The organism is Roseateles sp. 22389, assembly GCF_052044995.1.
Taxonomy (GTDB): domain Bacteria; phylum Pseudomonadota; class Gammaproteobacteria; order Burkholderiales; family Burkholderiaceae_C; genus Roseateles.
In genome coordinates this window covers 1-53,776 of the sequence record NZ_JBQEOF010000027.1, presented here as the reverse complement: position 1 = coordinate 53,776, position 53,776 = coordinate 1, and the positions used below count along the sequence as shown (strand labels likewise).

Annotated in this window: 53 protein-coding genes; 18 read left to right on the top strand and 35 right to left on the bottom strand. The window is 70.0% G+C overall.

Features of this window, described 5'->3' with window-relative positions; genetic code table 11:
• Positions 1–129 precede the first annotated feature (129 nt).
• The 7 genes from ACTJKJ_RS25350 to ACTJKJ_RS25320 all read right to left on the bottom strand — a co-directional run bounded on the left by ACTJKJ_RS25350 (position 130) and on the right by ACTJKJ_RS25320 (position 8,090).
• Complete coding sequence (locus tag ACTJKJ_RS25350; protein ID WP_147240883.1) at positions 130–1,185, bottom strand: bifunctional riboflavin kinase/FAD synthetase; 1,056 nt, start codon at positions 1,183–1,185, stop codon at positions 130–132.
• 34 nt (positions 1,186–1,219) lie between these two features.
• On the bottom strand, positions 1,220–3,130 hold the full coding sequence (locus tag ACTJKJ_RS25345; protein ID WP_440822904.1) for an ATP-binding protein: 1,911 nt from the start codon (positions 3,128–3,130) through the stop codon (positions 1,220–1,222).
• A 196-nt stretch (positions 3,131–3,326) separates the two neighbouring features.
• A complete protein-coding gene (locus ACTJKJ_RS25340) occupies positions 3,327–4,100 on the bottom strand; it encodes a pseudouridine synthase (protein ID WP_297385481.1) in 774 nt (257 codons plus the stop codon).
• A 51-nt stretch (positions 4,101–4,151) separates the two neighbouring features.
• The gene (locus tag ACTJKJ_RS25335; RefSeq protein ID WP_297385483.1) at positions 4,152–5,114 is read right to left on the bottom strand and encodes a P1 family peptidase; all 963 of its coding nucleotides are present in this window, start codon (positions 5,112–5,114) and stop codon (positions 4,152–4,154) included.
• Positions 5,111–5,692 carry a DUF3617 domain-containing protein gene (locus ACTJKJ_RS25330; RefSeq protein ID WP_297385485.1) on the bottom strand — a complete coding sequence of 194 codons (582 nt, stop codon included), beginning with the start codon at positions 5,690–5,692 and terminating at the stop codon, positions 5,111–5,113. The genes ACTJKJ_RS25335 and ACTJKJ_RS25330 overlap by 4 nt, the downstream gene beginning before the upstream one ends.
• Before the next feature lie 70 nt (positions 5,693–5,762).
• A complete protein-coding gene (locus ACTJKJ_RS25325; RefSeq protein ID WP_440822901.1) occupies positions 5,763–6,884 on the bottom strand; it encodes an acyl-CoA dehydrogenase family protein in 1,122 nt (373 codons plus the stop codon).
• A gap of 15 nt (positions 6,885–6,899) precedes the next feature.
• Complete coding sequence (locus tag ACTJKJ_RS25320) at positions 6,900–8,090, bottom strand: acyl-CoA dehydrogenase family protein (RefSeq protein ID WP_297385488.1); 1,191 nt, start codon at positions 8,088–8,090, stop codon at positions 6,900–6,902.
• A 197-nt stretch (positions 8,091–8,287) separates the two neighbouring features.
• Here ACTJKJ_RS25320 and ACTJKJ_RS25315 point away from each other — a divergent pair, with 197 nt between their 5' ends.
• From ACTJKJ_RS25315 to ACTJKJ_RS25295, 5 genes are all read left to right on the top strand, one after another.
• Complete coding sequence (locus tag ACTJKJ_RS25315; protein WP_440822898.1) at positions 8,288–9,307, top strand: isoaspartyl peptidase/L-asparaginase family protein; 1,020 nt, start codon at positions 8,288–8,290, stop codon at positions 9,305–9,307.
• Between the two features lie 23 nt (positions 9,308–9,330).
• Complete coding sequence (locus ACTJKJ_RS25310) at positions 9,331–10,239, top strand: DMT family transporter (RefSeq protein WP_183490722.1); 909 nt, start codon at positions 9,331–9,333, stop codon at positions 10,237–10,239.
• Positions 10,236–11,342, top strand: a complete 1,107-nt coding sequence (locus tag ACTJKJ_RS25305; RefSeq protein WP_297385493.1) for an enoyl-CoA hydratase/isomerase family protein — start codon at positions 10,236–10,238, stop codon at positions 11,340–11,342. Before ACTJKJ_RS25310 ends, ACTJKJ_RS25305 begins: the two co-directional genes overlap by 4 nt.
• Before the next feature lie 180 nt (positions 11,343–11,522).
• On the top strand, positions 11,523–12,098 hold the full coding sequence (locus ACTJKJ_RS25300; protein ID WP_440822896.1) for a hypothetical protein: 576 nt from the start codon (positions 11,523–11,525) through the stop codon (positions 12,096–12,098).
• Complete coding sequence (locus ACTJKJ_RS25295) at positions 12,079–12,486, top strand: hypothetical protein (protein ID WP_440822894.1); 408 nt, start codon at positions 12,079–12,081, stop codon at positions 12,484–12,486. Before ACTJKJ_RS25300 ends, ACTJKJ_RS25295 begins: the two co-directional genes overlap by 20 nt.
• 30 nt (positions 12,487–12,516) lie before the next feature.
• On the opposite strand, the gene ACTJKJ_RS25290 is transcribed toward ACTJKJ_RS25295, so the two are convergent.
• On the bottom strand, positions 12,517–15,072 hold the full coding sequence (locus tag ACTJKJ_RS25290; protein ID WP_440822892.1) for a penicillin acylase family protein: 2,556 nt from the start codon (positions 15,070–15,072) through the stop codon (positions 12,517–12,519).
• A 156-nt stretch (positions 15,073–15,228) separates the two neighbouring features.
• Between ACTJKJ_RS25290 and ACTJKJ_RS25285 the strand changes: the two genes are divergently transcribed.
• From ACTJKJ_RS25285 to ACTJKJ_RS25275, 3 genes are all read left to right on the top strand, one after another.
• Entirely contained in the window at positions 15,229–15,588 is a 360-nt protein-coding gene (locus ACTJKJ_RS25285; protein WP_440822890.1) for a DUF3649 domain-containing protein, read from the top strand.
• Positions 15,589–15,680: 92 nt separating this feature from the next.
• The gene (locus tag ACTJKJ_RS25280) at positions 15,681–17,276 is read left to right on the top strand and encodes a PepSY-associated TM helix domain-containing protein (protein ID WP_440822888.1); all 1,596 of its coding nucleotides are present in this window, start codon (positions 15,681–15,683) and stop codon (positions 17,274–17,276) included.
• Complete coding sequence (locus tag ACTJKJ_RS25275) at positions 17,273–17,551, top strand: DUF3325 domain-containing protein (protein ID WP_440822886.1); 279 nt, start codon at positions 17,273–17,275, stop codon at positions 17,549–17,551. The genes ACTJKJ_RS25280 and ACTJKJ_RS25275 overlap by 4 nt, the downstream gene beginning before the upstream one ends.
• 33 nt (positions 17,552–17,584) lie before the next feature.
• Here the strand turns inward: ACTJKJ_RS25275 and ACTJKJ_RS25270 are convergent, their stop codons facing one another.
• On the bottom strand, positions 17,585–18,199 hold the full coding sequence (locus ACTJKJ_RS25270; RefSeq protein ID WP_440822884.1) for a hypothetical protein: 615 nt from the start codon (positions 18,197–18,199) through the stop codon (positions 17,585–17,587).
• Between the two features lie 557 nt (positions 18,200–18,756).
• Here ACTJKJ_RS25270 and dusA point away from each other — a divergent pair.
• Together dusA and ACTJKJ_RS25260 are read left to right on the top strand one after the other, a co-directional pair.
• Positions 18,757–19,803, top strand: coding sequence for a tRNA dihydrouridine(20/20a) synthase DusA (dusA, locus tag ACTJKJ_RS25265; protein ID WP_440822882.1), 1,047 nt, complete (start codon positions 18,757–18,759; stop codon positions 19,801–19,803).
• A gap of 25 nt (positions 19,804–19,828) precedes the next feature.
• Positions 19,829–20,410 (top strand): methylated-DNA--[protein]-cysteine S-methyltransferase, encoded by a 582-nt coding sequence (locus ACTJKJ_RS25260; protein ID WP_440822880.1) that lies wholly within the window; start codon positions 19,829–19,831, stop codon positions 20,408–20,410.
• Positions 20,411–20,507: 97 nt separating this feature from the next.
• Here ACTJKJ_RS25260 and ACTJKJ_RS25255 read toward each other — a convergent pair whose 3' ends face one another.
• The 6 genes from ACTJKJ_RS25255 to ACTJKJ_RS25230 form a co-directional block, all read right to left on the bottom strand.
• Positions 20,508–21,524 carry a recombination-associated protein RdgC gene (locus ACTJKJ_RS25255; RefSeq protein ID WP_091723621.1) on the bottom strand — a complete coding sequence of 339 codons (1,017 nt, stop codon included), beginning with the start codon at positions 21,522–21,524 and terminating at the stop codon, positions 20,508–20,510.
• Between the two features lie 187 nt (positions 21,525–21,711).
• Complete coding sequence (locus ACTJKJ_RS25250; RefSeq protein WP_440822877.1) at positions 21,712–22,401, bottom strand: DsbA family oxidoreductase; 690 nt, start codon at positions 22,399–22,401, stop codon at positions 21,712–21,714.
• A 22-nt stretch (positions 22,402–22,423) separates the two neighbouring features.
• Entirely contained in the window at positions 22,424–23,419 is a 996-nt protein-coding gene (locus tag ACTJKJ_RS25245) for a succinylglutamate desuccinylase/aspartoacylase family protein (RefSeq protein WP_440822875.1), read from the bottom strand.
• A gap of 125 nt (positions 23,420–23,544) precedes the next feature.
• Positions 23,545–24,483, bottom strand: a complete 939-nt coding sequence (locus ACTJKJ_RS25240; protein WP_440822873.1) for a PIG-L deacetylase family protein — start codon at positions 24,481–24,483, stop codon at positions 23,545–23,547.
• 129 nt (positions 24,484–24,612) lie between these two features.
• Positions 24,613–25,635 (bottom strand): DMT family transporter, encoded by a 1,023-nt coding sequence (locus ACTJKJ_RS25235; RefSeq protein ID WP_440822871.1) that lies wholly within the window; start codon positions 25,633–25,635, stop codon positions 24,613–24,615.
• A gap of 53 nt (positions 25,636–25,688) precedes the next feature.
• Positions 25,689–27,008, bottom strand: coding sequence for an aspartate aminotransferase family protein (locus tag ACTJKJ_RS25230; RefSeq protein WP_183490744.1), 1,320 nt, complete (start codon positions 27,006–27,008; stop codon positions 25,689–25,691).
• A gap of 157 nt (positions 27,009–27,165) precedes the next feature.
• Between ACTJKJ_RS25230 and ACTJKJ_RS25225 the strand changes: the two genes are divergently transcribed.
• Complete coding sequence (locus ACTJKJ_RS25225) at positions 27,166–27,639, top strand: Lrp/AsnC family transcriptional regulator (protein WP_147240108.1); 474 nt, start codon at positions 27,166–27,168, stop codon at positions 27,637–27,639.
• A gap of 16 nt (positions 27,640–27,655) precedes the next feature.
• Here ACTJKJ_RS25225 and ACTJKJ_RS25220 read toward each other — a convergent pair whose 3' ends face one another.
• Both ACTJKJ_RS25220 and ACTJKJ_RS25215 read right to left on the bottom strand, forming a co-directional pair.
• On the bottom strand, positions 27,656–28,549 hold the full coding sequence (locus ACTJKJ_RS25220) for a DMT family transporter (protein WP_147240107.1): 894 nt from the start codon (positions 28,547–28,549) through the stop codon (positions 27,656–27,658).
• Positions 28,550–28,606: 57 nt separating this feature from the next.
• Positions 28,607–29,437: a ferritin-like domain-containing protein gene (locus ACTJKJ_RS25215; protein WP_440822868.1), complete on the bottom strand. Its 831-nt coding sequence runs from the start codon at positions 29,435–29,437 to the stop codon at positions 28,607–28,609.
• A gap of 29 nt (positions 29,438–29,466) precedes the next feature.
• Between ACTJKJ_RS25215 and ACTJKJ_RS25210 the strand changes: the two genes are divergently transcribed.
• A complete protein-coding gene (locus tag ACTJKJ_RS25210; protein WP_343601795.1) occupies positions 29,467–30,036 on the top strand; it encodes a gamma carbonic anhydrase family protein in 570 nt (189 codons plus the stop codon).
• Positions 30,033–31,013 (top strand): Hsp33 family molecular chaperone HslO, encoded by a 981-nt coding sequence (gene hslO, locus ACTJKJ_RS25205; RefSeq protein ID WP_091723647.1) that lies wholly within the window; start codon positions 30,033–30,035, stop codon positions 31,011–31,013. Before ACTJKJ_RS25210 ends, hslO begins: the two co-directional genes overlap by 4 nt.
• Positions 31,014–31,016: 3 nt before the next feature.
• Here hslO and ACTJKJ_RS25200 read toward each other — a convergent pair whose 3' ends face one another.
• The 10 genes from ACTJKJ_RS25200 to ACTJKJ_RS25155 form a co-directional block, all read right to left on the bottom strand.
• Positions 31,017–32,786: a bifunctional metallophosphatase/5'-nucleotidase gene (locus ACTJKJ_RS25200; protein WP_440822865.1), complete on the bottom strand. Its 1,770-nt coding sequence runs from the start codon at positions 32,784–32,786 to the stop codon at positions 31,017–31,019.
• Positions 32,787–32,889: 103 nt separating this feature from the next.
• Positions 32,890–33,561 (bottom strand): ATP-binding protein, encoded by a 672-nt coding sequence (locus tag ACTJKJ_RS25195; RefSeq protein ID WP_297385545.1) that lies wholly within the window; start codon positions 33,559–33,561, stop codon positions 32,890–32,892.
• A gap of 40 nt (positions 33,562–33,601) precedes the next feature.
• On the bottom strand, positions 33,602–34,267 hold the full coding sequence (gene pnuC / locus ACTJKJ_RS25190; RefSeq protein WP_091725116.1) for a nicotinamide riboside transporter PnuC: 666 nt from the start codon (positions 34,265–34,267) through the stop codon (positions 33,602–33,604).
• A gap of 29 nt (positions 34,268–34,296) precedes the next feature.
• Positions 34,297–34,566, bottom strand: coding sequence for a cell division protein FtsB (gene ftsB, locus ACTJKJ_RS25185; protein WP_091723656.1), 270 nt, complete (start codon positions 34,564–34,566; stop codon positions 34,297–34,299).
• Between the two features lie 182 nt (positions 34,567–34,748).
• Positions 34,749–36,035 carry a phosphopyruvate hydratase gene (gene eno, locus ACTJKJ_RS25180; protein WP_091723658.1) on the bottom strand — a complete coding sequence of 429 codons (1,287 nt, stop codon included), beginning with the start codon at positions 36,033–36,035 and terminating at the stop codon, positions 34,749–34,751.
• A gap of 183 nt (positions 36,036–36,218) precedes the next feature.
• Positions 36,219–36,506: a DUF1330 domain-containing protein gene (locus ACTJKJ_RS25175; RefSeq protein ID WP_297385549.1), complete on the bottom strand. Its 288-nt coding sequence runs from the start codon at positions 36,504–36,506 to the stop codon at positions 36,219–36,221.
• A gap of 54 nt (positions 36,507–36,560) precedes the next feature.
• Entirely contained in the window at positions 36,561–38,237 is a 1,677-nt protein-coding gene (locus ACTJKJ_RS25170; protein ID WP_297385551.1) for a CTP synthase, read from the bottom strand.
• Between the two features lie 71 nt (positions 38,238–38,308).
• The gene (locus ACTJKJ_RS25165) at positions 38,309–39,136 is read right to left on the bottom strand and encodes an alpha/beta fold hydrolase (RefSeq protein WP_147241056.1); all 828 of its coding nucleotides are present in this window, start codon (positions 39,134–39,136) and stop codon (positions 38,309–38,311) included.
• 44 nt (positions 39,137–39,180) lie between these two features.
• A complete protein-coding gene (gene mutS / locus ACTJKJ_RS25160; protein ID WP_440822861.1) occupies positions 39,181–41,781 on the bottom strand; it encodes a DNA mismatch repair protein MutS in 2,601 nt (866 codons plus the stop codon).
• Between the two features lie 240 nt (positions 41,782–42,021).
• Positions 42,022–42,981 (bottom strand): inositol monophosphatase family protein, encoded by a 960-nt coding sequence (locus ACTJKJ_RS25155; RefSeq protein ID WP_297385556.1) that lies wholly within the window; start codon positions 42,979–42,981, stop codon positions 42,022–42,024.
• 122 nt (positions 42,982–43,103) lie between these two features.
• On the opposite strand from ACTJKJ_RS25155, the gene ACTJKJ_RS25150 reads away from it, so the two are divergent.
• Together ACTJKJ_RS25150 and cysE are read left to right on the top strand one after the other, a co-directional pair.
• Positions 43,104–43,916, top strand: coding sequence for an RNA methyltransferase (locus ACTJKJ_RS25150; RefSeq protein WP_297385558.1), 813 nt, complete (start codon positions 43,104–43,106; stop codon positions 43,914–43,916).
• Between the two features lie 109 nt (positions 43,917–44,025).
• On the top strand, positions 44,026–44,793 hold the full coding sequence (cysE, locus tag ACTJKJ_RS25145) for a serine O-acetyltransferase (protein WP_091723672.1): 768 nt from the start codon (positions 44,026–44,028) through the stop codon (positions 44,791–44,793).
• A 62-nt stretch (positions 44,794–44,855) separates the two neighbouring features.
• Here the strand turns inward: cysE and ACTJKJ_RS25140 are convergent, their stop codons facing one another.
• The 3 genes from ACTJKJ_RS25140 to yjgA all read right to left on the bottom strand — a co-directional run bounded on the left by ACTJKJ_RS25140 (position 44,856) and on the right by yjgA (position 46,669).
• Positions 44,856–45,359: an FKBP-type peptidyl-prolyl cis-trans isomerase gene (locus ACTJKJ_RS25140; protein WP_091723675.1), complete on the bottom strand. Its 504-nt coding sequence runs from the start codon at positions 45,357–45,359 to the stop codon at positions 44,856–44,858.
• Positions 45,360–45,444: 85 nt separating this feature from the next.
• Positions 45,445–46,059, bottom strand: coding sequence for a molybdopterin adenylyltransferase (mog, locus tag ACTJKJ_RS25135; RefSeq protein WP_297385562.1), 615 nt, complete (start codon positions 46,057–46,059; stop codon positions 45,445–45,447).
• Positions 46,052–46,669 carry a ribosome biogenesis factor YjgA gene (yjgA, locus tag ACTJKJ_RS25130; RefSeq protein ID WP_297385564.1) on the bottom strand — a complete coding sequence of 206 codons (618 nt, stop codon included), beginning with the start codon at positions 46,667–46,669 and terminating at the stop codon, positions 46,052–46,054. Before yjgA ends, mog begins: the two co-directional genes overlap by 8 nt.
• A gap of 121 nt (positions 46,670–46,790) precedes the next feature.
• Here yjgA and pmbA point away from each other — a divergent pair, with 121 nt between their 5' ends.
• Together pmbA and ACTJKJ_RS25120 are read left to right on the top strand one after the other, a co-directional pair.
• Positions 46,791–48,158 carry a metalloprotease PmbA gene (gene pmbA / locus ACTJKJ_RS25125; RefSeq protein WP_091723683.1) on the top strand — a complete coding sequence of 456 codons (1,368 nt, stop codon included), beginning with the start codon at positions 46,791–46,793 and terminating at the stop codon, positions 48,156–48,158.
• A 191-nt stretch (positions 48,159–48,349) separates the two neighbouring features.
• A complete protein-coding gene (locus ACTJKJ_RS25120; RefSeq protein WP_091723686.1) occupies positions 48,350–49,432 on the top strand; it encodes a TRAP transporter substrate-binding protein in 1,083 nt (360 codons plus the stop codon).
• A gap of 301 nt (positions 49,433–49,733) precedes the next feature.
• Here the strand turns inward: ACTJKJ_RS25120 and ACTJKJ_RS25115 are convergent, their stop codons facing one another.
• From ACTJKJ_RS25115 to ACTJKJ_RS25095, 5 genes are all read right to left on the bottom strand, one after another.
• Positions 49,734–50,189 carry a hypothetical protein gene (locus ACTJKJ_RS25115; RefSeq protein ID WP_297385569.1) on the bottom strand — a complete coding sequence of 152 codons (456 nt, stop codon included), beginning with the start codon at positions 50,187–50,189 and terminating at the stop codon, positions 49,734–49,736.
• Positions 50,190–50,781: 592 nt separating this feature from the next.
• Complete coding sequence (locus ACTJKJ_RS25110; RefSeq protein WP_297385571.1) at positions 50,782–51,132, bottom strand: RNA recognition motif domain-containing protein; 351 nt, start codon at positions 51,130–51,132, stop codon at positions 50,782–50,784.
• A 121-nt stretch (positions 51,133–51,253) separates the two neighbouring features.
• Complete coding sequence (locus ACTJKJ_RS25105; protein ID WP_183490756.1) at positions 51,254–51,463, bottom strand: hypothetical protein; 210 nt, start codon at positions 51,461–51,463, stop codon at positions 51,254–51,256.
• A gap of 133 nt (positions 51,464–51,596) precedes the next feature.
• Complete coding sequence (locus ACTJKJ_RS25100; protein WP_440822856.1) at positions 51,597–52,571, bottom strand: extracellular catalytic domain type 1 short-chain-length polyhydroxyalkanoate depolymerase; 975 nt, start codon at positions 52,569–52,571, stop codon at positions 51,597–51,599.
• 77 nt (positions 52,572–52,648) lie between these two features.
• On the bottom strand, positions 52,649–52,882 hold the full coding sequence (locus tag ACTJKJ_RS25095; protein WP_297385575.1) for a hypothetical protein: 234 nt from the start codon (positions 52,880–52,882) through the stop codon (positions 52,649–52,651).
• A gap of 304 nt (positions 52,883–53,186) precedes the next feature.
• Between ACTJKJ_RS25095 and ACTJKJ_RS25090 the strand changes: the two genes are divergently transcribed.
• Complete coding sequence (locus ACTJKJ_RS25090; RefSeq protein ID WP_440822853.1) at positions 53,187–53,528, top strand: hypothetical protein; 342 nt, start codon at positions 53,187–53,189, stop codon at positions 53,526–53,528.
• The last annotated feature ends 248 nt before the right edge of the window (positions 53,529–53,776 follow it).

Genomic DNA, 53,776 nt, shown 5'->3' with positions numbered 1-53,776 from the left:
GCGGCAATCGAAGAGGGCAGCCCCGGCGTGCGCGGGGCGGCGAGGCATGAAGAGAAGGGCGCGGAGGCGGCGAGGTGGGATGCACTGGGGCCGCGCGCCGGCTGAGCGCAGGAGAGGGCGGTCAGCCCTTCAAATTCGGTCGCGGGTGGTCTGACGGCGGACGGCGGCGTGGGTGGCCGCCTGTTGCGCGAAGTAGTCGCGCGCCTGACGGACGTCTTCGCGGATCGCGGCCGTCAACGAATCAAGCCCGTCGAAACGGGCTTCATCGCGCAGTTTTTGGAGGAGTTCCACGCGCACGAGTTTACCGTAGGCCTCCGCGGCCCCCAGGCGGGCGGCCAGGTCCGCCGGCCAGTCCAGCGCGTGGACTTCCAGCAGCACCCGCCCCGCGTCCTCGACGGTGGGGCGCACGCCCAGCGAGGCGACGCCGTCCAGCGCCGGGCCGTCGTCCCCGTCGATGCCGTGCACCCGCACCGCGAAGATGCCGTGCGCGGCCGGCTTGTCGTGGTCGAAGCGCAGGTTCAGCGTGCGGAAGCCGTCGCCGCGGCCGGGCGCGGTCTCGGCCAACTGGCGGCCCAGCTTCTGGCCGTGGATCACATGGCCGGAGATCGCATACGGCCGGCCCAGCAGCCGCGCCGCGCCGTCCATGTCGCCGGCGGCCAGCGCCTCGCGCACGGCCGAGCTCGACACCCGCAGCCCATGCACCTCGTAGCTCATCATCCGGGCGACGTCGAAGCCCAGGCGCTGCCCGGCGGCGTCCAGGGTCGCGTAGTCGCCCTGGCGCTTGGCGCCGAAACGGAAGTCGTCGCCGACGAGCACGTACTTCGCGCCCAGGCCCTCGACCAGCACCTGCTGGATGAAGTCCTGCGCCGGCAGCGAGGCCAGCGCCTCGTCGAAGCGCAGCACCACGACCTGGTCCACGCCGCAGCGCTCCAGCTCCTGCAGCTTGTCGCGCAGCGTGGCGATGCGCGCCGGCGCCAGTTCGGGCTTGCCGAGCTTGCTGGCGAAGAAGTCGCGCGGATGCGGCTCGAAGGTCAGCACGCAGGTCGGCAGGCCGCGGTGGCGGGCCTCGGACAGCAGCAGCGCCAGCATGGCTTGATGGCCACGGTGGACACCGTCGAAGTTGCCGATCGTCAGCGCGCAGTGCGCCGCGACGCCGGGATGGTGGAAGCCTCGGAAAACGTGCATGGGCCGGGATTATCTGCCGGCCGGGGGCCGTCGGTCAGGCCGCGGCGGCGGCCGGCGGCGCGGCTTCGGCCGACGGCGAGGCCGCCGGGCCGCGCAGGTGCTGCGTGACGACGGCCAGCAGCTCGTCCATCTCGAACGGCTTCACCAGGTAGCCGTCCATGCCGCTGGACAGGCAGCGGGCCCGGTCGTCGTCGATGGCGCTGGCGGTCAGCGCGACCACCGGCGTGCGCGGCAGCAGCCGGCGCGCCTCCTCCTGGCGCCAGGCCACGGTGGCCGCATAGCCGTCGAGCACCGGCATCTGGCAGTCCATCAGCACCAGGTCGAAACGCTGCGCGCGCAGCTGCTCGAGCGCGTCGCGGCCGTGTTCCGCCGGCGTCACGCGCAGGCCGCAGCGCTCCAGCATGGTCGTGGCGACGAGCAGGTTGACCGGGCTGTCGTCGACCAGCAGCACGCGGCCTTCGAGCCGCGGCAGCGGCGCCGCGGTCGAGGCCGCGGGCTCGGTCGATGCGGCGGGCGCGTCCGATCCAGGCAGCGCGGCGGACGGGGCGAGCGCCGTCGAGGACGGCGCCGGGGAGGCCACCTGCAGCGGCAGAGTGAACTCGAACACCGAGCCCTGGCCGGGCGCCGATGCGCAGCGCAGGTCGCCGCCCATCGCGCGCGCCAGTTCGCGCGAGATCGTCAGCCCCAGCCCCGCGCCATCGCGGCGCGCGCGGTGGTCGCCGGCGCGGCCGGCCTGCTCGAACGGGGCGAAGATGCGCTCGAGCTGGTCCGCCGGGATGCCGTCGCCGGTGTCCTTGACCGCGAAGCGCAGCAGCGTGCCCGCGCGCATGTCCAGCACCGACGAGACCTCGACGTCGACGCTGCCTCGGTCGGTGAACTTGATCGCGTTGCCGACCAGGTTGTGCAGCACCTGCTGGATGCGCGAGGCATCGCCCATCGCGCGCGCCGGCAGCTGCGGCGCGACGGTCAGCGAGAAGGCCAGGCCCTTGGCGCGCGCCGTCTCGCCCAGCAGGCGGCCGACGTCGCCGGCGACCTCGCGCAGGTCGAAGGGGCGGGCCTCGACGACCAGCTTGCCCGACTCGATGCGCGCCAGGTCCAGGATGTCGTTGACCAGCGTCATCAGGTGGCGGCCGGAGCGGCGCACGATCTCCACCTGCTCGCGCTGCTGCGGGCTGAGTTCGCCGCGCTCCAGCAGCTGGGCCATGCCGATGATGCCGTTCAGCGGCGTGCGGATCTCATGGCTCATCACCGCGACGAAGCGGCTCTTGCTGCTGCTGGTTTCCTCCGCCGCGTCCAGCGCGAGGCGGCGCTGCTCGGCCAGCCGGGCCTGCTCGAAGCGCAGCCGCAGCAGCTCCAGCGTGCGCGCCTCGATGCGGCGCGACTCGAGCACCGTCAGCAGCCAGAACATCGTCAGCCCACCGGCGCTGAGCCAGCCGGTGGTGCCGCCTTGCAGCGCCAGCCGGATCGCCAGCGGCGCGATCACCAGCGAGGCGAACAGCGCCTGCCCGCGCGCCCAGTGGCCCAGCGACACCATGGTGAAGGCGACCAGGCCGACCAGCGTGGTCATGACCGCGCCGTCGATCTCCGGCAGGTTGGGCGTGGCGAAGAGGGCGCCGATCACGCCCCAGGCCAGGCCGTCCAGCCCCAGGCCGACGAGGTAGCGCCGCTCCCGGCCCGGCGAGGCGCGCTCGACCAGTGGCAGCCGCAGGAAGCTGCGGGCTTCCAGCGCGCGCCAGGCCGAGATGCCCCAGCGCGCCGCCAGCCAGCCGAGCAGGTCCACGGCCGGCAGGTGCGACCACAGCAGCGCCACCGGCAGCAGGCTGAACAGCCCGCCGACGCAGGCCGGCATCGCCACGCGCGCCTGCAGGCTGGTCAGGCGTTCCGCCCGCACCTGCATGGCCACGCTGGCGCCGCCAGGATCCCCGTGATGTTTGATTTCAGGCACTCCCATACGACCCGGCCGTCGAGGATTCCGGCCGACCGCCCTCCAGATCGGTGGCGCCGCTTCGCGGGCGGCGTCCAAGTGGCGCGTTTCTACCGAAGGTCGTGGGCGGCGAGGCTCGGGGACTTCCCGGGGACCGGCCGGTGCCCGTGCGCGGGCGGGGTGCCGGCGGGCGACTGACGCCCATCCGGCTCGATGGTTAAGCCGAACCCGGATCGGTCATCGCCAGCTCGCGTTGATGCTCGTCGAGCCAGATCCAGCCGCCGGACGGCAGCTCGGCCGGCAGGTCCAGCGCGCCGATGCGCTGGCGGTGCAGCGCCAGCACCCGGTTGCCGACCGCCGCGACCATGCGCTTGGCCTGGTGGTAGCGGCCCTCGGTGAGCGCCATCTGCAGGCGGCCGTCGGGCAGGCGCTCGGCGGACACGGCGCGCACCGGCTCCTCGGCCAGTTTGGGATTGCGCTCCTCCAGCAGCACGCCCTCGACGAGGCGGCGCAGTTGGCCCTCGTCCAGCTCGGCCTTGCAGCTCGCCTGGTAGAGCTTGGGCACGTGGTACTTGGGGCTGGTGAGCTTGTGCTGCAGCGGGCCGTCGTCGGTCAGCAGCAGCAGGCCGGTGGTGTCCTCGTCGAGCCGGCCCACCGGCTGGATGTCGCGGTTGCGCAGCGGCTCGGGCAGCAGCGAGAACACGCTCGGATGATGGCTGGGCTTGCGCGAGCACTCGTAGCCCGCCGGCTTGTGCAGCAGGATCAGCGCCTTCTCGTGATACGGCCAGGCCTGGCCTTCGACCTCGAAGACCAGGCCGGCGGTGTCGAAGGCCTGCCGCGGGTCCTCGACGAGCTCGCCGGCGACCGACACCAGGCCGTGCTCGACCAGCGCCGCGCAATGCCGGCGGGTGCCGAAGCCCTGGCTGAAGAGGATCTGCGCGATGGCGACCGGCTTGGCGGCCTTGGCGGGGGTGGGGGAACTCGAACTCATGGGGCGGGATTGTCGCCGCGGCCGCGGGGCGGCCCGTCGTCCGGTCGTCCGTCAGCCCGGCCGGACCGCGTCCACCACGGCCCGGGCCACGACCTCGGCGGCCAGCGCGCCGAGCAGCGTCATGTCGCCGTCGATCTCGGCGGCGCCGGTCGCCAGCGCGAACAGCACGTCGCCGTCCATCACCGTGTGCACCGGCTGGATCGCGCGGGCCAGCCCGTCGTGCGCGATCTGCGCCAGCTTGGTCGCCTGGGGCTTGGTCAGGCGCGCATCGGTGGCGATGACGCCGATCGTCGTCGCGCTGCCTTGCAGCGCGCGGCCGGGACGCTCGCCGTCCAGCAGCGCCTGCACCGTCGAGCAGGCGCGGCCGTCCGGGCCGCGCGGGCCGGCGAGCACCTGGCCGCCCTGCGGGTCGACGACGTCGCCCACCGCGTTCACCACGACCATCGCCGCCAGCGTCACCTCGCCCAGGCGCAGCGAGGCCATGCCCAGGCCGCCGGGCATCGCGCGGTCCACGCCCAGCAGCTTGCCCACCGTCGCGCCGGTGCCGGCGCCGACCGGGCCGCGCGCGTGCTCTGCCGCAGAGGCCGCGTCGCAGGCCGCGCGACCCGCGGCGGCATCGGGCGCGGTCGCCGCGTCGTGGCGCCACAGGTCGAAGATCACCGCCGCCGGCACGATGGGGACGCGCACCTGGCCGACGGGGAAGCCGTGGCCGCGTTCGGCCAGCCAGTGCATCACGCCGTCCGCGGCGGCCAGGCCGAAGGCGCTGCCGCCGCTCAGCAGGACCGCGTGGACCTGCTGGACTGTGTTCTCGGGACGCAGCAGGTCGGTCTCGCGGGTCCCGGGCGCGGCGCCGCGCACATCGACGCCGGCGGTCGCGCCGGCCTCGCACAGCACGACGCTGCAGCCGGTGGGGGCCGACGGGTGGGTGTAGTGGCCGAGCTTCAGCCCGGCGACGTCGCACAGGCTACCGGCGTCGGCGCGCGCGGCGCCGGCGGGGACGACCGGCTCGCTCAAGGCTTGCCGCCCTGGCTCGGCGCCTGAGGCTGCGGTTGCGGCTTGAGGCTGCCGCAGTCGGCACCGAGGTAGCGGGCCTCGCCGGTGGAGCGCAGCACCTCGGTATTGCCGTCGCGCTGCACGCGGACCTCGCTCCTGGTCCGGTAATGGTCGGTGCCCAGGAAGGTGATCTCGTTCGTCCCCTCGGACGCGGGGTTGGTGCAGCGGAAGTTGACCAGCATCCGGTCGCCGGTGCGCTTGCTGTCGTGCTCGCACTTGCCTTCGGTCTTCGGGATGCCGGCGCGGTCCGCCTGTTCCCGCGTCACGCAGGACTTGAGCGTCAGCTCGCCGCCCTGGAAGTTCATGCTGACGCCGTTCTTCGACATCATCGATTCCAGCTGCTTGCGCTGCTCCGGCGGCAGCGCGGCCATCTGCTTCTGCATCTGCTCCATCTGCGCCTGGCGCTGCGGATCGAGCTCGGGCTTCTGCTTGATTTCCCACAGCCCGGGCTTGAAGTCCTGGGCGGCGGCGGTCATCGCCGCGCCGGCCAGCAGCAGGCCGGCGAGGAAGGAGGTGGCGGCGGAGGTCGCGTTCGACATGGCGTTCTCCCTGCTGCGAAGGCAGCGAGGCTCGCCGAGTGTAGGGGCCGCCGCCGGGCGGTGTCAGGTGTCAGGCGAAGACGCCGGCCGTGTCCTGCATGCGGCGGCTGACCTCGCCCAGGTGATGCAGCGAATCGCCGTACTGCATCTCCATGAGCGTGAGCCGCTTGAAGTAATGGCTGCCGACATACTCGTCGGTCACGCCGATGCCGCCATGCAGCTGGATGCACTGCTGGCCGACGAAGCGCATCGCCTGGCCGAGCTGTACCTTGGCCTGCGAAACCGCGCGGCGGCGCGCCTCGGCCGGCTCGCCCAGCTTGAGCGTGGCGAAGTAGCTCATCGAGCGCGCCAGCTCCAGCTGCATCTTGATGTCGGCCATGCGATGGCGCAGCGCCTGGAAGCTGGCGATGGCGACGCCGAACTGCTTGCGCGTGTTCAGGTATTCCGCCGTCAGCGCGACGAAGCGGTCCATCGCGCCGACCGCCTCCGCCGCCTGCGCCGCGATGGCGATGTCGACCGCGTGTTCCAGCACCGCGAGGCCACGGTCGGGACCGACCAGCAGCGTGGCGGGCGCGTCCTTCAGCGTCAGCTCGGCAGCGCGCGAGCCGTCGTGCAGCGCATAACCGCGCAGCGCGACGCCGGCAGCCTCCTTGGCGACCAGGTACAGCGCGATGCCCGCGTCGGCGCCGCCGGCGCGCGCCGGCACGATGAAGGCGTCGGCCGCGTCACCGGCGGGCACCACGCTCTTCAGGCCGGTGAGCCGGTGATCCGCCGTGGCCAGCGTGTCGCACACCTCGAGCCGGTAGCGCGCGCGGCGCTCCTGGTGCGCGAGCACGACCAGCGCCTCGCCGCCCGCGATGCGCGGCAGCCACTCGCCTTGCGTGTCCTCGCCGGACTGCGCCAGCACCGCTGGCGCGACCAGCCCGCCCTGCGCATAGGGCTCCATCACCAGGCCGCGGCCCAGTTCCTCCATGACGACCATCGCCTCGACCGGGCCGAAGCCCAGGCCGCCGTGGGCCTCGGGCACCGCCAGCGCGGTCAGGCCCAGGCCGGCCAGGGCGTTCCAGACCTCGCGCGAGAAGCCGCCCGCGCGCACGATCGCGCGGCGCTGCTCGAAGCCGTAATCCTTGTCGACGTAGCGCCGCACCGCGTCGCGCAGCGAGTTCTGGTCTTCGGTGAAATCGAAATCCATGTCGTGTCTCCTGCCTCAGCCCAGCACGGTCTGCGCGACGATGTTGCGCTGCACCTCGTTGGAGCCGCCGTAGATCGTCGTCTTGCGATAGTTGAAGTAGTGGCTCGCGAGCGGCGCGCAATGGGCCGCGCCGACGTGGTCGCCCTGCCAGCCGGCCTCCATGGCCTCATGGATGAAGGGCGTCGCGTAGGGGCCGGCGGCCAGCATCATCAGCTCGGTGTAGCGCTGCTGGATCTCGCTGCCGCGGATCTTCAGCAGGCCCGCCACGTCCAGCGACTGCTTGCCGCTGCTCTCGGCCGAGAGCACGCGCAGCACCATCATCTCCAGCGCGACGATGTCCACCTCCAGCAGCGCGATCTGGTCGCGGAAGCGCGCGTCCTCGCGATCGCCGCCGAGCAGCCCTTCGGCCTTGGCGATGCGCTTGAGCCGCTCCAGCTCGCGCTTGGCGCGGTTCACGTCGGCGATGTTGGTGCGCTCGTGCGCGAGCAGGTACTTGGCGTAGGTCCAGCCCTTGTTCTCCTCGCCGACCAGGTTCTCCGCGGGGACCTCGACGTTGTCGAAGAACACCTCGTTCACCTCGTGCTCGCCGTCGAGCATGATGATCGGCCGCACGGTCACGCCGGGCGACTTCATGTCGATCAGCAGGAAGGAGATGCCGGCCTGCGGCTTGACCGAGGCGTCGGTGCGCACCAGGCAGAAGATCCAGTCGCCGTACTGGCCCAGCGTGGTCCAGGTCTTCTGGCCGTTGACGATGTAGGTGTCGCCGCGGCGCTCGGCGCGGGTCTTCACCGAGGCCAGGTCCGAGCCCGAGCCCGGCTCGCTGTAGCCCTGGCTCCACCAGACGTCGCCGCTCATGATGCCGGGGAGGTGGCGCTCCTGCTGCTCGCGCGAGCCGAAGGCCATGATCACCGGCGCCACCATCACCGGCCCGAAGGGCACCACGCGCGGCGCGCCGGCCAGGGCGCATTCCTCCTCGAAGAGATGGCGCTGCACCGCGTTCCAGCCCGGCCCGCCGAACTGCTTGGGCCAGGCCCAGCCATGCCAACCCTGCTTGCCCAGGATGCGGGCCCAGCGCTGCAGATCGTCCTTGTTCAGGCGCAGCGCGTTGTGCACCTTGTGGCTGATGTCCTGGGGCAGGTGCTCGGCCACCCAGCGGCGGATGTCGGCCCGGAAGGCCTGCTCCTCGGGCGTGAAGTTGAGGTCCATGCGTGTCTCCTGCGGTCTTCGATGTCGGGCCGGCGCCCTGGCGCGTGGTGGGCGCGGTCGGCGCTGTCGGTGAGCTGCGCGGGGTTTTAGCACGAGCGTTCGCTTTTGCCCTGTCCCGACCGGGACAAGCCCAGGGACATGCCCGAGCCGCGCGAGAATGCGCGGCTTCCCGGTTCCCGCTCCGCCGCCGCCACGCCATGACCGCCGCCTTCCCGACCGCCCTGCCGCGCCCCGTGCTCGCCCTCCATGGCGGCGCCGGGACCCTCCGCCGCGACCGCATGAGCGCCGCGATGGAAGCGGCCTACCGCGCCGCGCTGACGGCCATCCTGGCCGACGGCGCCCGGCAGCTCGCGCGCGGCGACGCGGCGATGGACGTCGCGGTCGAGGCGGTGCGCCGGCTCGAGGAGTGCGAGCTGTTCAACGCCGGCAAGGGCGCGGTCTACACCGCCGACGAGCGCCATGAGCTGGACGCCAGCGTGATGGACGGGCGCGACCGCGCGGCGGGCGCGGTCGCCGGCGTGACGCGGGTGCGCAACCCGGTGCTCGCGGCGCGCGCGGTGATGGACCACAGCGGCCATGTGCTGCTGATCGGCCCGGCCGCCGAAACCTTCGCGTTCGACCAGGGCCTGGAGCGCGTCGAGCCGACCTGGTTCGGCACGACGCAGCGCCTGGCGCAGCTGCGGCAGGCGAGGGCGCTCGCACAGGGGCAGGTGCTGGATCACGACGGGCAGTCGGCCATGGCGCACGATGCGCCGGCCGCCGCGCCGGAGCCCGGCGGCCCGATCGACGACCGGACCAAGTTCGGCACCGTCGGCGCGGTCGTGCGCGACGCCGCCGGCCACCTGGCCGCCGCGACCTCCACCGGCGGCATGACCAACAAGCGGCCGGGGCGCGTGGGCGATTCGCCGATCCCGGGCGCGGGCTGTTATGCCGACGATCGCAGCGTGGCCGTCTCGTGCACCGGCACGGGCGAGGCCTTCATCCGCGCGGCCGCCGCGCACGAGGTGGGCGCGCTGATGCGCATCGGCGGACTGCCGCTGGCCGAGGCCTGCGCGCGCGTCGTCTTCGACGAGCTGCCCCAGGTCGGCGGCGACGGCGGCCTGATCGCGGTCGACGGGCTGGGCAATGTCTGGCTGGGCTTCAACACCGAGGGCATGTACCGCGGCTGGGTCGAGGCCGGCGGCGAGCCGCTCGTGAGCATCTACCGCGACGAATGACGCGCCCGCTCCTGGAACGACCGATGCGACATCGATCCGCCGTCCTGCTGATGCTGCTGGTGACGCTGCTGTGGAGCAGCGCCGGCGCGGTGTCGCGCCACCTGGACTCGGCGCGCGGCTTCGAAGTGACCTTCTGGCGCAGCGCCTTCAACGCGCTGGCGCTGACGCTGCTGCTGCCGATGCTGCGCGGGCGCGACTACTGGCGCCAGGCGCTGCCGCGGCTGCGGCGCTCGCCGTCGGTGCTGGGCTCGGGGCTGTGCTGGGCGGTGATGTACACCGCCTTCATGCTGGCGCTGACGATGACCGGCGTGGCCAACGTGCTGGTGACGATGGCGCTGGGGCCCTTGCTGACGGCGCTGTTCGCGCGCGTGTTCCTGCATCAGCGCCTGGCGGCGCGGACCTGGGTCGCGATCTGGATCGCGAGCGCCGGCATCGCCTGGATGTTCGCGAGCGAGATGCGCGCCGGCGCCCACGCCTGGCTGGGCATGGGCGTCGCGCTCGCCGTGCCGGTGGCGGCGGCCAGCAACTGGACGCTGCTGCAGGCGCGGGCCGGCGACGGCGCGACGGACCTGCTGCCGGCCGTGTGGCTGGGCGCGATGCTGTCCGCCGCCGCGACGCTGCCGCTGGCCTGGCCCTTCGAGGCCTCCGGCCGCGACCTGCTGCTGCTGGCCGGGCTGGGCGTGTTCCAGCTGGCCGTGCCCTGCCTGATCGTCGTGCGCCTGACGCGGGTGCTGCCGGCGGCGGAGGTGGCGCTGCTGGGCCTGATGGAAGTGCTGCTGGGGGTGCTCTGGGCCTGGCTGATCGCGGGGGAGGCGCCGTCCCCGGCGGCGCTGCTCGGCGGTGTTATGGTGCTGGCCGCGTTGATTGGCAATGAGCTGCTGGGCGCCTGGCGCCGCCCGGCCGCTTCCAAGAGTGGAGAGATGTCGTTGTGATTCCGTCGCTGCAATCCGAAGGACTGGTCCTGGCCGAGGTCAATGGCTGCCTCGGCCTGATCACCTTGAACCGTCCGCAGGCGCTCAATGCGCTGTCGCTGGCCATGATCCGCGACATGACCGTGCTGCTGAGCGCCTGGCGCGACGATCCGCGCATCCAGGCCGTGGCGGTGCTGGGCGCGGGGCGCGAGGGCAAGCCCGCGGCCTTCTGCGCCGGCGGCGACATCCGCTTCTTCCACCAGGCCGCGCTGGCGGGCGACGCCGCGCTGGACGCGTTCTTCACCGAGGAATACGCGCTCAACCACCTGATCCACCAGTTCCCCAAGCCCTACATCGCGCTGATGGACGGCGTGGTGATGGGCGGCGGCATGGGGATCAGCCAGGGCGCCAAGCTGCGGGTGCTGACCGAGCACTCGAAGCTGGCGATGCCCGAGACCAACATCGGCCTGTTCCCGGACGTGGGCGGCGGTTATTTCCTGTCGCGCTGCCCGGGGCACAGCGGCGAATGGCTGGCGCTGACCGGCCAGGTCATCGGCGCGGGCGATGCGATCGAACTGGGCCTGGGCGACGTGTTCGTGCGCAGCAGCGAGCTGCCGGCGATCATCGCGGCCTTCAAGACCGGCGCGCAGGACAGCGCCGAGCATGTCGTGGCGACGGTGATGGAGCGCGTGGACCTGGCGCCGGTGGCCGAGCACTGGAACGCGCGGGCGCTGATCAACCGCCATTTCTCGGCGGCGTCGGTGCCGGCGCTGTTCGCGTCGCTGGCGGCGGATGCGGATCCCTGGGCGCAGCAGGTGCTGGCGACGCTGGGCAAGCGCTCGCCGCTGATGATGGCGGTGACGCTGGAGCAGATCCGGCGCGCGCGCGCGATGAGCCTGGCGGACGACCTGCGCATGGAGCGCGACCTGGTGCACCACTGCTTCCACCTGCGGCCCGGCGCGGCCAGCGAGACGGTGGAGGGCGTGCGCGCGCTGGCGATCGACAAGGACCATGCGCCGAGGTGGAATCCGGCGCGGGTCGAGGACGTGTGCCGTGCCGACGTCGAGGCCTTCTTCCGCAGCCCCTGGCCGGCGGCGGAGCATCCGCTGCGGGCGCTGGACTGAGCGCCCCGGCCGCCGCCGACTGACGCTGCGCTGACGCGCCGGGACGNCAGCGCAGGGGGGATGGCCTACTCGTCTGAGTCCCCCCCAACGAAACGCTCTTCCGAGGGAATCGACAAACGCGTCTTCGCGCCGAAACTGCTGGCCTTCCCGGGATGAGTCCCGCAAGTAGGAGTTGGAGCGATGACGATGAACGAGCAGTTGGCGCGGGCGCGATCCGTGGTGGCGAATCTGCCGCCGTTGGCGGGCCGCCCGCGGGTGAGCTATGACGACCTGGTCGCGGTCTTGTGCGAGCCGAGTGCGATGTTCGGTGCGCCGAGCGCGGTCCGGGCGACCGCCCGCCCGGATCGGCCGAGCCTGGATGGGGACTGGCTGGCGGAGATCCTGAATCAGATCGTTGCGTTCCGGGGCATCCCGTGCACCACGATGATGGAAACCGTCCAGATGGCCGCGGAGATGGTGCGGCGCCGCGGACTCGCGATCTGCGATGGCCCGGCGGTGGACGTCTGGGTGTTGGACGAGGGCACGGATGATGTCCAGATGCGCTACATCCTGCGCCTCGATGCACCGCACCATGTGGCGGCCGACCTGGACGATGCGTTGACGTGGTGGCTCTGCGAGTTGGAGATGTGCCGCCCCGGGTTCACGTTTTCGTTCTCGGGAGCGTGGACGGAAGAAGACCTCCGGCGTCTGCGTGAGCGCGCCGAAGAGCTCGTGCAGACGACGCGAGGAGACACGCATGCCGATCTCCCATCGTGATCTTCTGAACCAGGCCAAGGGCCTGGCCGTGCCGGAGGAGGCCGTGTTCCGAGCGCTGGTGGGGCGGGCGTACTACGCCTGTTATCACTGCTGTCGCGAATGGGAGAGGACGCTGCCGGAGCCCGGCAAGACCCGATCCAGCACAAAGGGTGTCCACCAGCAGCTGATCGAACGTTTGCAGCGCCCCGACAAGCGTTGCAGCAAGGATCAGGTGAAGCGCTCGGAGTGGTTGGCTCGGCAACTTGGCACCTTGCGAGCGCTTCGACTGCGTGCTGACTATCGCCTGGACGAGGGCATCTCGGACGAGGAGGCGAACGCTCAGGTCAGCCTCGCTGACGCCGTGTTCAAGCGATGCGACTGGGGCGTGAAGACTGGCAGGCAGGACTGACGGGCAGAAAACGACAGTCCCGCGCCTGCATCACTCGCTGATGGTCTTCGTCACCAAGGCTGGGTCCTTCGCGATGTCGGCCTCGGAGAACGGCATCCGCTGCCACTGTCCCGCGCTGTAGGCGCGCGTGTAGTCGCTGAAGTGCGGGGACGCCGGATCGTCGCTCTGCGAGAAGGTGAGGAAGGTGTAGGCCTCGACGCCCTCGCTGGGGAAACGCACCACCTGCATGTAGCTGTTGGCGCTGGTCGCCGTGTTGAGGTCGTAACCTCCCTGGTCGAGCCGGCTGAGCGCGCAGGCCACGGTGAAGTAGCCCTGCGCGCCGCAGCCGCCGAACATCGGGATCTTCTCCGTGCCGCGCGTCGCGAACAGCGTTTCGCCCCGGGTTGCCGTCAGCGCGAAGCCGCTGGCCTGCACCCGCAGGATGGCCGCGCCGAAGGCCTGCAGCAGCGTGGACCGCAGCGCGGGATTGAGGTCGCGCGGCGTGCGCAGCGGATCGGCGCTGCTGAAGGGCACCTGGAACAGCGAGGCCTCGGGTACCCGCGACGCGCGGGTCCAGAACTCGTCCCACAGGTGCGCGCCGCGCGAGCCCACCAGCCCCTTGCCATCCCAGGCCTGCAGCGCCGCGCAGGCCTCGGCGGGGTCGACGTTGCGCGCCGGGCTGAAGGTCTCGCCGGTGGCGGAGTCGCCGGTCACTGCGATCGTCGTCGCCGGCGCGCAGAACATCGCCAGCGCCTGGTCCTTGAAGAGCTCCGCGGTGAGCGCGCGGCTGTTGATCACCATCGCGCGCACGGTCTCGCTGGTGGCCTTGTTGCCGGCCAGGCCGTCGCTGCCGGCCAGCCGGTCCTGGACCAGCAGGTGCGCCAGCCGCGAGCGGAAGCTGATCGACGCGGTGCCGGCCGGCCCGAGGATGTCCGGATAACCGGTGAGCGGCGCGGCCGCGTTGGCAAGCCAGTAGCTGTCGTTGCTGTTGAGCACGTAGTCGTCACGCAGCAGGCTGGGCATGCGGGAGGTGCCGAGCGCGCCCGGCTGCTTGGAATCGGCATCGGTCTGCCAGTCGCAGCTGCTCCGCGACCCGTCGAGCACCGGCGTGCGGGGCAGGGCCGCGCTGAGCGCCGTCGTCAGCGCGGTCGCGCAGTTGCTCAGCTGCGACGGCGAGACATTGGGCATCGCGCCGATGTCGGCGTACCAGGCCTGAGAGCCGCCACGGGCCACGGCCACCGTGTTGACCCAGGGGATGGCGGATTCCTCGCGCTGGATGGTCGCCACCTCGTCCAGCGTCCTGGCCTGGCTCCAGCGCAGCCAGACGCGGAACACGCGGAAGTTCTCCGCGTTGATGTCCCGGATCGCGAAGACGGTGTTGCTGTTCCAACCCAGCGCCGCGTTGAGCGCGCCGAGGTTGACGATCGGGCCGTACTGGGACTCGTAGAGCGTGCGCGTGACCGGCGCGACGCTGCCGTCGGCCTGCTTCACCTGCACGGTGATCTCGCGGGCGGTCATCTTCGTCGCGACGCCGTCGCGCAGGTAGCTGGTTGGGTCGCCGGGCACCAGCGTCAGCTGGAACAGGCCATAGCGCCGCGCCGTCGACACGGTGTGGCTCCAGGCGATGTGGTCGGTGTAGCCGATCTGGATGACGGGCACCGCCAGGAAGGAGGTGCCGGCGACGTCGAGTTCACCCGGAATGGTGAGGTGCGCCTGGTAGAAGCGATCCGGCCCGCGCCAGTACCAGTGCGGATTGCCGAACAGCAGCGGGCTGCCGTCGCCGGTGGCCGCGGTGCCGAAGCCGATCATGTTGCTGCCCACGCCGTCATGGCCGCCGACCTGGAAGGTCGGCAGACGGTCCATGGCCAGTTGCAGGCGCCCGGAGGGACGCGCAGCCTTCGTCGCCGTCGCCGTCGCCGTCGCCGTCGCCGTTGCCGTTGCCGTCACCGTAGCCGTGGTTGTGGCCGTCGCCGGACTGGCCGCGGCCGGCGGCGTCGCGTTGGCGATGGGCGCGACGAAGTTGCTGTAGCCCGCCGCGAAGTGCGCCGCATACAGGCGCCGGAAGACGTCGGTGTCGCTGATCGGCACGACCCAGGCCTCGTTGCGGCAGGCCGCATGGGCACTGGGCTCGGCGCCGGCCTTGATCTCGCGGACATAGCGGTTGTAGCCGGCGGCGAAACCCGCCACGAGTTGCTTGAGCTTGTCCGGCTGCGCGGCGATGAGCCGCTGCATCACCGCGTCGTTGAGCACGTGCCGGTGATAGAAGTCGGCATCGAGGTTGCGCGGCTGGCCGATGGTGCCCTGGAAGGGGATGGTCGCGTCGGCGCCGAAGTGGCGGGAGCGCTCGCCGCGGAAGGTCAGCATCGAATTGGCGATCGTGCACAGGTCGTCCTGGGCCTGCGCATATCCGTAGCCGTAGCCGGCACCTCCCCAGTCCGGCGCCTTGATGTGCGGCACCCCCATCGTGGTGCGGCGGATCTCCGCGCGGTAGGTGGCGGCGGGTTCGCCGCCGTCGTCGCTGTCGCCGTTGCAGCCGGCCAGCAGCGCGGCCATTCCCAGGGTCAGCGCGAGCAGCGGCCGCCGGCCGCCTCGAACGGAAATTCGCATGTCTTGTCTCCCTTGTGCCTGTCGCGGCCCGGGCGGGCCGGAGCGCCACAAGGATAGGGCGAGGAGCGCCAGCCGAGCCGACCGCACCGCGTTTCCAGGCGTTTCCGCCACTATGATGCGAGGAATTCTCATTTGAGAACTGTTCGCACTGATGACATGAACGTCACCGTCTCACCGACCCCCGCCGCGCGCCGCGTCGGCACATCGCGCGCTGGCGCGCTGGCGCGGCTGCGGTACGTGCTGCCCTTGCTCTCGCGCATCGTCGCGGCGGTGGGCGGCGGTTACGCGCTCGCCGCGCTGGCCAGCGTCGCGGTGCTGGCGCTGCCCGTCAGCCGCATCCAGGCCGTCATCGGCGGCATGCTGGGCAGCTTCGCGGTCTACGTGGCCGCGGTCGTGTGGGTCTTCGCGGTGCGCAGCGCCACCCGCGCCTGGATCGGCCTGCTGGTGGCCGCGCTGCCGTTGCTGCCGTTGGCATGGTCCGTCTGGCATGGCGCCGCGCCGGCCGTCTCGCCATGAGCGCCCCTGACCTTTCCCCTCACGCCACGCCCGACGCCGCCAGCGGTATCGGAGCGCGCGTCCCGGCCGCGCCGCGCGGCCTCCGGCAGACGATGTCCGACCTGCACATCTGGACCGGATTGCTGCTGGGCTGGTTCCTGTTCGCGATGTTCCTCACCGGGACGGTCAGCTATTTCAAGGAAGAGCTGTCGCAATGGATGCGGCCCGAGATCGCGCACCAGGCCGACCGGCCGGAGGCGGCCGTCGTGGCGGGACGCATCGCCAAGACGCTGGAGACCGTCGCGCCCCGCACCACTCAATGGAGCCTGCGCCTGCCCGACGAGCGCCACCCGATCGCGAACGCCTTCTGGCGCGTGCCGCCCAAGGATGGCGCCAAGCGTGCCTTCAAGGACGCCAACTTCGATCCGCAGACCGGCCTCAAGGTCGCGGCCCGCGAGACGCCGGGCGGTGAATTCTTCTACCGCTTCCACTTCCAGTTCCATTACCTGCCGGTGACCTGGGGGCGCTGGCTGGCCGGGCTGGCGGCGATGTTCATGCTGGTGGCCATCGTCAGCGGCGTGATCACCCACAAGAAGATCTTCACGGACTTCTTCACCTTCCGATGGGGGAAGGGCCAGCGGTCCTGGCTGGACGCGCACAACGCGCTGTCGGTGTTCGGGCTGCCCTTCCACCTGATGATCACGTACACCGGGCTGGTGACGCTGATGACGCTCTACATGCCGTGGCCTGAGATGGCCGGCATCGAGTCGCCAGCGATGAAGCGGCAGCTGACCTCGGAAATGAATGCCTTCCTCCAGCCGGCCAAGCCGTCCGGCGAGGCGGCGCCGCTCGCGTCGATCGAGGCGATGGTGCGCGAGGCCGAGCGGCGCTGGGGCCCGGGCAGCGTGGCGCGGGTGACCGCGGCCAATCCGGGCGACGCGGCGGCGCGCGTGGCGATCGCGCGCGGCGAGGGCGGGCGGCTGTCGATGAGCCCCCAGTACCTGCTGTTCGACGGCGTCTCCGGTCGCGTGGTCGAGGAAAAGCAGGGCGTGGGCGCGGCGGCCGAGACGCGGGGCGTGATGTACGGGCTGCACTTGGGGCGCTTCGGCGATGGCGCCACGCGCTGGCTGTATTTCCTCGTCAGCCTGGCCGGCACCGCGATGGTCGGCACTGGCCTGGTGATGTGGACGGTCAAGCGACGCCAGAAGCTGGCCGATCCGGAGCGGCCCCATCTGGGCTTCCGGATCGTGGAGCGGCTCAACATCGCCGCGATCGCCGGCCTGCCGCTGGCGATGGCGGCCATGCTCTGGGCCAACCGGCTGCTGCCGCTGGACCTGGCGCGGCGCGGCGAGTGGGAGATCCACGTCGTCTTCATCGTCTGGGCGCTGGCGCTGGCGCATGCGGTGCTGCGGCCGCCGCGGCGCGCCTGGATCGAGCTGTTCGTGCTGGGCGCCGCGGCCCTGGCGCTGCTGCCGGTGCTCAATGCGCTGACGACGGATCGCCCGTTGTGGCGCAGCCTGGCGCAGGGCGACTGGGCCTTCGCCGGCGTCGAGCTCGTGGGACTGGCCTTCGCGGCGCTGCTCGCCGGGCTGGCGAGGCGTGTGGCGCGGCATCGGTCCAAAGCGGCGCGGTCAGGCCGGGCGAGGGCCATCGGAACGCCGGCACGACCAGCGGCCGACGCCGCCGCGGCGGTGGAGGGCGCGCGATGACGCACCTCGCCAGCCTGCTGATCTGCGTCGGGGCCTTCGCCGCGCTGGCGATGGCGACGGAGCGCGCCCAGCAGGACGTCCTGGAACGCGCGTTGTCGCGAGACGCGACGCGCGCGCTGCGGATCATCGGCTGGGCGCTGCTGCTCGCGAGCCTGGCGATCGTCGTCGGCGCGCAGGGCTGGGGCCTGGGGCTGGTGAGCTACAGCGGGCACACGAGCGTCGCGGCCGGCCTTGTCTTCCTGGGGCTGATCGCGCGCCAGCGGCGCAAGGGCTGAGGGCGCCCGGGCGGGCCTCGGGTCGGTGAGGCGTCAGCGGGCCGGTGCCGACGCCGGCGTCGACACCGCCGCCGAAGCGGCGGCGGCCGGCAGCAGCGTGGCGCGGGCCTCGGCCTGGCGCAGGAAGTTGTCGTAGGCGCGGGTGGCGTCGTCGGCGTCGCGGCTGCGCAGCATCATGACCACCGTGCTGTGGCGGGTGAGGGCGGCGAAATACTCCTGCGTCTCCGCGCTCCAGACCAGGCGCACGACCTCGTCGCCAAAGCGCTGGCGGCGCAGGGTCTCCACCGCGCTGCCGAAGAAGCGCAGGTCCGGGCCGTCGGAGATCGGCGTCAGCGGCACGGCCGGCAGCAGCGGCTCGGGGAGCGCGGCCTCGGTCATCCGGCCCAGCAGCACCGGGCGCCCGACCTCGCCGGCGGCGGCCATGCGCCGGAAACTGTCGAAACGTTGCCAGGCCTCGGCCTCGTCGGACGACACCAGCGTGCGCCGCAGCTCGCCGTGCTGCAGGACGGCCACGTAGAAGCGCCGAGGCGCCGCGTTCGACCAGACCTCGATCGAGACATCGTCGACCTCGACGCGCCGCATCAGCAGCAGCGTGCGAGCGGCCAGACGCGCGCGCAGCTCGTCGATGTCCGCAGCCTCGGCGTTCACCGCCGGCGCGGCGGTGGCGACCGTGGCGACGGATGCCGTCGCCGCAGCCGTCGCTGCCAGCGCCGTCGCTTTCGGGGTGCCGACCGGCTTGGCGATGCCCGTCGACGTCGAGCGTCTGGCGTCCTTCGAGCCCGTCGATGCCTTCGACGCTTGCGAGGCCTTCGATGGCTTCGAAGCCTTCGATGTCTTCGAGGCTTTCGGGCCCGTCGACGTCTTCGCGGCGCTCGTCGTTTTCGCGACTGGCGCGGCTTTCGCGGTTTTTGGGGCCCGCGTGGACGACGCCGAGTTCCGCTTGGACGACTGGGCGCTGGTGGTCTTCGCGCTGTTCGCCACCTTCGCCGGCGCCGCGGTCTCGGTCGCGGCCAGGGCCCGCGGCAGGGGCAGCCACGCCGAGATCAACAGCGCGAGGACGGAGCCGCGGAGACGCCAAAGGCTCCGGAGCGGGCGAGGGGACGGGTACATGAGCGGTCGGCATGGTACGACGCCGCGTGCTTCCTTGGCAGGCGGGCGCAGCGCCCGGGCGTGTGGGGATTCGCGCTCCGGGATAATCCGCGCCCATGTCCCCGACGTTCTCCCCCTGGCGCCTGTCCGTCGCTCCCATGCTGGACTGGACGACCGCCGATTGCCGTTTCCTGCATCGGCTGCTGACGCGCCACGCGCTGCTCTACACCGAGATGGTGACCACCGGCGCCATCCTGCACGGCGACCAGCCGCGTCACCTCGACTTCAACCCGGAGGAGCATCCGGTCGCGCTGCAGCTGGGCGGCTCCGAGCCGGCCGACCTGGCCGCCTGCGCCCGGCTGGCCGAGCAGTGGGGCTATGACGAGGTCAACCTGAATTGCGGCTGCCCCAGCGAGCGCGTGCAGCGCGGCGCGTTCGGCGCCTGCCTGATGGCCGAGCCGGCGCTGGTCGCCGATGGCGTCAAGGCGATGCGTGATGCCGTCTCCATCCCGGTCACCGTCAAGCACCGCATCGGCATCGACCGGATCGAGAGCTACGACTTCGTGAGGGACTTCGTCGGCCAGGTCGCCGAGGCCGGCTGCGAGGTCTTCATCGTCCATGCGCGCAACGCCTGGCTGCAGGGGCTGTCGCCGAAGGAGAACCGCGACATCCCGCCGCTGCGCTACGAGCTGGTCCATCGCCTCAAGCGCGAATTCCCGCGGCTGACGATCGCGATCAACGGCGGCTTGAAGTCGGACGACGAGATCGCCGAGCAGCTGAACCATGTCGACGGCGTGATGATCGGCCGGCAGGCGTATCACGAGCCCTGGCAGATGGCGCACTGGGACCAGCGCTTCTTCGGCGAGGCGCAGCCGCGGGTCACGCGCCGCGAGGAGGTCGAGGAGCAGTGGCTGGCCTACCTGGACCGCCAGGTCGCGCTCGGCCGGCCGTGGTCGCAGGCGATGCGCCACGCGCTGGGACTGTGGAACGGCCTGCCCGGCGCGCGCCGCTGGCGCCAGGTGTGGTCCGACCACAAGCTCAAGGCGATGGCGCCGCGCGAAGTGGCCCGCCTCGCCACCGAGGCCCGACTGCAAGCCGCCGAGATCGCCAGCCAGCATCCGGCGTTCAAGCCGCCCGTCGAGTCCGCTCCTGCCACGGGTTGACCGCGTCGCGGATCAGGATCGCGCCATGGCTCCGCAGGTGTTCTTCCATTGCTATCCGACGGTGCTCGGCCACTGCGGCATCGCGTGGACCGAGCGCGGCGTCGTCGGATCGCAGCTGCCGGAGGAGACGCCGTCGCTGACCCGCGATCGCATGTGGGTGCGATTTCCGGCGGCGCGCGAGGTGGCGGCGTTCGGGGAACTGCCCGCGACGGTGCAAGCGGCCTGCGAGGGCGTGCGGGCGCTGCTCGCGGGCGAGGCGCGCGACCTGCTCGAGGTCGAGCTCGACGACAGCGCGGTGCCGGCCTTCGATCGCGAGGTGCTGGCGCTGACGCGCCGCATTCCGGTCGGGCAGACGCTGACCTACGGCGAGGTCGCGATGCGGCTCGGCCAGCCCGGCGCGGCGCGCGCCGTCGGCCGCGCGGAGGGGCACAACCCGTTCGCGCCGATCGTGCCCTGCCACCGCGTGATGGGCGCGCCGTCGGCGGGCAAGGCGGCGAACCTCACGGGGTTCTCCGCGGCAGGCGGCGTGGCGACGAAGCTGAAGATCCTGGCGATCGAGGCCCGAGCCACCGGTCAGCAGGCGGGCGAACAGCAGGACCTGTTCTGAAGGGCTTTTCCCTGCGGGCGGCGGACTGCGCGCTGAACACTCCCTCTCCCGCTTGCGGGAGAGGGCAGGGGTGAGGGTCGTCGCAGTGCGCGATGCCTCAATCCCAGGGCGCCGCTTCGGTGGCCAGGTCCTCATCCTTGGCTGGCGACGCCGCCGCAGGCGCGGGCGCCTTCGCGCCGCCCGGCGCGTGCTCGGCCGCGATCTTGGCCGACTGGCCGATGAAGTCCAGCTCGCCGCCCAGGCCCTCGATCATGTCGGGGATCAACTGCGCCAGCTCACCGGTCGCCAGCGCCGCGTCCACGTCGAAGGCCTCGTCCTTGGCCGGCTTGTCCCGCCCGTCGAAGACCACGTCCAGGAACTTGATGCCCTTGATCTGCATCGTGTCCGTTAGGGTGAAGGACACGCGCTCCTTCCAGGTCATCGCCAGGCGCGTCGGCATCTTGCCGCTGGTCAGGTGCGCCTTGACCTCGTCGGTGTCCAGGTTGTGGCGGGCGTAGCGCACCGCCGCCTTCATCTCGTCGGCGGCCTTGAGCTCGCAATCGCGGTCGATCACGAAGTCCTTCGGCGGCACGCCGTCCATCAGCCACGCCGCCATGCAGGCGGCCGGCGATTCGGCGCTCTGCAGCAGGTGCAGGTTGATCGACGAATCGGCCTTCACCAGCAGCGTGATCAGCTCGTCGGCCTTGCCGATCGAGCCCGCATCCACCATCAGCAGGCCCTGCTTGGGCGAGATCCACACCCGCAGGTGCGATTGCAGCGTGAACGCGCGCGGCAGCAGCTCCAGCGTGGCCTGCTCCTTCATGTCGCGCTGCTGCTTCTTGCCGGGCCGGCGGCCGGTCTCGAGCTCGATCCGCTCGACCATCTCCTCGACCTTCTCCCGCACCACCGAGCCGGGCAGCACCCGCTTCTCCATGCGCAGGCTCAGCAGCCAGTGGCCGTCGATCTCCTCCAGCAGCCGGGCGCCGGGCTCGCCGCGCGGCGGCACCCAGCCGGCCGACAGGGCTTCCGTGGCGCCGCAGGGCGCGAAACGTTCGTTCTCGAGGGCGTCCTCGAGCTTCTCGGCATTGGGCTGCCAGTCGTTGGACAGGCGGTAAACGATCAGGTTCTTGAACATCTGGAAACTGCGTCAGGCGGTGACGGCGCGCGCACGCGCCAGGAATGACAACGGGGCCAAGCGGACGACGCGTGGCCCCGTTCAAACGATGGGCGGATTGTCTCAAATCCGGCGGCCGGTCCGGACGCGGATCAACCCCCTTGCGTGACGACCCGTGCGCGTGCTCCAGGACGCCGGAGCGTGCCGGTCAGGCCTGCCCCGCTTCGGCGGCGATCTGGCGCAGCGCCTGCTCGAAGGCCTCCGGCGGCTGGCCGCCCTGGATCAGGTACTTCTCGTTGATCACGACCGCCGGCACCGAGCTGATGCCGCGGCCCAGCCACAGCGATTCCGTCTCGCGCACGTCCTCGGCGAACTCGCCGCTGTCGACGACGCGGGCGGCCTCGGCGGCGTCCAGGCCGATCTCGCGGACCGCGGCCAGCAGCGTCTCGCGGTCACCCGGATTGCGGCCATGGGTGTGGTACGCGGTCAACAGCGCCAGCTTCAGGTCGCGCTGCGCCTGCGCGGACTGCAGGCCCGCCCAGTGCAGCAGCCGGTGCGCGTCGAAGGTGTTCCAGATGCGGCTGCGCGCGCCCTCGGTGAAGGTGAATCCGACGTCGGCGCCGCGCTGGCGCAGGTGCGCCCGGATCTGCTGGCGCTGCTCGCTGGTCGAGCCGTACTTGCGGGTGAGGTGCTCCTCGATGTCCTCCCCCTCCGGGGCCATCTGGGGGTTGAGCTCGAAGGGCTGGAAGTGCAGGTCGACGGCCACGTCCGGCAGGCGGGCGAGGGCGGTCTCCAGCGACTTCAATCCCACCGCGCACCAGGGGCAGGCGACGTCGGAGACGAAGTCGATGCGCAGCGGGGGGAGGGCGGGGGCGGTGGCGGCGGGGGTGTCGTTCATGCCGGCGACTCTAGCCAGAAGCTCAAGTCAACACGCGGTCGCTGGGCTTTGCCAGGTAGAACCACTCGTGGCCGGGCTCGGCGTTGTTGTTGGGGAACACGATGCGGCCGCCGAAGGGCGCCAGCACCGGCGTGCCGTCGGCGCGCGTGCCGATGCGCTCGCCTTCGGCGATCGGGTCGAAGCTGGCCCATTGGCGCTCGAAGCGGTCGTCGACGCTCTCGCGGTCGATGACCTCGTAGAGCTGCAGCAGCTCGACCGGCCGCTTCGGATCGGCCGGCTCCACCGCGTCCGCCGCGACCATGCCCAACAGCGCCAGCGTGCGCAGGATCGCCTTGAAGGCGACCTCCGGCCCCTGCGGATCGGCGTGCTGGCCGCACTCCAGCGTGATGCAGTAGCCGCCGGTGCTGCGCATGTACTCGGTGGTGCCGACGCCGTAATGCGGATCCTGCTGCAGCGCCATGCGGCGCGAGCCGTCGGCGGCCTTCTCGGCGCGGCGCTTCAGGCCCAGCGCATACGTCGAGAGCCAGCCCTCGACGATGCGCGACGTGCCCACCGCGAGCGCCAGCGCGCTCTCGGCGGCCTGGTGGCGGAAGGGCTCGAGCTCGCCGTCGTTGTCGCGCGGGCCGAGCATCGCGAAGGCCGGCCCCGGGTTGTTGAAGCTGTGCAGGTCCAGCATCACGTCGCTGGCGGCGATCCAGGGGCACAGGCGATTGGCGATGCGGTCCTCGAAGTCCTGCGGGATCGGGTTCACGCGCAGGTTGCGGTTGAGGTTGCGCTCGCCCTCGCGGCGCTGCAGCCGGTGCGCCAGCGGATTGACGATGGGGATCATCGTCAGCGTGCCCTTGAGCAGCGCGAGCCGGCCCTCGTCGAGCATCCGCATCACGCGCTCGATCGCGCCGACGCCGGCGACCTCGTTGCCATGCACGGCGGCCGTCACCAGCAGCTTCGGGCCGGGTTTCAGGCCGGCGAACTGGTGGACGCGGAGGTGGGTCGGGGGGGCGGTGCGGGCGTCGCTCATGGGGTGAGGGAGGGAGCTCGAAAGAGGGAAGCATCGAGCATAGGCCCGCCGCGCGGACGCGCGTGCGCGCCGCGTATGCCGAAAGCGCGACCGGCGATGAGTTCAGGTTGGGGCGCGGACGGCGCTCAACCGCCGAGCAGCGCCTTCGCGTCGAGCGGCGTGTCGCAGGACCAGTGCGTGCTGGGCAGGTCGCCGGTGGGCGCGCCGTCGACCCAGCGCGTCAGCCGGTACAGCGTGCCGAAGGCGAAGTCCGGCGGCGCCTCGCCCGCGCCGGCGAGCAGTTCGCCGCCGCGGCGCACGTTGTCGGCCATCCAGGCCGGCAGGCGCAGGTGATACGGATTGCGCGCGATCTCGCCGTGGTGGCAGGCCAGCGCGCGCACCAGCCGGGCGGTGTCGCGCTGGCCGGTCTCGATCAGCGTGGTCGGCGCCGGCTGTGTCGCCCAGAACTCGGTGTGGGCGAAGACGGTGGAGATCCGCGCCTGGGTCAGCGCCTCGGTCACCAGCAGGTGGACGCCGATGTGGGTCGGAATGCCGTCGCCCGCATGCGGCACGAGGATCAGCGCCGGCTGCTCCGCCGCCAGCAACTCGGCGACCAGCCTGACCTGTTCCTGCCACAGCGCCGTGCGCGCGGCCGCCGCTTCGGGCTTGACCTGCTCGAAGCCGTCGGCGGCCAGCAGGCGCAGGTCGAAGCCCAGCACGTCGCAGGCGGCGCCCAGTTCGGCCCAGCGTTCGGCGCGGCGTTGCTGCTTGCTGCCCAGGGTCACCGCGATGTTGGTCACCCGCCAGCCGGCTTCCTGGCGCAGGCGCAGCGGCAGCGCGCCGACGATGCATTCGTCGTCCGGATGCGGCGCGAAGACCAGGACTTGCGGGGACGGATGGGCCGAGGCATCGGCAGCGCCGCGGGCGCCCGAAGGCGCCAAAGGACTGACACCGGTACGCAGTGGCTGCCCCAGGAGGGCATACCAGCTGCTGATCCAGGACTCCCAGTCCGCCTGGCTGGCGGTGGCGGCGACGACGGTCGGAAGCGGAGGCGTGAGGGCCGGGGAAGGGGCGTTCGCGTTCATCGGCGGGGATGGGCGGTTCGGAAGCGAGCGCTTCCGGCAAGTTCGATCAGCCCATCTTAGCGGGTGAATCCCTAAATGGTATTACATTGGTAGTAAAACTGGACTAAGACCGGTGATTCCCGGGGGGCGTCAGCGGGAGGGGCCGGCGGGCAGCGCGGTGCGGGCCCTCGCGGGCCAGGTGGCGAGCATCACGCCGCCAAGCGCCAGCGCATAGGCCACCAGCTGGATGGCGTTCATGCGTTCGCCGAGGAAGACCAGCCCCACCAGCGCGGTCGACACCGGCAGGAACACCATGAAGACGCCGGCCTTGGCCGCGCTGACGTGTTGCAGGCCCTTCATCCAGAGCCAGACCGTGATGGTGCTGGCGGCGATCGCGTAGAAGAGCAGCAGGCCCCAGTCCTTCACCGCGACGGCGCCGAAGTCGAAGTCCATCGCCTGCCACAGGCCCAGCGGCGTGACCAGCACCAGGCCCCAGAGGTTGATCAGCGCGCTGATGCGGCGCGGCGGCAGGTCGGCGGTCAGGCGCTTGCCGATGACGACGTAGCTGGCCTCGCAGCACATCGCGCCGACCAGCAGCAGCGCGCCCCAGCCCGAGGTCGGCGCGCCGGCACCGTCGCCGTGCTTGCTGAGCGCCACCAGCGCGATGCCGCCGACCGCCATCGCGATGCCGGCCAGCGTGCGCGGGGCGATGCGCTCGCGCAGGAAGAGCCAGCTCATCAGCGCGACCGTCGCCGGGATGCCGGCCATGATCACGCCGGCCACGACCGCCGAGCTGTGCTTCATCCCGAACAGCAGGCAGATCGAGAACAGGAAGTTGCCGAAGAAGGATTCGAGGAAGAGCAGCCATCGCGTGCGGCGGGAGAGCGGTGCCTCGGCCGGCCCGCGACGCAGCCACGGGAGCATGAACACCGCGGCCATGCCAAAGCGCAGGAAGGCCAGCAGGAAGACCGGAAAGACCAGCACCAGCAGCTTGGACAGCCCGACGTAGCTGCCGATCACGCTGGTGCTGGCGGCCAGGCTCAGGTAGGAGAGCCAGGGGACGTGATGGCCCGGATGGTCGTGTGAGCCGTGCCGGCCGTGCGGCGCGGGGCTGTCGGGCGGTGGGAGCGCCGCGGCGGGCGCGGCGGGCGGATCGGTCGTGACGCTGGACATGGGGCGGGATGATGCCCGAGGCCGCGGCGGGCGCGCCCGGCCTCGGGGCGGGGTTACTTCAGGCGTCGCAAGGCCACGCGGATCGCGTCGATCATGCGGTCCAGGTGCTCGCGCTCCGCGATCAGCGGGGGCGACAGCGCCAGGATGTCGCCCGTGGTGCGGATCAGCACGCCTTGCTGCCAGCAGTCGAGGAAGGTCTCGAAGGCGCGGCGGGTCGGCTCCCCGGCGCGCGGCGACAGCTCGACGCCGCCCACCAGCCCGAGATTGCGCACGTCGATCACATGCGGCTCGCCGCGCAGCGCATGCAGCTGCTCGGCGAAGTAGCCCTGGAGCTCCGCGGCCCGCGTCAGCAGGCCGTCCTCGGCATAGGTGTCCAGCGTCGCCAGCCCCGCCGCGCAGGCCAGCGGATGCGCCGAGTAGGTGTAACCGTGGAAGAACTCGATCAGGTGGTCCGGCCCGGTCATGAAGGCGTCGTGGATGCGCTGCTGCGCCAGCACCGCGCCCATCGGCACGCAGCCGTTGGTCAGGCCCTTGGCGACCGTCATCAGGTCCGGCGTCACGCCGAAGGTCTGCGCCGCGAAGGCCTGCCCGGTGCGGCCGAAGCCGGTGATGACCTCGTCGAAGATCAGCAGGATGCCGTGCCGGTCGCAGATCTCGCGCAGGCGCTGCAGGTAGCCCTGCGGTGGGATCAGCACGCCCGCCGAGCCGGCCACCGGCTCGACGATCACCGCCGCGATCGTCGACGCGTCATGCAGCGCCACCAGGCGCTCCAGGTCGTCGGCCAGTTCCGCGCCATGCGCCGGCAGGCCGACGCTGAAGGCATTGCGGGCGATGTCGTGGGTGTGGCGCAGGTGGTCGACGCCGGCCAGCAGCGTCCCGAACATCTTGCGGTTGGCGACCATGCCGCCCACCGACATGCCGCCGAAGTTGACGCCGTGATAACCGCGCTCGCGGCCGATCAGGCGGGTGCGCTGGCCTTCGCCGCGGGCGCGGTGGTAGGCCAGCGCGATCTTCAGCGCCGTCTCCACCGACTCCGAGCCGGAGTTGGTGAAGAACACCTTGTTCATGCCCTCGGGCGCGATGCCCGCCAGCCGCGAGGCCAGCTCGAAGGCCTTGGGATGGCCCATCTGGAAGGGCGGGGCGAAGTCCAGCTCCGCCGCCTGTTCCTGGATCGCCCGCACGATGCGCGGCCGGTTGTGGCCCGCGTTCACGCACCACAGGCCGGCGACGCCGTCCAGGATCTGGCGCCCCTGGTCGTCGGTGAAGTACATGCCGTCCGCGCGCGTCAGCAGGCGCGGCGACTGCTTGAACTGCCGGTTGGCGGTGAACGGCATCCAGTAGGCGTCGAGGTCGGGACGGGTGGGGGTGGACATGGCGGGGCTCCCGGGGCGGCGCGTTCGGCGCGGGTGATCGATCGGGGCAGTCTAGGCAAGCCGGCGCGCAATCGGTGAGCGTTCCGGCGGCGGGTAAACCCGCGACGGCGCAATCCAATGCGGCTGCGAACGCAATTCGTCGAACACAATGCCGCCCATGCTCAAGGAAGTGCAATTGGATGCGATCGACCGCGCGATCCTCGCGGTCTTGCAGCGCGACGCGCGGATCTCCAACCAGGACCTCGCCCAGCAGGTCCACCTGTCGCCGTCGGCCTGCCTGCGGCGCGTGAAGCGGCTGGAGGACAGCGGCGTCATCGACCGCGTCGTCGCGCTGCTCAATCCCAAGGCGATCGGCAAGCCCGGCACCAGCTGGACCATCGTCAACCTGGAGCGCATGACTCCGGCGGCGCTGGCCGAGTTCGAGCAGGCGGTGAAGGACGCGCCGGAGCTGCTCGACTGCTTCTACGTCGCCGGCACCAACGACTACCTGCTGCGCTTCGCCTACAAGGACGCCGAGGACCTGGAGCGCCTGCACACCCACGTGCTCATGCAGCTGCCAGGCGTGGCCAAGGCCAACTCGATGCTGGTGCTGCGCACGGTGAAGAAGACCAGCGCCTTTCCGCTGGACTGAGCGCGACGCCGGGCGCTCAGGCGGCGCGCGGCCGCAGCACGCGCAGCATCGGCAGCAGCTGGATCAGCAGCATCGCGCCCAGGATCAGCGCGCAGCCCAGCAGGCCGGCGGCATTGAGCCGGTCGCCCATCATCAGGTAGCCGAAGACGGCGGCGAACAGCGTCTCGGACGACAGGATGATCGCGGCGTCCGCCGCGTGGGCATAGCGCTGCGCCACCACCTGCCCGGTGAAGGCGATGCCCACCGACAGCACGCCGGTGTAGAGGATAGGCCCGGCGGCGGCCTGGATGCCGGCCCAGCTCCAGGACTCGAAGGCGAGGGCCCAGGCCAGCGCCACCACGCCGCAGAACAGGAACTGGCCGCCGGCGACGGTGAACGGCGCGTTCATCCGGTCCGCGACCATGCCCACCAGCAGCACGTGCACCGCCCAGGGCAGCGCGGAGGCGATCACCCAGGCGTCGCCCAGGCCGATGTCCAGTTCATGCGCGCCCGAGAGCAGGAAGGCGCCGACCAGGCAGGCCAGCGCGCCCGGCCACACCGACCAGTGCGGCAGGTGGCGCAGCAGCAGCCAGCCCAGCAGCGGCACCAGCGGCACGTACAGCGCGGTCAGGAAGCCGGCGTTGGTGACGGTCGTGTACTGGATGCCGATCTGCTGTAGCGCCGCGCCGGTGGTCAGCAGCGCGCCCAGGCCCATGATCTTCAGCGCGTCGCCGCCACGCAGCACCGTCGCGCCGGGCGCGCGGCGTTCCCGCACGATCAGCGGCAGCACCACCAGCGCGCCGATCAGGAAGCGGATGCCGGTGAACATCATCGGCCCGATGCTCTCCATCCCGTGGGCCTGGGCGACGAAGGCCGAGCCCCAGATCATCGCGATGAGGGTCAGCAGCAGGTTGGCTTGGATGCGGGTCATGGGGCGGAGTGTCGACGATGGCGGAGGACGGGCCGGGGCGCAGCTTCGCGCCAGCCTTCATGAGCGGAGATACGCGAGTTCTTCGTCGCTGAAGCCGGCGGCGCCGCGGGCCTCGAGGTTGAAGGGCGGGCGCAGCTTGGGAGCCTCGTGGCGCTCGACCAGCTCGGGGTAGAGCGCGACCGGATCCAGGCCGCGCTCGCGGCACAGGTGGCGGTACCAGTGGTTGCCGATGCGCACATGGCCGACCTCGTCGCGCAGGATCACGCCGAGGATCTCCACCGCGCGCGCGTCGCCGGCCTTGGCGAACTTGGCCTGCAATGGCGGCGTCGCGTCCAGCCCGCGCGCTTCCAGCGTGCGCGGCACCAGCGCCATGCGGGCGAGCACGTCGCCGGCGGTGCGCATCGCCATCGTCCACAGGCCGTCGTGCGCGTCGAAGTCGCCATAGGCACGGCCCAGGCCGCGCAGGTGCTCGTCGAGCAGCGTGAAGTGCAGCGCCTCCTCGGCCGCGACCCGCAGCCAGTCGAGGTAATAGGCGCGCGGCATGTCGGGGAAGCGCCAGACGGCGTCCAGCGCCAGGTTGATTGCGTTGAACTCGATGTGCGCGATCGCGTGCAGCAGCGCCGCGCGACCCTCCGGCGTGTAGGGCGACCGCGAGGCCACCTGCAGCGCGGCCACCAGCCGGGGCCGGGCCGGACGGCCGGGGGGCTCGGTGTCCGGAACGAGGCGGGCGGCGGTGTCGAGCGAGACCTCGGGGGCGGGGAGGGGGCTGGGCGCGGCCGGCGCGGCCGTCATCGCCGTCGCGGCGGCGTGCAGCTCGCGAGCCGCGGCCGCCTTGGCCTGCGGGTCCGCGATCAGAAGGACCTGCAGCGCGCGGGTTCGAAGTTCCATTCATAGAATTATCCCTTTTGGAGAAACGCATGGCCGTCTACCGCCTCGGCGAGCACACGCCGGAACTCGGCGCCGGCGTCTGGGTCGCCGAGAGCGCGCAGGTCATCGGCCGCGTCACGCTCGAGGACGAGGTCAGCATCTGGTTCAACGCGGTGCTGCGCGGCGACAGCGACCACCTCACCATCGGCGCCGGCAGCAACATCCAGGACGGCAGCGTGCTGCACGCCGATGCCGGCATGCCGCTCACCCTGGGGCGCAACGTCACGGTGGGCCACCAGGTGATGCTGCATGGGTGCACCGTCGGCGACAACGCGCTGATCGGCATCGGTGCCGTGGTGCTCAACGGCGCGCGCATCGGCGCGAACTGCCTGGTGGGGGCCGGCTCGCTGGTCACCGAGGGCAAGGCGTTCCCCGACGGCAGCCTGATCATGGGCTCGCCGGCCAAGGTCGTGCGCGCGCTCACCCCGGAGCAGATCCAGGGCCTGGCCATGAGCGCGGCCCATTACGTGCGCAACGGGCGGCGCTACGCCGAGGAGCTGGTCCGCATTGACGATCCGCGTTCCGCCCCCAGATCACCCGAATTCAAAGGAGTCCCATGACCACGTCGACCAAGCCCGCGCCCAGCGAGCTCCACAAGTTCCTCTTCGAAGGCCTGCCGGTGCGCGGCATGCTGGTCCGCCTGGACGAGAGCTGGAAGGAGCTGCTGGGCCGGCGCAAGGAGCCGCTGACACCGGCGGTGCGCGACCTGCTGGGCCAGATGACGGCGGCGGGCGTGCTGATGCAGGCCAACATCAAGTTCAATGGCGCGCTGGTCTTCCAGGTGATGGGGGACGGCCCGCTGAAGCTGGCGGTGGTCGAGGTCCAGCCGGACATGAGCTTCCGCTCGACGGCCAAGACGCGCGAGGCCGTGCCGGACGACGCGACGCTGCAGCAGATGCTGAACGTCCACGGCCAGGGGCGCTGCGCGATCACGCTCGATCCGAAGGACCGCCTGCCGGGCCAGCAGCCTTACCAGGGCGTGGTGCCGCTGAGCGGACCGGACGGCCAGCCGCTGGAGAAGCTCAGCGACGTGCTCCAGCACTACATGCGCCAGTCGGAGCAGCTCGAGAGCACGCTGGTGCTGGCGGCCAACGACCAGCTCGCGGCGGGCCTGCTGATCCAGCGCCTGCCCATCGAAGGCGAGGGCAACCTCGAGGCGGGCGCCAGTTCCGGCGTCGTGCGCGAGGAGATGGAAGAGGCCTACAACCGCATCAGCATGCTGGCCGCCACCTTGACGGCCGAGGAGCTGCTGACGCTGGACAGCGACACCATCCTGCGCCGGCTGTTCTGGGAGGAGACGGTGCGCCGCTTCGACCCGCAGTACCCGCGCTTCGCCTGCACCTGCTCGCGCGAGCGCGTCGGCCGCATGCTGCTGGGGCTGGGCCGCCAGGAAGTGGACGAGGTGCTGGCGGAGCTGGGCGGCGTCGAGATCGGCTGCGAGTTCTGCGGCAACCACTACGTCTTCGACGCGGTCGATGTCGGCGAGCTCTTCACCGACCCGCAGAACCAGGCCCCGGGCTCCAGACAGGTCCAGTGAGCTTCAGCGCGGATCCTGGTCCACGCGGATCACGCGATCCAGCGCGCTGGCCGTCACCCGCCCGTTGCCCTGCGCCTTGAAGTAGGCCTCCAAGGCCTCGACGTCCATCGGCCCGGTCTGCAGGAAGCGGGCTTCGGTGAAGGTCTTGAAGCTGTCCCCACCGACCTGCAGGAAGTTGTTGATGGCGACGCGGACCTTCTGCTCGGGCGCGATCACGCGACCGTCCAGCGTCATGCTGCCTGGCACCACGCGCGAGCCGACCGGACGGCGCTTGTCCCAGCGGTAGCTGAAGCCCTGCGAGGTCTGCAGCGGCAGCCACTTGGCGTCGCCGGCCCACCACTGTTCCTCGAGCGCCCGCTGCAGTTGGGCGCCCGACATCTCCACGACCACCAGCGCGTTCGAGAACGGCAGCGCCGCAAACAGGTCGCCGAAGGTGACGCTGTCGTCCGGGCGATGGATCAGGCCGGTGCGCACGCCGCCGACGTTCTGGAAGGCGACCTGCGCGCCGCCGTTCTCCGGCGCGCGCGTCGCGGCCAGCATCGCATCGGCCACGAGCTGGCCCATCGTCGTGCCGCCGCCGTCGCCGCGGTCATCGCCTTCCTTGCTCAGCGCCTGAGCGAGGAAACCGACCCGGCGCTCGATCAGCGGCTGCGCCACCTGCTGGTAGCTGCTGATCAGCAGGGTCTGGCGCGGGTCCCTGGCGGTCTCCGGACGCACGACCACGTTGTTGGCGCGGGCCTCGGTCAGGGTGCCGGTGGCGCGGTCCAGCGTCAGGTCGATCTCGGTGACCAGGGTGCCGTACTTGTCGCCACTGGTGACCAGGCGGCCGTCGATGCGGCAGTTGTAGGCGCGGTGCGTGTGGCCCGACACGATCAGCCCGACGCGCTTGTCCAGCTTCTTGACGATGTCCACGATCGGCCCGGAGATCTCGGGGCAGTCGTTGATGCCGCCGCTCGGGTAACCGCCCTCGTGGATCAGCACGACGATCGCATGCACGCCCTGGCGCTCGAGTTCGGGCACCAGGCGGTTGATGGTCTCGGCCTCGTCGTCGAAACGCAGCCCGCGGATGCCGGTGGGGCTCACCAGTTCCGGCGTGCCCTTCAGCGACAGCCCGATGAAGCCCACCGGCACGCCGTCGAAGCGCTTGATCGCATAGGCGGGCAGCACCGGCTGGCCGGTCTTCTCGTCGATGGTGCTGGCGGCCAGGTACTGGTACTTCGCGCCCTTGAACTCGGTCGGGCCCTTGCAGCCGTCCTTCGGGTGGCAGCCGCCGCGCTGCTTGCGCAGCAGTTCGGTGATGCCCTGGTCGAACTCGTGGTTGCCGACCGAGGAGATGTCCAGCCCCATCAGGCCCAGCGACTCGATCGTCGATTCGTCATGGAACAGCGCCGACAGCAAGGGGCTGGCGCCGACCAGGTCACCGGCGGCCACGAACACGTGATTGGGATTCTTCGCCTTGAGTTGCGCGACCAGCGTCGCCATGCGTTCGGCGCCGCCGGCCTGCAGGGTGACCGTCTTGGCCGGATCCTGCGGGTCCGGCAGCTTGATGCCGCCGGCCGGGGGCAGCAGGTTGCCGTGGAAATCGTTGATCGCCAGCACCTTGACGGCGACCGTCCCGGTGGCGGCCTTGGCCGGCGTCACCGGCGCGTCCAACGTGGGCGGCAGCGGCGCCTGGGGGGCGGTGGAACTCAGCGAGCCGCAGGCGGCGAGCAGCGCCGCGCTCAGCAGCATCGACAGCGCGCCCAGCGGGCGGCGCACGGAAGGACGGGTCATCGGGAAGGCTCCTGGGGCGCCGGATCAGAGGATCGCAAATGTTTGCGGTCCGGAACGCGGCGGATTGTGCCTCGCCCGCATGGCCGGATCGTGAGGGCGGCGTTCAGCCGCGCGGCTGGCGTTCCAGGAGACGGGCGGCGTGCTCGCAGGCCGGGTCGTCGCAGCGTTCGCAGCGCCAGTCGCCGCCCAGCTGTTCGCCGCGCTGCAGCAGTCGGCCGAAGAGTCCGTCCTCGCGACCGAGGTACGGGCGCAGCAGCGGCCCGAGCGCGTTGAGCGCCTGCCGCAGCCGCTCCGGTCCGGCGCCGGACACCAGGCTGTAGCCCAGACCCGCGTCCCGCAGCGCGCGCCGCAGCAGGCGATCGGTGGGTTGCTGCGCATGGGGGCCGTCGCGCATGCCATCGCCGACCCACGGCAGGTCCAGCGCCATCAGCAGGGTCGCATCCATGCGGGCCTGGATGCGCAGCGCGAAGGGATGGAGCGAGGTGTCGCCGAAGAGCTGCTCGCTGTAGACCGCGGTCATCAGCGGCGTGGTGTCGTGCAGGACCAGGTCGTGGTCGGCGGCGACGGCCTCGGCGCGGCGCCACTGTTCCTCGGCGATCGAGCGCTGCTCGTCAGGGCGCGGCGTGCGGCCTTCGCGCTCGCACCACTCGCGCAGGAATTCGCCCACCAGCGCGCAGCGCAGCCGTGTCTGCGACCGCAGGTGATCGAGCAGGTCCACGCCGAGCTGGCTCTTGCCGGTGCTCTCGGCGCCGACCAGGGCGATGTGCAGCGTCATGGGGGAGGGTCTGCGAGGACGGCGGCGGTCGGCCGCGGGATCAGGCGGCGACCGTCGCCGGCCGCAGCTGTCGCTGCCACGCGCGCCAGCCGGCCACCGACATCGGCACGAACACCGCGTACAGCACCACCGTCAGCCAGTAGCCCTTCAGCGCGAAGAGCCCGATGCTGACCAGGTTGACCATCACCCAGACGGGCCAGTTCTCCTGGTACTTCCGGCCCAGCAGCCACTGGCCGGTGATGCTGGCCACCGTGGGGAGGGCATCCCAATAGGGGAGGGGGGAATCGGTGCGGTGCTGCAGGAACAGCCCCAGTAGCGGCCAGGCGGCCAGCGTGACCAGTAGCGCGGCGAGGCGGCCCTTGGGGCCGAGCGTGCGCACATGCAGCGTGTCGCCCTCGGCGGTGCGGCCGCGCAGCCATTGCCACCAGCCCCACAGCGCCAGCGCGGCGAAGAGCAGCTGCAGCGAGGCCTCGCCGTAGAGCTTGCCGCTCCAGAACAGCAGGAAGTAGAGCAGCGAGCTGGTCAGCGCCAGCGGCCAGGCCAGCACCTGCACCCGCATGTTGCACACGACCATCCAGATCGCGAGCACGAAGGCGACCAGCTCCAGCCAGCTGATAGGGCTGCCCAGCGCGGTGAACGCCGGCGCGAGGGCCAGGTTGAGCGATTGATCGAGGGCGGCCGACAACGGCCCGAGCAGCGCATCCATCCGCGAGAGCATGCAGGAAGTGGGGAAGTTCAGCGGCGCAGCGGGACGAAGACCTCGTCCGGCTTGACCATGCCCAGTTCCATGCGGGCCTTTTCCTCGACCATCTCGAGGCCTTCGCGCAGGTCGAGCAGTTCGGCCTGCAGCTGCGCGTTGCGCGCGCGGGCCTTCTCATTGGCCTCGGCCTGCTCGCGCAGTTCGGCGCGCAACTGGACACCACGGGCCAGACCGCCCTTGCCGAACCAGAGCTGGGCCTGGATGGCGACAAGGAAGGCGGTGAGGACGATGGCCAGGGCTTTCACAGGCCGCGAGTGTAGCCGCCTCGCGTGGCCGCCCGTGCCCAGGCCGCCCGCGCGAGCCCCGGATTCACGGGGATCCGTGGCGTTCGCGACGCATCCGGCAATGCAAAAGGGCGAGCCCGATGGACTCGCCCTTCTTCGTCGCCAGGCGGCCGGACCCCGAGGGGGTCAGGCCGCGCGCAGGCTCAGCGCAGGTTGTAGAACGCGGCGCGGCCGGGGTAGACGGCGACGTCGCCCAGGTCTTCCTCGATGCGCAGCAGCTGGTTGTACTTGGCCATGCGGTCCGAGCGCGACAGCGAGCCCGTCTTGATCTGGCCGGCGTTCAGGCCGACGGCGATGTCGGAGATGGTCGAGTCCTCGGTCTCGCCCGAGCGGTGCGAGATCACGGCGGTGTAACCGGCGCGCTTGGCCATCTCGATGGCGGCGAAGGTCTCGGTCAGCGTGCCGATCTGGTTGATCTTGATCAGGATCGAGTTGGCGATGCCCTTGTCGATGCCTTCCTTCAGGATCTTGGTGTTGGTGACGAACAGGTCGTCGCCCACCAGCTGCACCTTGTCGCCCAGCTTCTCGGTGATGTGCTTCCAGCCGTCCCAGTCGCCTTCGGCCATGCCGTCCTCGATCGAGATGATCGGGTACTTGTCGACCCAGGTGGCCAGCATGTCGGTCCACTGCTCGGCCGTCAGCTGGATGCCGCCTTCGCCTTCCAGCACGTACTTGCCGTCCTTGTAGAACTCGCTGGCGGCGCAGTCCAGGCCCAGCGCGATCTGCTCGCCGGCGGTGTAGCCGGCCTTGTCGATCGCCTCCAGGATCATCTGGATCGCGGCTTCGTGGTTCTCGACGTTCGGGGCGAAGCCGCCTTCGTCGCCGACGGCCGTGGACATGCCCTTGGCGTCGATGATCTTCTTCAGCGCATGGAAGACCTCGGCGCCCCAGCGCAGCGCTTCGCGGAACGACGGCGCGCCCACGGGGATGATCATCAGCTCCTGCAGGTCGATCGAGTTGTTGGCGTGGGCGCCGCCGTTGATGACGTTCATCATCGGCACCGGCAGCTGGTTGCCGGCCATGCCGCCGAAGTAGCGGTACAGCGGGAGGCCCGACTCTTCCGCGGCGGCGCGCGCCACGGCCATCGACACGGCCAGCATCGCGTTGGCGCCCAGGCGGCTCTTGTTCTCGGTGCCGTCCAGGTCGATCAGGGTCTTGTCCAGGAAGGCCTGCTCGGAGGCGTCCAGGCCCAGCACGGCTTCCGAGATCTCGGTGTTGATGTGCTCGACGGCCTTGAGCACGCCCTTGCCCAGGTAGCGCGACTTGTCGCCGTCACGCAGTTCGATGGCTTCGCGCGAACCGGTCGACGCGCCCGACGGCACGGCGGCACGGCCCATCACGCCGGACTCCAGCAGCACGTCGCATTCCACGGTGGGGTTGCCGCGGCTGTCGAGGATCTCGCGGCCGACGATGTCAACAATGGCGCTCATGGGAACAGTCTCCAGAAGTGAAAAAACTCGGTCGGCGCGCATGGTGCCAGCAACGGGTTACCTGTGCTGAACAAGCTGCGGCCTGAATGGGGGACGAAAGAGGGGCGAAAAAAAGCCACCGGGCCGCATCGCCCGTCTGGACGGGGAATGGGCGCGATGGCTGGTGCGGGGCATGGCGAAGGATCAGACGCCGTCGACGACGACCATGCGCATCACGCCGGCCTGCTGGCGCAGCGACTTCGCATGCTGGTAGGTCTCGGACTCGTAGAAGGCTCTTGCGGCCGCGCGGTCGGGGAACTTCAGCACGACCAGCCGGGTCGGCGTCCAAGGACCTTCCAGCACCTCGATGGCGCCGCCGCGGACCAGGATCTCCGCGCCGTGTTCCTCGATCGCCTTCGTGCTCCATTCGCGGTACTTGGCCATCTGCTGGGCATCGGTCACGGTCACGTCGACGATGAGGAAGGCGGACATGGCGGTGGGGTCCCGTGAAGTCTGAAGTCTTGAAGTCCGTCGCGGCCCGGGCGTTCAGGCGGCCGCGGGGGCGCTGACCTCGTGGCCGGCCTTGGCCTTGTGTTCCAGCGCCGCCTTGATGAACGCGATGAACAGCGGGTGGCCGTCCCAGGGGGTCGACTTGAACTCCGGGTGGAACTGCACGCCCATGTACCAGGGGTGCACGTTGCGCGGCAGCTCGACGATCTCGGTCAGCTTCTCGCGCTGCGTGATCGCCGAGATCACCAGGCCGGCATCCTGCAGCTGGTCCAGGTACTGCTCGTTGGCTTCATAGCGGTGACGGTGGCGCTCGTTGACGACCGGACCGTAGATCTCGTAGGCCAGCGTGCCGGGCTTGACGTCCGAGCTCTGCGCGCCCAGGCGCATCGTGCCGCCCAGGTCCGACTGCGCGGTGCGCTTCTGGATCGAGCCATCCGCGTCCTGCCATTCGTCGATCAACGCGATCACCTTGTGTGGCGCGTCGGGTTCGAACTCGGTCGAGTTCGCACCGTCCAGCTGCGCCTTGTGGCGCGCGTACTCGATGGTCGCGACCTGCATGCCCAGGCAGATGCCGAGGTAGGGCGTCTTGTGCTCGCGGGCGTACTGGGCGGCGAGGATCTTGCCCTCGACGCCACGCTTGCCGAAGCCGCCGGGCACCAGGATCGCGTCGTACTTGTCGAGCTGCTTGACGTGCTCGGCGTCCAGCGTCTCGGAGTCGACGTATTCGATGTTGACGCGGGCGTGGTTGTGGATGCCGGCGTGGCGCAGCGCCTCGTTCAACGACTTGTAGCTGTCCGACAGGTCGGTGTACTTGCCGCACATCGCGATCGTGACTTCGGTCTTCGGGTTCTCGACCTCGTTGACCAGCATGTCCCAGCGCTTGAGGTCGGTGGACTTGGTGTTGAGCTGCAGCTTGGTGCAGATCAGCTGATCCAGGCCTTGCTCATGCAGCACGCGCGGGACCTTGTAGATCGTGTTCACGTCCCACATCGAGATCACGCCGTACTCGGGCACGTTGGTGAACAGCGAGATCTTCTCGCGCTCGTCGTCGGGCACGCGGCGGTCGGCGCGGCACAGCAGCGCGTCGGGCTGGATGCCGATCTCGCGCAGCTTCTGCACGGTGTGCTGGGTGGGCTTGGTCTTGAGCTCGCCCGCGGCGGCGATCCACGGCACGTAAGTCAGGTGCACGAACGCGACGTTCGTGGGACCCATCTTCAGGCTCATCTGGCGGGCGGCTTCCAGGAAGGGCAGCGACTCGATGTCGCCGACGGTGCCGCCGATCTCGACGATCGCCACGTCCACCGCGTCGCTCGTGCCGTGACCGGCGCCGCGACGGATGAATTCCTGCATCTCGTTGGTGATGTGCGGGATCACCTGGACGGTCTTGCCGAGGTAGTCGCCGCGGCGCTCCTTCTCCAGGACCGACATGTAGATCTGTCCGGTCGTGAAGTTGTTGGAGCGCTTCATCCGCGTGGTGATGAAGCGTTCGTAGTGGCCCAGGTCCAGGTCGGTCTCGGCGCCGTCGTCGGTGACGAAGACTTCGCCATGCTGGAACGGGGACATCGTGCCCGGATCCACGTTGATGTAGGGATCCAGCTTGATCAGGGTGACTTTGAGGCCGCGGGACTCGAGAAGGGCCGCGAGAGAGGCCGATGCGATGCCCTTGCCGAGGGAGGACACGACACCGCCGGTGACGAAGACGTACTTGGTCATTGTCTTGCAGCGCCTGATTGCGTCCGGATGCGTCGTACCGGACCTCAAAACGCCGTGGTGGTAAAGCGCGATTATAGCGACGCCGTCCTGCCCTTCATTTCGTCGATCAACTCGAGCACCAGCCGGGCCGTGTCGTCGGGACGCTCGAAGGGGTAGAGGTGGGTGCCCTCGAACCAGCGGAACAGATCCTTGGCCAGGGCCTTGGAGCCGGCGGCCGTGGCCTGGCGCAGTTCCTCGGATTGCGTGCCCGCGACGAAGGCCACCGGGCACTTCGGCGCGTGGCGTCTGAGGATGCGCGGCAGGTTGTGCGGCAGCGTGTTGTAGATGCGGGTCTCGATCTCGCGGGTGAAGCCCAGTCGCACCTGACCGTCGGCGTGGTCGTCGAAGCCGCTGTCGACGTAGTCCTTCAGCACGCGCGGATCCCAGCGCGCGAACTTGCTCTTGGATGCGAAATGCGCGTGCACGTCCTGGCGGCTGGGCCATTCGTAGCGGCGCTGGTGCGAGATCTTGCCGGGCGACACCTTCTTGATCAGGCCGGCGGACTTCGCCACCCGCAGGCTGTGGGCGCGCCATCCGTCGACGACCGGTGAATCCAGCATCACCAGCCCCTGGACCAGCGCCGGCTTGCGACACGCCGCCAGCAGCGACAGCAGGCCGCCGAGCGAATGTCCCACCAACATCACCGGTCCGGTCGGCTTCACCTGGTCCTGGATGAACTGCAGCAGTTCGTCGCGCAGGTGCGGCCAGTTGCTGGTGACCGGATAACGCGGGTCGTGGCCGATGCGCGGCAGCGCGTGCACGGTCCAGCCCGCGTCGCGCCACACGTCGAAAAGCACGCGGTAACAGCCGGAGGGGAAGCCGTTGGCGTGCGAGAAGACGAGGGTGCGGGAGGGTGCCATGGCGTGGGGCGGCGGGGCGACGGGGCGTTGCGGCGGCCGGCGGCTCAGGCGCGTGTCGTGGCCAGCGTCTTGAGCTGGTAGAGCGCGGCGAGCGCCTCGCGCGGGCTGAGCGCGTCGGGATCCAGGTCCCGCAGCGCGTCGAGCAGCTCCGAGGGCTCCGCGGCCGAGGCGCCGGGCGCCGGCTCGGGCGGCGGGGCAAACAGGTCGATCTGCGTCTCGCCTTCGGTGGCGCGGGCCTCCAGGGCCTCGAGCGCGGCGCGGGCCTGGCGCACCACCGGCGAGGGCATGCCGGCGAGGCGCGCGACCTGCACGCCGTAGCTGCGGCTGGCCGGGCCGGGCTGGATCTCGTGCAGGAAGATGATGTTCTCGCCGCTCTCGACCGCCGACACATGCATGTTGACCGCCTGCGGGTGCTTGGCCGGGAACTCGGTCAACTCGAAGTAGTGGGTCGCGAACAGGGTGAAGGCGCGGCACTTGTCGTGCAGGTGGGTCGCGATGGCCCCGGCCAGCGCCAGGCCGTCGAAGGTCGAGGTGCCGCGGCCGATCTCGTCCATCAGCACCAGCGATTGCTCCGTGGCCGCGTGCAGGATCGCGGCGGCCTCGGTCATCTCCAGCATGAAGGTCGACTGCGCGTTGGCCAGGTCGTCCGCGGCGCCGATGCGGGTGTGGATCGCATCGATCGGCCCGAGCCGGCAGGCGGTGGCCGGCACGTAGGCACCGATCGCCGCCAGCAGCGCGATCAGCGCGACCTGCCGCATGAAGGTGCTCTTGCCGCCCATGTTCGGGCCGGTGATGACCAGCAGCTTGGTGCGGGCGTCGAGCTGGCAGTCGTTGGCCATGAACTCGCCGGCGCCGGTCTCGCGCAGTCGTGCCTCGACGACCGGGTGGCGGCCGCCCTGGATGTCGATGCATGGATGCGAGACGAACTCGGGGCGGCACCAGTTCAGCGTGGCGGCGCGCTCGGCCAGCGCGGCGAGCACGTCCAGCGCGGCCAGCGAGCGCGCCAGCCGGCCCAGCGCCTGCATTTCCTCGGACAGCTGGTCGATGACCAGCTCGTACAGCATCTTCTCGCGGGCCAGCGCGCGTTCGTTCGCCGACAGCGCCTTGTCCTCGAAGGCCTTGAGCTCCGGCGTGATGAAGCGCTCGGCGTTCTTCAGCGTCTGGCGGCGGGTGTAGTCGGCCGGGATCTTTTCCAGGCCGCTGTTGGTGACCTCGATGTAGAAGCCATGCACCTTGTTGTACTGGACGCGCAGGTTGGCGATGCCGGTGCGGGCACGCTCGCGGGTCTCCAGCGCGATCAGGAAATCGTCGCAGTTGGTCTGGACGGCGCGCAGGTCGTCGAGTTCCTCGTCGAAGCCCTTGGCGATGACGCCGCCCTCGCGGATCAGCGCGGCCGGTTCCTCGGCGATCGCACGCGTCAGCAGCTCGGCGATGTGCGGCGAGGCGCGCAGGCCTTCGCCCAACTGATCCAGCAGCGCGGCGCCGGCGGGCACCGTCTGCGCCAGTTCCGGCAGGATCTGCAGCGTGGCGCGCAGACCGGCCAGTTCGCGCGGACGCACCTGGCGCAGCGCGATGCGCGCAGCGATGCGCTCGACATCGGAGACCTGCCGCAGCGCCTCGCGCAGCGGTTCGAAGCCGGTCGTCATCAGCTCGGCGATCGCGTCCTGGCGCTCATGGGCCGTGGTGCGCTCGCGCTGGGGATGCAGCAGCCAGTGGCGCAGCGCACGGCTGCCCATGCCGGTGCGGCAGGTGTCCAGCAGCGACAGCAGCGTCGGCGAGGTCTCGCCGCGCAGCGTCTGCGTCAGTTCGAGGTTGCGCTGGGTGGCGGGGGGCAGGTCCAGCAGGTCGGTGGCGCGCAGCACCTGCAGCCGCTTCACATGGGTCAGCGCGCGGCTGCCCTGGGTGCTCTCGGCATAGGCCAGCAGGCAGGAGGCGGCCGCGTGCGCGGCGGGCAGGTCCTGGGCGTTCAGGCCTTGCAGGCTGGCCACGCCGAGCTGCGTGCAGAGCTTGCGCAGGCCCAGGGCCGCGTCGAACTGCCAGGCCTGGCGGTTGGTGATCGGCAGCCGCGCGGCGAGCACCGCCTGCGGATGCTTCTCGCGGTCGACCAGCACCTCGGCCGGCGACAGGCGCGCCAGCCACGCGCCGAGTTCGCGCTCGCCGCATTGCGCCAGGCCGATCTCGCCCTGCGTCATCGACAGCCAGGCCAGGCCGATGGTCTTGCCCTGGGTCGAGAGCGCCAGCAGGATCGCGTCCTGCTTGTCGGCCAGCAGTTCCGAATCGGTGATGGTGCCGGGCGTCACGACGCGCACCACCTTGCGCTCGACCGGGCCTTTGGTCGCGCCGACCTCGCCGACCTGCTCGGCGATCGCCACCGATTCGCCGAGCCGGATCAGCTTGCCCAGGTAGGAATCGAGCGCATGCACCGGCACCCCGGCCATGACGACCGGTTCGCCGCCGCTCTGGCCGCGCGTGGTCAGCGTGACGTCCAGCAGCGCGTTGGCCTTGCGGGCATCGTCGAAGAAGACCTCGTAGAAGTCCCCCATGCGATAGAACACCAGCGTGTCGGGATGGTCGGCCTTGATGCGAAAGTACTGCTGCATCATGGGCGTGTGCTGGCTGAAATCGTCGGTCGCGGCGCTGCTCATCGGCGGAGGGAAATGGACAACGCCCTCGGTGGGAGGGCGTCGCGTTGGGTGGCTGGGAAGGGAGTGTAGGGCATGGCCGCAGGCGGCGAGAGAGGCAGGAGGCCATGCTAGGTCCGATGCGGCGCGGGCGGCTCGATGCACTTGCGCCAAAAGCGACAAAGCCCTCCAAGGGAGGGCTTCGTGGGGGTGGCGTCAGGAACGCCGCGGCGGCCGTTCAGGCCGATGGCATCGGGGATGGCGTCAGGCCTCGGCGCCGTCGTCCGACTTCTTGATCCGGACCGGGCCCCGCTTCTTGGGGGCGTCGCCTTCCGCGGCGGCCTTCTTCCTGGGGGCAGGTTTGTCGGCCGGCGTCTCGGCGGCGGCCGCGTCGGCGTCCAGGTCGTCCTGCGAGATCACGCGGGAGTAGGGCGCCAGGATCTGCACCAGCGGGCCGTAGATGCGCGGCGTGCCGGCGACGATCTCGCGCTGGTGCAGGAAATCCGGCTCACCGGTGAAGTTGCCCACCAGGCCGCCGGCCTCGGTGATGATCAGCGAGCCCGCGGCCACGTCCCATGGGTTCAGGCCGGTCTCGAAGAAGCCGTCGTAGTGACCGGCCGCCACGTAGCACAGGTCAAGCGCCGCGGCGCCGGGGCGGCGCACGCCGGCGACCTGCTGCGAGATCTCCTCGAACATCTTCAGGTAGCGCTTGAAGTTGTCGCCGCGGCGGAACGGGAAGCCGGTGCCGATCAGCGCATCGCTCATGCGGGTGCGCTTGGACACGCGGATGCGCTTGTCGTTGAGGAAGGCGCCGCGGCCGCGCGTCGCGTAGAACAGGTCGTTGCGGGTCGGGTCGTACACGACGGCCTGCTGCACGACGCCGCGGTGCGCCAGCGCGACCGACACGCAATAGAAGGGCAGGCCGTGAATGAAGTTGGTGGTGCCGTCCAGCGGGTCGATGATCCACTGGAATTCCGAGTGCTTGGCGCCGTGTTCGCGGCCGGACTCTTCGGCCAGGATGCCGTGGTCGGGGTAGGCCTGCAGCAGCGTCTCGATGATCGCCTGCTCGGCGGCCTGGTCCACTTCGGTCACGAAGTCATTGGGCGACTTGGTGTTGATCTTCAGGATGTCCAGGTCCAGCGACGCGCGGTTGATGATCGCGCCGGCGGTACGCGCCGCCTTGATGGCGACGTTGAGCATGGGATGGAGGGCGGCTTGCGTCATGCGGGACGATTCCTGTGGAAGAAGTGGACTGGCGAAGGGAAAGAGCAAGCGCCGGACGTCGATGTCGACCAACGTCCGGCGCGGATAATGCGCGATTTTGGCACAGACTCGTGGTTTCCCCTATGCCCCCGGCTGACTCCGGCCTGAACGCAACCCCCCTGGCGTCCGATCCGACACGCTTCGTGCTGATCGAGACCAGCCATCCCGGCAATGTCGGCTCGACCGCCCGGGCGATGAAGGTGATGGGCTTCCGCGACCTGGTCCTGGTGCGTCCGCGCTTCGCGGACGTGCTCAGCCAGGAGGAGACCGTCGCGATGGCCAGCGGCGCGGCCGACATCCTCGCTCGCGCCCGCATCGTCGACCGGCTGGAGGAGGCGCTGGACGGCTGCACCTTCGTCTGCGCCACCGCGATGACGCCGCGCGATTTCGGTCCGCCGACGCACCAGCCGCGCGAGCTCTTCGCGCGACTCGCCAATCCCGCCGATCCCGCCGGCAACCCCCATCGGGTGGCCTTCCTGTTCGGTTCCGAGCGCTACGGCATGAGCAACGAGGATGTCTATCGCGCGCATGCGGTGCTGTCGATCCCGACGCATCCCGACTACGGCTCGCTGAACCTGGCCCAGGCGGTGCAGCTGCTGGCCTACGACTGGCGCCAGGCGCTGGGCGGCTACGAGATCGCGGCGCGCACCGCCGATCCGCAGCTGGCCGACGCACGGGCGGTGCAGGGCCTGCTCACCCATCTGGAGGGCAGCCTGATTCACCTGGGCTACCTGGATCCCGCCGCGCCGAAGAAGCTGATGCCGCGGCTGAACCAGCTCTTCAACCGCGCCGGGCTGACGCAGGAAGAGGTCCACATCCTGCGCGGCATCGCCCGGGCGATCGAGAAGACCCGCCCCGCGGCGGACACGCCCCCCGCACTCGGGGGAGACGAGTAGCCGGACGCGCTCCCCATAAGGCCTGAGGCGGGCAAGGTTGAGGCCCGCCGCTAAACTGGCCGACCCTCATCACCGAGCCCCACGCGGGCTTGCATCGGGTTCCCCCACCATGTTTCAGCGTCTTCGCGAAGACATCGCCTGCATCCTCGAACGCGACCCCGCCGCCCGCTCGGCCTGGGAGGTGCTGACCTGTTATCCGGGTCTGCATGCGCTGATGGTGCATCGCTGCGCGCACTGGTTCTGGACCCGTGGTTTCCGGTGGCTGGGGCGCTTCACCTCGCACATCGGCCGCTTCCTGACCGGGATCGAGATCCACCCCGGCGCGACCATCGGCCGGCGGGTCTTCATCGATCACGGGATGGGCATCGTCATCGGCGAGATGACCGAGATCCACGACGAGGTCACGATCTACCAGGGCGTGACCCTGGGCGGGACCTCGCTGGTGAAGGGCGCCAAGCGGCATCCGACGCTGGAGCGCGGCGTGATCGTCGGCGCCAACGCCTGCATCCTCGGCGGCTTCACCGTCGGTGAGGGCGCGCGGGTGGGTTCCGGCGCGGTCGTGACCAAGCCGGTGCCGCCGGGCGCGACGGCGGTCGGCAACCCGGCCCGGATCATCGAAGCCAAGGTCGAGGCGCAGCGCGAGGAGGCCGCGGCTCGCATGGGGTTCTCGGCCTACGGCGTGACGCAGGGCGACGACCCGGTCGCGCAGGCCATGAAGGGCCTGATCGACAACGCGGCGGGGCACGAGCACCAGATCGCGCTGCTGTGGCAGGCGATCGCGAAGCTGTCGGAGGCGGAGCGCAAGGACTGCGTGCCGCAAGAGGCGCAGCAGGCCGAGAACTTCGACGCCGCCGAGCTATCGAGATTGGTGAAGTGAGTCGCTGACGCGGCGCTCTCCCACTCCCTCTCCACCGCCAGGGGGAGAGGGGATGAGAGAGATCAGTGGTGATGGCCGTGATCGCCGTGGGCGTGGCCGTGCTCGATCTCTTCCTGCGTCGCGGCGCGCACGTCCTTGACCTTGACGCTGATCTTCAGGTGCTGGCCCGCCAGCGGATGGTTGCCGTCCAGGTGCACGGTGTCGCCCTTGATCTTCACGACGGTGAAGACATGGAAGCCATCATCCGCGGCCGGTTCCTCCTCACCCTCCTTGGCCTGGCGGATCTGCAGCTGGCCGCCGACCTTCACGCCGGGCGGGAAGTCCTTCTTGGGGATGGTGATCAGCAGGCTTTCGTCGCGCTCGCCGAAGCCGGTCTCCGGCGTCAGTTCGATGGTGGTGGCGAAGCCCTTCTCCTGGCCTTCCAGCGCGGTCTCGATGGCCGGCAGCGTGTTGCCATAGCCGCCGATCAGCAGCGCCATCGGCTCGTCGGTCTTCTCGATGACCTGGCCGAGCTTGTTGGCGACCTTCAGCTCGACGGTGGCGATGGTGTCCTTGGTGATCTTCATGGGGTGTCGTTTCTCGTTGGGGCTTCTCGTGGAAGCGGTTGAAGCGTCGGCGGGGCGGGGCCTGCGGAAGCCGCCGTCGTCGCGGTCACGCCGGACGCGGTGGGCGCTGCGCGGTCTTGGGACGGAACGCGGCGCAGACCGCGTCGCGGGTTTCCAGATAGGGGCCGCCGATCAGGTCGATGCAGTAGGGCACCGCGGCGAAGATGCCGCTGGCCGCGGCGTGGCCGGCCAGCGTCTCGGCGATCGCCTTGGGCTGACCGGGCAGGTTGATGATCAGCGCGCGGCCGCGGATCACCGCGACCTGCCGGGAGAGGATGGCCGTGGGCACGAAGTGCAGCGAGATCTGCCGCATCTGTTCGCCGAAGCCCGGCATCACCCGGTCGGCGACGTCCATCGTCGCCTCGGGCGTGACGTCGCGGATCGCGGGGCCGGTGCCGCCGGTGGTCAGCACCAGGTCGCAGGCGGCCTCGTCGACCAGGTCCCGCAGCGTGGCGGCGATCTGCTCGCGTTCGTCGGGGATCAGCCGCGGCTGGAACTCGATCGGATTGATCAGCGCCGAGCGCAGCCAGTCCTGCAGCGCGGGCAGGCCCTTGTCCTCGTAGACGCCGCTGGAGGCGCGGTCGCTGATCGAGACGATGCCGATCCGCACCGGCTCGGGCGGGGGCAGCGCGGCGGCGTCGACCGGTGCGGCGTCACTCATCGTCGCTCTCGCCCTCGTCGTCGCCATCGTCCACGGCGTCTTCGTCGCGCGACCCGCCCTTGGCGGCCAGCAGGTGCGCCTTGATGAACTGGAACAGTTCGCGCCAGGCGCGGCCGTTGCGCTGCTCGACCGCCTGCGCGCGGTCCTTGCGGGCGGCGCGGATCAGGCTGCGCAGCTGCTGGACGTCGACCGCTTCGAAGCTGTCGATGAAGCCCTGCAGCGCGTTGTCGTCCTCGACGAGGCGGTCGCGCCAGCGCTCGGCCTGGTGCAGTTCGAGCGAATCCTGCGCGCGGCCAAGCTTGAACTCGGCCACGGCCTCCCGGATCGGCGCCGGATCGACCTGGCGCATCAGCTTGCCGATCAGCTGCAGATGGCGCTTCTTGCCGCTGCGGGCGGTGCCGGCCACGATGCGGCGGCCTTCCTTGATCGCGTCCATCAGCGCCTCGGGCAGGTCGAGCGCGGCCACGCGCTTCTCGGGCAGCGTCAGCAGTTCGGCGCCCAGCGCCTGCAGCGCGTCCATGTCGCGCTTGAGCTGGCTCTTGCTGGGGCGGTCGTCTTCGAAGTCGTCGAAGTCCGCGCGGTCGTCGTGGTCGTCGTGATCGGGGTGCATGGGGGAAGAAAGCGAGAAGCCCCGACCGGAAGGGGCGGGGCACAGCGCCCGTATGATAGTCGCCACCCCGCCGCGGCCTCGGATCTCCCCAGGCCGCGCTGCTTTCACAGAGACCGCATTCATGAGTCAAGCCGAGCAAGGATTCGCCTACAGCCAGGACCATTTCCGCCAGTTGATCGAGGACGTCCTGGCCGAGGCCAAGCGCCTGGGCGCCAGCGACGCCGGCGCGGAAGTGTCCGAGGGCAGCGGCATGTCGGTGTCCGTGCGGCGCGGCGCGCTCGAGAACGTCGAGCGCAACCGCGACAAGTCGTTGGGCATCTCGGTCTACCTGGGCCAGCGCAGAGGCAACGCCAGCACCTCGGACTTCTCGCCGCAGGCGCTGCGCGACACCGTGCGCGCCGCCTACGACATCGCCCGCTTCACCGCCGAGGACGAGTTCGCCGGCCTGCCCGACGAGCAGGACCTGTCGCTGGACGAAGCCGCGCGGCCGTCGCTGGACCTGTTCCATCCCTGGGCGATCACCGCCGAGCAGGCGGCCGAGCTGGCGCTGCGCTGCGAGGACGCGGCGCTGAAGACCGACCCGCGCATCACCAATTCGGAAGGCGCGGCGGTGTCGGCGCAGCAGTCGCACTTCTTCTCGGGCAACTCGCGCGGCTTCCGCGGCGGTTATGCGAGCTCGCGGCATTCGGTGTCGGTGGCGCCGATCGCCGGCCGCGGCGCCGGCATGGAGCGCGACGCCTGGTACAGCTCGATGCGCGACGCGGCCGAGCTGTCGTCGCCCGAGTCGATCGGCCGCTACGCCGCCGAGCGCGCGCTGGCCCGCCTCAAGGGCCGCAAGGTCAGAACGGCGAGCGTGCCGGTGCTGTTCGAGGCGCCGGTCGCCGCCGGCCTGCTGGGCGCGCTGGTGCAGGCCACCAGCGGCGGCGCGCTGTACCGCCGCGCGAGCTTCCTGCTCGACAGCCTGGATCAGCAAGTCCTGGCACCGCACGTGGAGGTGGTCGAGGACCCGCATGTGCTCAAGGGCAAGGGCAGCTCGCCCTTCGACGACGAAGGCGTGACGACCAAGGCCCGCACCGTGGTCGAGGCCGGCGTGCTCAAGGGCTACTTCCTGTCGACCTACTCGGCGCGCAAGCTGGGCATGCGCACGACCGGGCACGCCGGCGGCTCCCACAACCTGACGATGCGCAGCAAGGCCACCGCGCCCGGCGACGACCTGCCGACAATGCTGCGCCGGTTGGGCACCGGGCTGTTCGTGACCGAGCTGATGGGGCAGGGCGTCAACTACGTGACCGGCGACTACTCGCGCGGCGCGAGCGGCTACTGGGTCGAGAACGGCGTGATCGCGCATCCGGTCCACGAGATCACCATCGCCGGCAACGTCAAGGAGATGTTCCAGCAGATCGTCGGCATCGGCGCCGATACCTACACGCTGGGTAGCAAGACGGTCGGATCGATCCTGATCGAGCGCATGAAGCTGGCCGGCGCCTGAGCGGCCCGGGCTTCCCCGTTCTCCGATGAAGCGGCGCCCCGGCGCCGCTTCTGTTTTTTCGCGCCGCGGTCCTGTGCGCCCCCCGGGCTTGTCAGGTTGACGCCAGCCCGGCGGTGGTTAATCCTGCGTGCGCCCAAGGCCGCCCCCGGAGGGTGGTCCATACCAACGAAAGCAGCGAAACAGGAGACTTCATGGAGCGTCGTTCCTTCGTCAAGAATGCCGGCCTGGCCGGCGTGCTGGCCGCCGGTGCGGCCCCGGCCATCGTGCATGCGCAGGCCAACATCCGCTGGCGCATGGCTTCGAGCTTCCCCAAGCAACTCGACACGATCTACGGCGGCGGCGAGGTCTTCGCCAAGAAGGTCAGCGAGCTCAGCGGTGGCAAGTTCCAGATCAGCGTGCATGCGGGCGGCGAGCTGATGCCGGCCTTCGGCGTCGTCGACGGCGTGCAGAACGCGACGGTGGAGATCGCGCACACGGTGCCGTACTACTTCTTTGGCAAGGACGAGACTTTCGCGATCGGCGCGTCGATCCCGTTCGGGCTGAACTCGCGGCAGATGACCGCGTGGACCTTCCACGGCAACGGCCTGAAGCTGATGCGCGAGTTCTACCGGAACTACAACATCATCAACTTCCCCGGCGGCAACACCGGCGCGCAGATGGCGGGCTGGTATCGCAAGGAGATCAAGTCGGCGGCCGACTTCAAGGGCCTCAAGTTCCGCATCGGTGGCTTCGCCGGCCGGGTGATCGAGCGCATGGGCGGCGTGCCGCAGAACCTGCCGGGCGGCGAGCTCTATTCGGCGCTGGAGAAGGGCACGATCGATGCGGCCGAGTGGGTGGGGCCGTATGACGACCTGAAGCTGGGCTTCAACAAGGTCGCGCCGTTCTACTACTACCCCGGCTGGTGGGAAGGCGGCCCGCAGGTCGACTTCTACATCAACACCAAGGCCTACGAGGGCCTGTCGGCGGAGTACAAGGCGATCGTCGAGGCGGCCTCGGCCTACACCCATGTGGACATGCAGGCCAAGTACGACGTGCTGAACCCGCAGGCGCTCAAGCAGCTGGTGGCGGCCAAGACCAAGCTGATGCGCTTCCCGAAGGATGCGATGGACCTGGCGTTCAAGGAGTCGATGGCGCTGTACAGCGAGCTGTCGGCGAAGAACCCGAACTGGAAGAAGGTGTACGAGGATTACGCCAACTTCCGGCGCGACCAGAACCTGTGGTTCCGCTTCGCGGAAGCCGGCTTCGACGACTTCATGCAGTCGCAGCGGTTCTGAGCGAGCTCTGGCCTGATTGAAGCGAGCCGTGTCCGGGAGGGCACGGCTTGTTGGTTTTGGAGAGCGTTGTCACGCGTCTCGCGGCGGGGGACAAGTTGGCTTCACATCGCCGTCTTTGCCTCCGTGGGACTTGGAATCATGGTGCCGCTTTTTTTGGGCTGCCGATACGATTGAGCAACGGATTGGCTTTGGGTTTTGCACATTGCTGCCAGCGCTGTATTTCCTCCACGAAATCACACTCGGCTGGAATTCCATTCGCGCAAGATGGCTGCTTCAGGCCTTCATTTCCGAATGAGCGAGTTCAGTCATAGCGACGCGCTCGCTCGCGATGAGTCCGCCGGTCATCGTCAAAGGACTGGCTTCTGCCGCCGCCATAGACCGCCACCCAGCCTGAAATCGCCGAGAACGCAGCCATCGCTACCACGGCGCTTAGCGGACCGCCCATCGCAAGAATGACGATGGCACCGCTCGCAACCACGAGAGCAACGGTGCCCAGCACGACGCGGCGAGTCCAGATCCAGCCGCGATACATCGCCCGCTCCGCACCGCTGACTCGCGCGTTGGTGCCAAGCTTGTCCTCGTGCAGGAGTTGCCAGAAGGCCCAGAAGCCGCAAGGCAAGAGCAGGATGCCGCCGGCAATGCGGGCGGGCTCCGAGCGATGGGTCAGGAACAACCAGAGTGGTGTGCCCAAGAACGCAACGCCTGCAATCCGAAGTGCCCAGCGTTCGATGATTTTCCACAGTTCATAGCGCTGCATATCGTTTCCCCTTCGCGCCATTGTCCACGTCAGAGGGGCCCAGGAGAGTAGGTGTTGTCGAAGCGACCCTCGGCCTTTGTGCTTGAGCTTGAGGTCAGTGATTCCACGCGGTGCTCGATGCGACGCAGCGCCGACTGGATCGAAGCACCGAAGCCGTGATGATCCGGCAAAGGACCGTGGAGCATGTCTTTGGCTCGCTCAAGCACTGGATCGGCAATGAGCCCGTGGGGCCTCGCCTGCAACCTCGAACGGATGATGCAGATCCACACGGTCTCAATTGAAAGCGGACCATCGCGGTCGGCCGGTTGTGGTTGTCAGTTGCGTCCCGAGCCCGTGTCTTGCCTGGCCGCGCGGACCATCGCGCGATAGTCCATCAGTCTTCGAAGTAGATCCTCGTCCCGAGCGTGAAAGATCTCAGGGCAGGGGTCGGTGGGACGAACGGCGTTGACGATCAACTGCCCAAGGCGTAGGTCGGGTGACTCTTCCCAGGCGGCTCGCAACGCTGACAGGATCTCGTCGATTCGGGCGGGATTTCGCATGGAGCAAAGCCTACTCGAAGCCGTCCTTGGCCAGCACGGGATGAGAGGTCGATTCAGTAGCGACCGCCGCCGAATCCGCCCGTCCCATACCCGGTGACGGGACGTTTGGTCGCGCGGAACTCTCCCCGTGGGGACGGCTCCGCACGCTTGTCCGCGTCGCGTGGGCGTGCCAAGCTGACCACGATCAAGCGTCCGTGTACCGACACACCGTGCAACCCCGCGATGGCCGCCGCGGCACTTTCGGCGGACTTCATTTCCACGAACCCAAAGCCCTTTGAGATGCCCGTGTCACGGTCCATCATCACCTTGGCCGAGGAAACATCGCCAAACTCTGAGAAGTTGCTTCGGAGGGCGGATTCGGTCACGGAGTAGGGCAGGTTGCCCACGTAGATCTTGCTGCTCATGCAAAGAGCCTTTCCTTATTCTTGATCGATTCACCGATGGGATCTGCCCCATCGTTTCGGTGAAGTGCGGGCGACCGGCTTGGAGCCTGCGCAGAGGCAGGAACGGCATTCGGTCGGAGGTTCAGCGGGCCTGCTGGCTCTCGCCAGTGGACTCGATCCAGCCCTGGGTCACCGCGAAGAGCTGAGCGGCATGACGGGACGCAAAGGTCCTGTCGAAACGGAAGACCCGGCAATACGTGCCGTTGCCGTCCGCACGCTTGATCGCGAAGGCGGCACTGAAGCGGCCGCCGCCGGCGGCGTGTGTCGTGGGCGAAACGACGTACTTGCCCATGGGGATGAAGTTGTTCGGAATCTCGTTCGATCGGTTAACAGGCCAGCGTGCGGCCTGCCGCAGCAAGGCTGCAGGGGGTGCCAAAGTCGGCGCAATTGAACTCGGGTCCGCGGCGTCCGCAAAAGCCGCAGGCTCAGTGCGAAGCGGGGTGGCGTATGAAGAAGCACAGCATCTGCTCGGAGGCGGCGGGGCCCTGCCAGTCGGCTTGCAGACCTTGCGGATCCCCACCCGACCAAGCGTGGCCGGCGCCCTCGATCAGCCACAACTCGGCGTTGGTGCGGCCGTCGGGAGCGACGTGGGTGCGGCGCGTGTAGGCGCGTCCGCCCTCGCGACCGTTCTCGAAGCGATGCTCGCCTGGCCGCCCGGCAACGGCGTTCTCGTAGATGCGCACGCCGTTGCTGGGATGGACGGTCATGTCTCTCATGCCGTGAAAGACGATGGTGGGCGGCGTGCGATCCCTCAGCGAGCGTTCGACGCGTGGCGGCTGATCCGCGCGCCCATGCCGCTGAAGCGAGGGCGCGCCGCTGGCGTCGTCGACGGCGCCGTAGGGAAGCCCCGAGTGAATGCCCACGGAGGCGAACAGGTCAGGATAGGTCTGGCCAAGGACTGCCGCCATGGCCCCACCCGCCGACAGCCCGGCGACGTGCACGCGCTGTGTGTCGATCCGATGCTGCGCGATGACGCTGCGCGTGAGGCTGGCGAGCAGGGCGGGCTCGCCGCGTCCCCGCTGCTGATGGCTGTACATGTACCAGCTCCAGCTTGCCTGATCGCCGTTGCGTGTCGGCTTCTCGGGGTACAGCACCATCCAGCCCAGCCGCCCGGCCGCTTCATTCATCTGGCTGCTCAGGACGAAGTCCTCGAGTCCCTGCTTGCCACCATGCAGCATCACCAGCAGCGGTCGAGCCCCGCGCACGTCGCCCGGGGGGGTGTAGAGCTTGTAGCTCATGACGGTCTGCCCATGCACGTGGGTGCCGGAGACGAAGCGCTCCGAGCGCTCCCGCCGCGCGTAGGCCCGGCCGACGTGCCGCGGGACCGAATCGATGTCAGCAGGAAGCGCTGGATCGCGAAGCTCTGAAAGGTGAGTGGCGCGTATGAATTCTGTGGTCATGAAGTGTCCTTGTGACTCGCGCGGCGCCGGCGCACGGGGCGCAGAGGGACTCGCGGGCATGGTGGAGGCGGGGCTGCTCACGGGAGCCATTCGTCCTCGAGGTGCCGGGGGTCAAGCTCATCACGGATGAACTGGACCAGACCAGGCGACGGACAGCGGGGAAGTTCGATGAACAGGGCGCGTCGCGGCGGGGTGTGGCGCCTGCGAAAGATGAGCGTTCCAAGTTCCGAACGGTGAGGGCAGATGTAGATCACGTCGAATGACGCAAGGTCGACACTGCAGATGTTGGCCAGTTCGGCCTTGACGAACATATCGCATCCTTCGATCCAGCTCCGCAGGGGAACGTCCGGGCGCCAGGGGCGGCCACAGGTGCTCGCTGACGCGAAAGTCGGACTACCGAGGGGCGCGAATGTCAGTGCTCGCCATTGAAGCACGGATCCGAAGGCTGCGCGGTTTATCTTTTCGGGCCGAAGACACTGCTTGGAGCTTGACCGCGCCGCGAACCGAGCATCGCAAGCGACGTGGCGGTAGATCGTCCGGCTCATGGCGCAATTCGCGCGGAGCGCGATTTGCCAGAGGACAGCGGGCCATCCCGCCCTACATCAAGGCGCCATCATGAACAGCAGTACATCGGCTTCCGAGTCCACTCGTCCTACGACCTCGAAGCCTGAGAACGAGAACGACGATCCCGTCGGTGATTCCATTGCGAACCAGTCGCCGGAGGGCGTTCGCACCGGCGACGCATCGGACGAATCGAACTCCGGCGCCGAGCGAACCGGCAATGACGGCAAGAAGCGTTCGACGCAAGAGGACACAGAGGGCAAGCCGCAAGAGCTGCCTGAAGGCAGCGACGTGCCTCCCGACGACGATGCCACTGCACGCCCTGTACCAGATGCGGCCGGTCAGGCGCGGCGTGGAATCTCAGATGCGGATCTGCCGCAGTCCGCGCGCGGCTGACCGGCGCTGCCGCAACGCATCTCCTCTTCCAGCCAAGCCAGGGTGAGGAAAACCGGTTCCCTTGTGCATCGCGCGCGCACGTGCCGATATGGCCATCTGCGGTCAGCCGGTCGTGAGCACGCGCAGGATGTCCGGATACCAGCTGCAGTTCAATCCAAGGGTTTCGTCAAAGGCCGCCTCCCTGTTTCGCCCTTCCAGACGAGCGGAGTGGATGCCCAGCAGCCGCCAGGGAAACCCCGGCTGGGACG

What these genes read in the sequence shown, in the direction of transcription:
- ACTJKJ_RS25350 (WP_147240883.1), bottom strand. Translation starts at nt 1,185, where the DNA reads ATGCACGTTTTCCGAGGCTTCCACCATCCCGGCGTCGCGGCGCACTGC.
- ACTJKJ_RS25340 (WP_297385481.1), bottom strand. Translation starts at nt 4,100, where the DNA reads ATGAGTTCGAGTTCCCCCACCCCCGCCAAGGCCGCCAAGCCGGTCGCC.
- ACTJKJ_RS25330 (WP_297385485.1), bottom strand. Translation starts at nt 5,692, where the DNA reads ATGTCGAACGCGACCTCCGCCGCCACCTCCTTCCTCGCCGGCCTGCTG.
- ACTJKJ_RS25325 (WP_440822901.1), bottom strand. Translation starts at nt 6,884, where the DNA reads ATGGATTTCGATTTCACCGAAGACCAGAACTCGCTGCGCGACGCGGTG.
- ACTJKJ_RS25320 (WP_297385488.1), bottom strand. Translation starts at nt 8,090, where the DNA reads ATGGACCTCAACTTCACGCCCGAGGAGCAGGCCTTCCGGGCCGACATC.
- ACTJKJ_RS25315 (WP_440822898.1), top strand. Translation starts at nt 8,288, where the DNA reads ATGACCGCCGCCTTCCCGACCGCCCTGCCGCGCCCCGTGCTCGCCCTC.
- ACTJKJ_RS25310 (WP_183490722.1), top strand. Translation starts at nt 9,331, where the DNA reads ATGCGACATCGATCCGCCGTCCTGCTGATGCTGCTGGTGACGCTGCTG.
- ACTJKJ_RS25300 (WP_440822896.1), top strand. Translation starts at nt 11,523, where the DNA reads ATGACGATGAACGAGCAGTTGGCGCGGGCGCGATCCGTGGTGGCGAAT.
- ACTJKJ_RS25295 (WP_440822894.1), top strand. Translation starts at nt 12,079, where the DNA reads ATGCCGATCTCCCATCGTGATCTTCTGAACCAGGCCAAGGGCCTGGCC.
- ACTJKJ_RS25290 (WP_440822892.1), bottom strand. Translation starts at nt 15,072, where the DNA reads ATGCGAATTTCCGTTCGAGGCGGCCGGCGGCCGCTGCTCGCGCTGACC.
- ACTJKJ_RS25285 (WP_440822890.1), top strand. Translation starts at nt 15,229, where the DNA reads ATGAACGTCACCGTCTCACCGACCCCCGCCGCGCGCCGCGTCGGCACA.
- ACTJKJ_RS25280 (WP_440822888.1), top strand. Translation starts at nt 15,681, where the DNA reads ATGTCCGACCTGCACATCTGGACCGGATTGCTGCTGGGCTGGTTCCTG.
- ACTJKJ_RS25275 (WP_440822886.1), top strand. Translation starts at nt 17,273, where the DNA reads ATGACGCACCTCGCCAGCCTGCTGATCTGCGTCGGGGCCTTCGCCGCG.
- dusA (WP_440822882.1), top strand. Translation starts at nt 18,757, where the DNA reads ATGTCCCCGACGTTCTCCCCCTGGCGCCTGTCCGTCGCTCCCATGCTG.
- ACTJKJ_RS25260 (WP_440822880.1), top strand. Translation starts at nt 19,829, where the DNA reads ATGGCTCCGCAGGTGTTCTTCCATTGCTATCCGACGGTGCTCGGCCAC.
- ACTJKJ_RS25255 (WP_091723621.1), bottom strand. Translation starts at nt 21,524, where the DNA reads ATGTTCAAGAACCTGATCGTTTACCGCCTGTCCAACGACTGGCAGCCC.
- ACTJKJ_RS25250 (WP_440822877.1), bottom strand. Translation starts at nt 22,401, where the DNA reads ATGAACGACACCCCCGCCGCCACCGCCCCCGCCCTCCCCCCGCTGCGC.
- ACTJKJ_RS25245 (WP_440822875.1), bottom strand. Translation starts at nt 23,419, where the DNA reads ATGAGCGACGCCCGCACCGCCCCCCCGACCCACCTCCGCGTCCACCAG.
- ACTJKJ_RS25240 (WP_440822873.1), bottom strand. Translation starts at nt 24,483, where the DNA reads ATGAACGCGAACGCCCCTTCCCCGGCCCTCACGCCTCCGCTTCCGACC.
- ACTJKJ_RS25235 (WP_440822871.1), bottom strand. Translation starts at nt 25,635, where the DNA reads ATGTCCAGCGTCACGACCGATCCGCCCGCCGCGCCCGCCGCGGCGCTC.
- ACTJKJ_RS25230 (WP_183490744.1), bottom strand. Translation starts at nt 27,008, where the DNA reads ATGTCCACCCCCACCCGTCCCGACCTCGACGCCTACTGGATGCCGTTC.
- ACTJKJ_RS25225 (WP_147240108.1), top strand. Translation starts at nt 27,166, where the DNA reads ATGCTCAAGGAAGTGCAATTGGATGCGATCGACCGCGCGATCCTCGCG.
- ACTJKJ_RS25220 (WP_147240107.1), bottom strand. Translation starts at nt 28,549, where the DNA reads ATGACCCGCATCCAAGCCAACCTGCTGCTGACCCTCATCGCGATGATC.
- ACTJKJ_RS25215 (WP_440822868.1), bottom strand. Translation starts at nt 29,437, where the DNA reads ATGGAACTTCGAACCCGCGCGCTGCAGGTCCTTCTGATCGCGGACCCG.
- ACTJKJ_RS25210 (WP_343601795.1), top strand. Translation starts at nt 29,467, where the DNA reads ATGGCCGTCTACCGCCTCGGCGAGCACACGCCGGAACTCGGCGCCGGC.
- hslO (WP_091723647.1), top strand. Translation starts at nt 30,033, where the DNA reads ATGACCACGTCGACCAAGCCCGCGCCCAGCGAGCTCCACAAGTTCCTC.
- ACTJKJ_RS25200 (WP_440822865.1), bottom strand. Translation starts at nt 32,786, where the DNA reads ATGACCCGTCCTTCCGTGCGCCGCCCGCTGGGCGCGCTGTCGATGCTG.
- ACTJKJ_RS25195 (WP_297385545.1), bottom strand. Translation starts at nt 33,561, where the DNA reads ATGACGCTGCACATCGCCCTGGTCGGCGCCGAGAGCACCGGCAAGAGC.
- pnuC (WP_091725116.1), bottom strand. Translation starts at nt 34,267, where the DNA reads ATGGATGCGCTGCTCGGGCCGTTGTCGGCCGCCCTCGATCAATCGCTC.
- eno (WP_091723658.1), bottom strand. Translation starts at nt 36,035, where the DNA reads ATGAGCGCCATTGTTGACATCGTCGGCCGCGAGATCCTCGACAGCCGC.
- ACTJKJ_RS25175 (WP_297385549.1), bottom strand. Translation starts at nt 36,506, where the DNA reads ATGTCCGCCTTCCTCATCGTCGACGTGACCGTGACCGATGCCCAGCAG.
- ACTJKJ_RS25170 (WP_297385551.1), bottom strand. Translation starts at nt 38,237, where the DNA reads ATGACCAAGTACGTCTTCGTCACCGGCGGTGTCGTGTCCTCCCTCGGC.
- ACTJKJ_RS25165 (WP_147241056.1), bottom strand. Translation starts at nt 39,136, where the DNA reads ATGGCACCCTCCCGCACCCTCGTCTTCTCGCACGCCAACGGCTTCCCC.
- mutS (WP_440822861.1), bottom strand. Translation starts at nt 41,781, where the DNA reads ATGAGCAGCGCCGCGACCGACGATTTCAGCCAGCACACGCCCATGATG.
- ACTJKJ_RS25155 (WP_297385556.1), bottom strand. Translation starts at nt 42,981, where the DNA reads ATGACGCAAGCCGCCCTCCATCCCATGCTCAACGTCGCCATCAAGGCG.
- ACTJKJ_RS25150 (WP_297385558.1), top strand. Translation starts at nt 43,104, where the DNA reads ATGCCCCCGGCTGACTCCGGCCTGAACGCAACCCCCCTGGCGTCCGAT.
- cysE (WP_091723672.1), top strand. Translation starts at nt 44,026, where the DNA reads ATGTTTCAGCGTCTTCGCGAAGACATCGCCTGCATCCTCGAACGCGAC.
- ACTJKJ_RS25140 (WP_091723675.1), bottom strand. Translation starts at nt 45,359, where the DNA reads ATGAAGATCACCAAGGACACCATCGCCACCGTCGAGCTGAAGGTCGCC.
- mog (WP_297385562.1), bottom strand. Translation starts at nt 46,059, where the DNA reads ATGAGTGACGCCGCACCGGTCGACGCCGCCGCGCTGCCCCCGCCCGAG.
- yjgA (WP_297385564.1), bottom strand. Translation starts at nt 46,669, where the DNA reads ATGCACCCCGATCACGACGACCACGACGACCGCGCGGACTTCGACGAC.
- pmbA (WP_091723683.1), top strand. Translation starts at nt 46,791, where the DNA reads ATGAGTCAAGCCGAGCAAGGATTCGCCTACAGCCAGGACCATTTCCGC.
- ACTJKJ_RS25120 (WP_091723686.1), top strand. Translation starts at nt 48,350, where the DNA reads ATGGAGCGTCGTTCCTTCGTCAAGAATGCCGGCCTGGCCGGCGTGCTG.
- ACTJKJ_RS25115 (WP_297385569.1), bottom strand. Translation starts at nt 50,189, where the DNA reads ATGCAGCGCTATGAACTGTGGAAAATCATCGAACGCTGGGCACTTCGG.
- ACTJKJ_RS25110 (WP_297385571.1), bottom strand. Translation starts at nt 51,132, where the DNA reads ATGAGCAGCAAGATCTACGTGGGCAACCTGCCCTACTCCGTGACCGAA.
- ACTJKJ_RS25105 (WP_183490756.1), bottom strand. Translation starts at nt 51,463, where the DNA reads ATGGGCAAGTACGTCGTTTCGCCCACGACACACGCCGCCGGCGGCGGC.
- ACTJKJ_RS25100 (WP_440822856.1), bottom strand. Translation starts at nt 52,571, where the DNA reads ATGACCACAGAATTCATACGCGCCACTCACCTTTCAGAGCTTCGCGAT.
- ACTJKJ_RS25095 (WP_297385575.1), bottom strand. Translation starts at nt 52,882, where the DNA reads ATGTTCGTCAAGGCCGAACTGGCCAACATCTGCAGTGTCGACCTTGCG.
- ACTJKJ_RS25090 (WP_440822853.1), top strand. Translation starts at nt 53,187, where the DNA reads ATGAACAGCAGTACATCGGCTTCCGAGTCCACTCGTCCTACGACCTCG.